This window comes from Methylocaldum sp. GT1BB (assembly GCF_051027545.1).
GTDB lineage: Bacteria > Pseudomonadota > Gammaproteobacteria > Methylococcales > Methylococcaceae > Methylocaldum.
In genome coordinates this window covers 1,267,130-1,321,785 of record NZ_CP194902.1, presented here as the reverse complement: position 1 = coordinate 1,321,785, position 54,656 = coordinate 1,267,130, and the positions used below count along the sequence as shown (strand labels likewise).

61 protein-coding genes and 1 other RNA gene (2 of these 62 running past the window's edge) are annotated in these 54,656 nt (G+C 57.2%); 22 read left to right on the top strand and 40 right to left on the bottom strand.

What is annotated here, in order from left to right; genetic code table 11:
* A protein-coding gene (gene ilvA, locus ACR2TX_RS07200; RefSeq protein ID WP_086133767.1) for a threonine ammonia-lyase, biosynthetic crosses the window boundary here: on the top strand, positions 1-1,071 show its 3' portion. It extends 459 nt beyond the left edge of the window; only the last 1,071 of its 1,530 coding nucleotides appear in the window; its start codon lies off the left edge, out of view; the stop codon is at positions 1,069-1,071.
* A gap of 524 nt (positions 1,072-1,595) precedes the next feature.
* On the opposite strand, the gene ACR2TX_RS07195 is transcribed toward ilvA, so the two are convergent.
* The gene (locus ACR2TX_RS07195) at positions 1,596-2,054 is read right to left on the bottom strand and encodes an EVE domain-containing protein (protein ID WP_077732608.1); all 459 of its coding nucleotides are present in this window, start codon (positions 2,052-2,054) and stop codon (positions 1,596-1,598) included.
* 135 nt (positions 2,055-2,189) lie between these two features.
* Between ACR2TX_RS07195 and ACR2TX_RS07190 the strand changes: the two genes are divergently transcribed.
* Both ACR2TX_RS07190 and ACR2TX_RS07185 read left to right on the top strand, forming a co-directional pair.
* Entirely contained in the window at positions 2,190-2,321 is a 132-nt protein-coding gene (locus ACR2TX_RS07190; protein ID WP_276205425.1) for a hypothetical protein, read from the top strand.
* A gap of 21 nt (positions 2,322-2,342) precedes the next feature.
* Entirely contained in the window at positions 2,343-2,912 is a 570-nt protein-coding gene (locus ACR2TX_RS07185) for a Uma2 family endonuclease (RefSeq protein ID WP_077732610.1), read from the top strand.
* A 56-nt stretch (positions 2,913-2,968) separates the two neighbouring features.
* On the opposite strand, the gene ACR2TX_RS07180 is transcribed toward ACR2TX_RS07185, so the two are convergent.
* From ACR2TX_RS07180 to ACR2TX_RS07165, 4 genes are all read right to left on the bottom strand, one after another.
* On the bottom strand, positions 2,969-3,571 hold the full coding sequence (locus tag ACR2TX_RS07180) for a 5-formyltetrahydrofolate cyclo-ligase (RefSeq protein WP_077732611.1): 603 nt from the start codon (positions 3,569-3,571) through the stop codon (positions 2,969-2,971).
* 80 nt (positions 3,572-3,651) lie between these two features.
* Positions 3,652-3,837, bottom strand: a non-coding RNA gene (ssrS, locus tag ACR2TX_RS07175) — 6S RNA.
* Positions 3,838-3,898: 61 nt separating this feature from the next.
* Entirely contained in the window at positions 3,899-4,198 is a 300-nt protein-coding gene (locus ACR2TX_RS07170; RefSeq protein WP_077732612.1) for a cell division protein ZapA, read from the bottom strand.
* Positions 4,198-4,410, bottom strand: a complete 213-nt coding sequence (locus ACR2TX_RS07165; protein ID WP_205780892.1) for a TIGR02449 family protein — start codon at positions 4,408-4,410, stop codon at positions 4,198-4,200. Before ACR2TX_RS07165 ends, ACR2TX_RS07170 begins: the two co-directional genes overlap by 1 nt.
* 115 nt (positions 4,411-4,525) lie before the next feature.
* Here ACR2TX_RS07165 and ACR2TX_RS07160 point away from each other — a divergent pair, with 115 nt between their 5' ends.
* The 3 genes from ACR2TX_RS07160 to ubiH are packed head-to-tail and all read left to right on the top strand — an operon-like array spanning position 4,526 to position 7,578.
* Positions 4,526-5,062, top strand: coding sequence for a UPF0149 family protein (locus ACR2TX_RS07160; protein WP_077732614.1), 537 nt, complete (start codon positions 4,526-4,528; stop codon positions 5,060-5,062).
* A 12-nt stretch (positions 5,063-5,074) separates the two neighbouring features.
* Positions 5,075-6,391, top strand: coding sequence for a Xaa-Pro aminopeptidase (pepP, locus tag ACR2TX_RS07155; RefSeq protein WP_434131672.1), 1,317 nt, complete (start codon positions 5,075-5,077; stop codon positions 6,389-6,391).
* A complete protein-coding gene (gene ubiH / locus ACR2TX_RS07150) occupies positions 6,388-7,578 on the top strand; it encodes a 2-octaprenyl-6-methoxyphenyl hydroxylase (RefSeq protein WP_077732616.1) in 1,191 nt (396 codons plus the stop codon). Before pepP ends, ubiH begins: the two co-directional genes overlap by 4 nt.
* 14 nt (positions 7,579-7,592) lie before the next feature.
* Here ubiH and ACR2TX_RS07145 read toward each other — a convergent pair whose 3' ends face one another.
* Positions 7,593-7,991: a hypothetical protein gene (locus tag ACR2TX_RS07145; protein ID WP_139841035.1), complete on the bottom strand. Its 399-nt coding sequence runs from the start codon at positions 7,989-7,991 to the stop codon at positions 7,593-7,595.
* Between the two features lie 138 nt (positions 7,992-8,129).
* On the opposite strand from ACR2TX_RS07145, the gene ACR2TX_RS07140 reads away from it, so the two are divergent.
* Positions 8,130-8,576, top strand: coding sequence for a hypothetical protein (locus ACR2TX_RS07140; protein ID WP_077732618.1), 447 nt, complete (start codon positions 8,130-8,132; stop codon positions 8,574-8,576).
* A 49-nt stretch (positions 8,577-8,625) separates the two neighbouring features.
* On the opposite strand, the gene rsmI is transcribed toward ACR2TX_RS07140, so the two are convergent.
* Positions 8,626-9,495, bottom strand: a complete 870-nt coding sequence (gene rsmI / locus ACR2TX_RS07135; RefSeq protein WP_240506860.1) for a 16S rRNA (cytidine(1402)-2'-O)-methyltransferase — start codon at positions 9,493-9,495, stop codon at positions 8,626-8,628.
* 37 nt (positions 9,496-9,532) lie between these two features.
* Between rsmI and ACR2TX_RS07130 the strand changes: the two genes are divergently transcribed.
* The 4 genes from ACR2TX_RS07130 to ACR2TX_RS07115 are packed head-to-tail and all read left to right on the top strand — an operon-like array spanning position 9,533 to position 13,823.
* Positions 9,533-11,428 (top strand): penicillin-binding protein activator, encoded by a 1,896-nt coding sequence (locus ACR2TX_RS07130; RefSeq protein ID WP_434131671.1) that lies wholly within the window; start codon positions 9,533-9,535, stop codon positions 11,426-11,428.
* A 10-nt stretch (positions 11,429-11,438) separates the two neighbouring features.
* On the top strand, positions 11,439-11,801 hold the full coding sequence (locus ACR2TX_RS07125; RefSeq protein WP_077732014.1) for a YraN family protein: 363 nt from the start codon (positions 11,439-11,441) through the stop codon (positions 11,799-11,801).
* A 41-nt stretch (positions 11,802-11,842) separates the two neighbouring features.
* Positions 11,843-12,430, top strand: coding sequence for a phosphoheptose isomerase (locus tag ACR2TX_RS07120; protein ID WP_077732015.1), 588 nt, complete (start codon positions 11,843-11,845; stop codon positions 12,428-12,430).
* 4 nt (positions 12,431-12,434) lie between these two features.
* Positions 12,435-13,823, top strand: coding sequence for an FAD-binding oxidoreductase (locus tag ACR2TX_RS07115; protein WP_434131670.1), 1,389 nt, complete (start codon positions 12,435-12,437; stop codon positions 13,821-13,823).
* Between the two features lie 10 nt (positions 13,824-13,833).
* Here the strand turns inward: ACR2TX_RS07115 and nadC are convergent, their stop codons facing one another.
* The 17 genes from nadC to ACR2TX_RS07030 form a co-directional block, all read right to left on the bottom strand.
* Positions 13,834-14,664, bottom strand: coding sequence for a carboxylating nicotinate-nucleotide diphosphorylase (gene nadC, locus ACR2TX_RS07110; protein ID WP_156881162.1), 831 nt, complete (start codon positions 14,662-14,664; stop codon positions 13,834-13,836).
* Positions 14,665-14,686: 22 nt separating this feature from the next.
* Positions 14,687-15,064 carry a DUF1499 domain-containing protein gene (locus ACR2TX_RS07105; RefSeq protein WP_168183767.1) on the bottom strand — a complete coding sequence of 126 codons (378 nt, stop codon included), beginning with the start codon at positions 15,062-15,064 and terminating at the stop codon, positions 14,687-14,689.
* Positions 15,065-15,113: 49 nt separating this feature from the next.
* Positions 15,114-16,220: a substrate-binding domain-containing protein gene (locus ACR2TX_RS07100; protein ID WP_240502622.1), complete on the bottom strand. Its 1,107-nt coding sequence runs from the start codon at positions 16,218-16,220 to the stop codon at positions 15,114-15,116.
* Positions 16,221-16,383: 163 nt separating this feature from the next.
* On the bottom strand, positions 16,384-17,415 hold the full coding sequence (locus ACR2TX_RS07095) for an OmpA family protein (protein ID WP_077732019.1): 1,032 nt from the start codon (positions 17,413-17,415) through the stop codon (positions 16,384-16,386).
* 128 nt (positions 17,416-17,543) lie between these two features.
* Positions 17,544-18,509, bottom strand: coding sequence for a PstS family phosphate ABC transporter substrate-binding protein (locus tag ACR2TX_RS07090; protein ID WP_156881161.1), 966 nt, complete (start codon positions 18,507-18,509; stop codon positions 17,544-17,546).
* A gap of 77 nt (positions 18,510-18,586) precedes the next feature.
* On the bottom strand, positions 18,587-19,912 hold the full coding sequence (gene phoR, locus ACR2TX_RS07085; RefSeq protein WP_086133679.1) for a phosphate regulon sensor histidine kinase PhoR: 1,326 nt from the start codon (positions 19,910-19,912) through the stop codon (positions 18,587-18,589).
* Between the two features lie 200 nt (positions 19,913-20,112).
* Positions 20,113-20,805, bottom strand: a complete 693-nt coding sequence (phoB, locus tag ACR2TX_RS07080; RefSeq protein WP_077732022.1) for a phosphate regulon transcriptional regulator PhoB — start codon at positions 20,803-20,805, stop codon at positions 20,113-20,115.
* Positions 20,806-20,946: 141 nt separating this feature from the next.
* A complete protein-coding gene (locus ACR2TX_RS07075) occupies positions 20,947-21,489 on the bottom strand; it encodes a disulfide bond formation protein B (protein ID WP_077732023.1) in 543 nt (180 codons plus the stop codon).
* 75 nt (positions 21,490-21,564) lie between these two features.
* Positions 21,565-21,774 carry a dodecin gene (locus ACR2TX_RS07070; RefSeq protein ID WP_086133680.1) on the bottom strand — a complete coding sequence of 70 codons (210 nt, stop codon included), beginning with the start codon at positions 21,772-21,774 and terminating at the stop codon, positions 21,565-21,567.
* A 36-nt stretch (positions 21,775-21,810) separates the two neighbouring features.
* Positions 21,811-22,857 (bottom strand): formate dehydrogenase subunit gamma, encoded by a 1,047-nt coding sequence (locus ACR2TX_RS07065; protein ID WP_086133681.1) that lies wholly within the window; start codon positions 22,855-22,857, stop codon positions 21,811-21,813.
* Between the two features lies 1 nt (position 22,858).
* Complete coding sequence (locus tag ACR2TX_RS07060; RefSeq protein WP_086133682.1) at positions 22,859-23,041, bottom strand: hypothetical protein; 183 nt, start codon at positions 23,039-23,041, stop codon at positions 22,859-22,861.
* Positions 23,042-23,046: 5 nt separating this feature from the next.
* Entirely contained in the window at positions 23,047-23,664 is a 618-nt protein-coding gene (gene fdh3B / locus ACR2TX_RS07055) for a formate dehydrogenase FDH3 subunit beta (protein ID WP_077732027.1), read from the bottom strand.
* 290 nt (positions 23,665-23,954) lie between these two features.
* Complete coding sequence (locus ACR2TX_RS07050) at positions 23,955-24,524, bottom strand: Uma2 family endonuclease (protein ID WP_077732028.1); 570 nt, start codon at positions 24,522-24,524, stop codon at positions 23,955-23,957.
* 1 nt (position 24,525) lies between these two features.
* Positions 24,526-24,756, bottom strand: a complete 231-nt coding sequence (locus ACR2TX_RS07045) for a hypothetical protein (protein WP_077732029.1) — start codon at positions 24,754-24,756, stop codon at positions 24,526-24,528.
* On the bottom strand, positions 24,725-25,015 hold the full coding sequence (locus tag ACR2TX_RS07040; protein WP_347257469.1) for a BrnT family toxin: 291 nt from the start codon (positions 25,013-25,015) through the stop codon (positions 24,725-24,727). Before ACR2TX_RS07040 ends, ACR2TX_RS07045 begins: the two co-directional genes overlap by 32 nt.
* Positions 25,012-27,912 carry a formate dehydrogenase subunit alpha gene (locus ACR2TX_RS07035; RefSeq protein ID WP_434131667.1) on the bottom strand — a complete coding sequence of 967 codons (2,901 nt, stop codon included), beginning with the start codon at positions 27,910-27,912 and terminating at the stop codon, positions 25,012-25,014. The genes ACR2TX_RS07040 and ACR2TX_RS07035 overlap by 4 nt, the downstream gene beginning before the upstream one ends.
* 45 nt (positions 27,913-27,957) lie before the next feature.
* Positions 27,958-28,119, bottom strand: a complete 162-nt coding sequence (locus ACR2TX_RS07030) for a hypothetical protein (RefSeq protein ID WP_434131666.1) — start codon at positions 28,117-28,119, stop codon at positions 27,958-27,960.
* 534 nt (positions 28,120-28,653) lie between these two features.
* On the opposite strand from ACR2TX_RS07030, the gene dndC reads away from it, so the two are divergent.
* The 5 genes from dndC to ACR2TX_RS07005 all read left to right on the top strand — a co-directional run bounded on the left by dndC (position 28,654) and on the right by ACR2TX_RS07005 (position 35,660).
* Entirely contained in the window at positions 28,654-30,006 is a 1,353-nt protein-coding gene (dndC, locus tag ACR2TX_RS07025) for a DNA phosphorothioation system sulfurtransferase DndC (RefSeq protein ID WP_434131664.1), read from the top strand.
* Positions 29,996-32,047 (top strand): DNA sulfur modification protein DndD, encoded by a 2,052-nt coding sequence (gene dndD, locus ACR2TX_RS07020; protein ID WP_434131662.1) that lies wholly within the window; start codon positions 29,996-29,998, stop codon positions 32,045-32,047. Before dndC ends, dndD begins: the two co-directional genes overlap by 11 nt.
* Position 32,048: 1 nt before the next feature.
* Positions 32,049-33,548, top strand: a complete 1,500-nt coding sequence (locus ACR2TX_RS07015; RefSeq protein WP_434131659.1) for an FtsK/SpoIIIE domain-containing protein — start codon at positions 32,049-32,051, stop codon at positions 33,546-33,548.
* The gene (locus ACR2TX_RS07010; protein WP_434131657.1) at positions 33,545-34,795 is read left to right on the top strand and encodes an AAA family ATPase; all 1,251 of its coding nucleotides are present in this window, start codon (positions 33,545-33,547) and stop codon (positions 34,793-34,795) included. The genes ACR2TX_RS07015 and ACR2TX_RS07010 overlap by 4 nt, the downstream gene beginning before the upstream one ends.
* Positions 34,796-34,874: 79 nt before the next feature.
* Positions 34,875-35,660 (top strand): hypothetical protein, encoded by a 786-nt coding sequence (locus tag ACR2TX_RS07005; protein WP_434131656.1) that lies wholly within the window; start codon positions 34,875-34,877, stop codon positions 35,658-35,660.
* Between the two features lie 65 nt (positions 35,661-35,725).
* Here ACR2TX_RS07005 and ACR2TX_RS07000 read toward each other — a convergent pair whose 3' ends face one another.
* The 4 genes from ACR2TX_RS07000 to ACR2TX_RS06985 all read right to left on the bottom strand — a co-directional run bounded on the left by ACR2TX_RS07000 (position 35,726) and on the right by ACR2TX_RS06985 (position 38,990).
* A complete protein-coding gene (locus tag ACR2TX_RS07000; protein ID WP_434131655.1) occupies positions 35,726-35,890 on the bottom strand; it encodes a hypothetical protein in 165 nt (54 codons plus the stop codon).
* An 84-nt stretch (positions 35,891-35,974) separates the two neighbouring features.
* Positions 35,975-36,103: a hypothetical protein gene (locus ACR2TX_RS06995; protein ID WP_434131654.1), complete on the bottom strand. Its 129-nt coding sequence runs from the start codon at positions 36,101-36,103 to the stop codon at positions 35,975-35,977.
* Positions 36,100-36,345, bottom strand: coding sequence for a type II toxin-antitoxin system Phd/YefM family antitoxin (locus ACR2TX_RS06990; RefSeq protein WP_434131652.1), 246 nt, complete (start codon positions 36,343-36,345; stop codon positions 36,100-36,102). Before ACR2TX_RS06990 ends, ACR2TX_RS06995 begins: the two co-directional genes overlap by 4 nt.
* Positions 36,346-36,440: 95 nt before the next feature.
* Positions 36,441-38,990 (bottom strand): DNA phosphorothioation-associated putative methyltransferase, encoded by a 2,550-nt coding sequence (locus tag ACR2TX_RS06985; protein ID WP_434131651.1) that lies wholly within the window; start codon positions 38,988-38,990, stop codon positions 36,441-36,443.
* 175 nt (positions 38,991-39,165) lie between these two features.
* Here ACR2TX_RS06985 and ACR2TX_RS06980 point away from each other — a divergent pair, with 175 nt between their 5' ends.
* The 4 genes from ACR2TX_RS06980 to ACR2TX_RS06965 all read left to right on the top strand — a co-directional run bounded on the left by ACR2TX_RS06980 (position 39,166) and on the right by ACR2TX_RS06965 (position 42,333).
* A complete protein-coding gene (locus ACR2TX_RS06980; protein ID WP_434131650.1) occupies positions 39,166-39,540 on the top strand; it encodes a DUF3306 domain-containing protein in 375 nt (124 codons plus the stop codon).
* Positions 39,541-39,725: 185 nt separating this feature from the next.
* Positions 39,726-41,204: a 4Fe-4S binding protein gene (locus tag ACR2TX_RS06975; protein WP_434131648.1), complete on the top strand. Its 1,479-nt coding sequence runs from the start codon at positions 39,726-39,728 to the stop codon at positions 41,202-41,204.
* Complete coding sequence (locus ACR2TX_RS06970; protein WP_434131647.1) at positions 41,201-41,812, top strand: TorD/DmsD family molecular chaperone; 612 nt, start codon at positions 41,201-41,203, stop codon at positions 41,810-41,812. The genes ACR2TX_RS06975 and ACR2TX_RS06970 overlap by 4 nt, the downstream gene beginning before the upstream one ends.
* Complete coding sequence (locus ACR2TX_RS06965; protein WP_434110912.1) at positions 41,809-42,333, top strand: CAP domain-containing protein; 525 nt, start codon at positions 41,809-41,811, stop codon at positions 42,331-42,333. The genes ACR2TX_RS06970 and ACR2TX_RS06965 overlap by 4 nt, the downstream gene beginning before the upstream one ends.
* A 213-nt stretch (positions 42,334-42,546) precedes the next feature.
* Here ACR2TX_RS06965 and ACR2TX_RS06960 read toward each other — a convergent pair whose 3' ends face one another.
* The 6 genes from ACR2TX_RS06960 to ACR2TX_RS06935 form a co-directional block, all read right to left on the bottom strand.
* Positions 42,547-42,987 carry a molybdenum cofactor biosynthesis protein MoaE gene (locus ACR2TX_RS06960; RefSeq protein WP_077732043.1) on the bottom strand — a complete coding sequence of 147 codons (441 nt, stop codon included), beginning with the start codon at positions 42,985-42,987 and terminating at the stop codon, positions 42,547-42,549.
* 1 nt (position 42,988) lies between these two features.
* Positions 42,989-43,222 (bottom strand): molybdopterin converting factor subunit 1, encoded by a 234-nt coding sequence (gene moaD, locus ACR2TX_RS06955; RefSeq protein WP_077732044.1) that lies wholly within the window; start codon positions 43,220-43,222, stop codon positions 42,989-42,991.
* 180 nt (positions 43,223-43,402) lie between these two features.
* Positions 43,403-44,023, bottom strand: a complete 621-nt coding sequence (locus tag ACR2TX_RS06950; protein WP_434110910.1) for an amino acid kinase — start codon at positions 44,021-44,023, stop codon at positions 43,403-43,405.
* Positions 44,001-45,407, bottom strand: a complete 1,407-nt coding sequence (gene pabB / locus ACR2TX_RS06945) for an aminodeoxychorismate synthase component I (RefSeq protein WP_434110908.1) — start codon at positions 45,405-45,407, stop codon at positions 44,001-44,003. Before pabB ends, ACR2TX_RS06950 begins: the two co-directional genes overlap by 23 nt.
* On the bottom strand, positions 45,404-46,462 hold the full coding sequence (locus tag ACR2TX_RS06940; RefSeq protein ID WP_156881141.1) for a hydantoinase/oxoprolinase family protein: 1,059 nt from the start codon (positions 46,460-46,462) through the stop codon (positions 45,404-45,406). Before ACR2TX_RS06940 ends, pabB begins: the two co-directional genes overlap by 4 nt.
* A 1-nt stretch (position 46,463) precedes the next feature.
* A complete protein-coding gene (locus ACR2TX_RS06935) occupies positions 46,464-47,462 on the bottom strand; it encodes an ATP-grasp domain-containing protein (protein ID WP_086133690.1) in 999 nt (332 codons plus the stop codon).
* An 11-nt stretch (positions 47,463-47,473) separates the two neighbouring features.
* Between ACR2TX_RS06935 and ACR2TX_RS06930 the strand changes: the two genes are divergently transcribed.
* Positions 47,474-48,193, top strand: a complete 720-nt coding sequence (locus tag ACR2TX_RS06930) for a HisA/HisF-related TIM barrel protein (protein ID WP_086133691.1) — start codon at positions 47,474-47,476, stop codon at positions 48,191-48,193.
* A gap of 83 nt (positions 48,194-48,276) precedes the next feature.
* Here the strand turns inward: ACR2TX_RS06930 and fae are convergent, their stop codons facing one another.
* The 6 genes from fae to ACR2TX_RS06900 form a co-directional block, all read right to left on the bottom strand.
* Entirely contained in the window at positions 48,277-48,789 is a 513-nt protein-coding gene (gene fae / locus ACR2TX_RS06925; RefSeq protein WP_077732049.1) for a formaldehyde-activating enzyme, read from the bottom strand.
* 107 nt (positions 48,790-48,896) lie between these two features.
* Positions 48,897-49,784, bottom strand: coding sequence for a triphosphoribosyl-dephospho-CoA synthase (locus ACR2TX_RS06920; protein ID WP_434131646.1), 888 nt, complete (start codon positions 49,782-49,784; stop codon positions 48,897-48,899).
* A gap of 11 nt (positions 49,785-49,795) precedes the next feature.
* Positions 49,796-50,710, bottom strand: coding sequence for an ATP-grasp domain-containing protein (locus ACR2TX_RS06915; RefSeq protein WP_434131644.1), 915 nt, complete (start codon positions 50,708-50,710; stop codon positions 49,796-49,798).
* Position 50,711: 1 nt separating this feature from the next.
* Positions 50,712-51,707, bottom strand: coding sequence for a methenyltetrahydromethanopterin cyclohydrolase (mch, locus tag ACR2TX_RS06910; RefSeq protein WP_434131643.1), 996 nt, complete (start codon positions 51,705-51,707; stop codon positions 50,712-50,714).
* A 42-nt stretch (positions 51,708-51,749) separates the two neighbouring features.
* The gene (locus ACR2TX_RS06905) at positions 51,750-52,865 is read right to left on the bottom strand and encodes an ATP-grasp domain-containing protein (protein WP_434131641.1); all 1,116 of its coding nucleotides are present in this window, start codon (positions 52,863-52,865) and stop codon (positions 51,750-51,752) included.
* A 45-nt stretch (positions 52,866-52,910) separates the two neighbouring features.
* Entirely contained in the window at positions 52,911-53,924 is a 1,014-nt protein-coding gene (locus tag ACR2TX_RS06900; RefSeq protein ID WP_434131640.1) for a beta-ribofuranosylaminobenzene 5'-phosphate synthase family protein, read from the bottom strand.
* A gap of 408 nt (positions 53,925-54,332) precedes the next feature.
* On the opposite strand from ACR2TX_RS06900, the gene ACR2TX_RS06895 reads away from it, so the two are divergent.
* Positions 54,333-54,656, top strand: the 5' portion of a protein-coding gene (locus ACR2TX_RS06895; RefSeq protein WP_077732054.1) for a hypothetical protein. Its footprint extends 141 nt past the window's final position; the window shows 324 of its 465 coding nt (coding positions 1-324); its start codon is at positions 54,333-54,335; the stop codon falls past the right edge of the window.

Here is a 54,656-nt window from a genome sequence, read left to right as displayed (position 1 = left end):
GGCCAAGGCACCATCGGCATGGAAATTCTGAGGCAGCACACGGGCGACATTCACGCCATCTTCATCCCGGTGGGGGGCGGCGGATTGATCGCGGGCGTGGCGACTTACGTGAAATTCGTTCGCCCGGATATCAAGATCATCGGCGTCGAACCGGACGATGCGGATTGCTTGAATCGGGCGTTGAAGGCAAAACGCCGGGTCATCCTGAGACAAGTCGGACTGTTCGCCGATGGCGTCGCCGTGCGGCAAATCGGCAAGGAACCGTTCCACGTCGCACATCAATACGTGGATGACGTCGTTACGGTCGATACGGATGAGATCTGCGCGGCCATCAAAGATATCTTCGACGATACCCGATCGGTCGCCGAACCCGCGGGCGCTTTGGGTGTTGCGGGTTTGAAAAAATACGCATCGATGACCGGGGTGCGGGATCAGTGCCTGATCGCCATCGAAAGCGGGGCCAATATCAATTTCGACCGGCTGCGCCATGTGGCGGAGCGTGCCCAGGTTGGTGAACACCAGGAAATGCTCTTGGCGGTAACGATTCCGGAAAAGCCCGGCAGCTTTCTCGAATTTTGCCGCGTTCTAGGTCGGCGCAGCATTACCGAATTCAACTACCGCTATTTCGACGACAATGCCGCCCATATCTTCGCGGGCGTCGCGATCGCCAACGGCAGCCGGGACAGCGAGGAACTGATCGCACAACTGCGCGAACACGGCTTCACGGTTACCAATATGACCGGCAACGAATTGGCGGTGGAGCACATCCGCTACATGGTGGGAGGCCATGCACCGCGCCTGTTGGACGAAACCGTATACAGCTTCGAGTTTCCCGAACGCCCCGGCGCGCTTTTGAAATTTTTATCTTTTATGGGCGGACGTTGGAACATCAGCCTGTTCCATTACCGGAACCACGGTGCTGCATTCGGGCGGGTGCTGATGGGAATTCAGGTACCGAAGACGGAACGGCGAGCCTTCAAGGAATTTCTCGACGCCATCGGCTTCGCCTATCGGGAGGAGACGGACAACCCGGCGTATCGACTGTTCGCAGGCGGAAACGCGACCTCTTGATTTCCTTTGCTTCACCGCAACATGGTGGCAAGATCGAAGAGATAGCCCGAACGCCTCATCATTTTTCGGCTTTCGCGTCTTCACGGCAAAAGAAAGTTACATTAAACAGCTCTGCTCGCTGGGATTGGACAACCGTGTATTCGTACCCGAGCTTGAGAGCGTTGCGCGAACTGGTGCCGTTTCCCCGGGGTGCCTTTTCGCTTGGGTCGACGGGAATCTCAATTCGGTCGATTTCTATGCCGAATGGGAACTACCGGGCCGGGAGGTACCGGAAAAAATCTATTACTCCGAATTTCTTCACACCGACCGCATCGTCGAGGTATTCCACGATCTGGCATATGTTCGGCGCTGCAGCCGGTCATTCGGCAGAAACGGACGATCAGGCTTTCCAGAGCGATTACCTCAAGCACGATTTCTATCATCTGATTTCTCGTCCCGCCCAGACACACCATTGTTTTCGGGTACGGCTGGAGAAGACGGCAAGCCATATCATATCCCGGCACAAAGGCATCCAGTGGGAGTGTTTATTCCAGCGACAAAATATACGTCCACTGCGCCTCGGTAACCGGCATGACGGACAGCCGGTTGCCGCGGCGAACGAGCGCCAGACCGTCGAGTTCCGGCCGGTCTTTTAGTTCGCTTAAAGTGATAGTGCGTTTGAGCTTGCGGACGAACTGCACATCCACCATAAACCACCGCGGATCATCCGGCTTGCTGCCGGGATCGTAATGCTTGTTATCGGCGTCAAACGCGGTGAAATCCGGATAGGCTTCACGCGAAATTTTCGCGATGCCGACGATGCCCGGCGTATCGCAATTAGAATGGTAAAAAAACACCAGGTCCCCCACTTTCATTTCATCGCGCATCATATTTCGCGCCTGATAATTGCGCACGCCGTCCCAGTGCTCGATCTGATGAGGCCGTTTCTCCAGGTCGTCGATGCTGAACTCCGAAGGTTCGGATTTCATCAACCAGTAACGCATCTGTCTTCCCCCCGCGAAAAGTAATTTCTCAATAACGTTATTAACTACAGCATGTTAGCGGAAGTGGCCGTCTTAAAACATCCTGACGCGGCAGCAAAAACCCCATTGTTCACGCGAAAAAGAGATCTGTGGAAAATGGCTGCTGTAGTCCGCCAGCATGGTCCGACGCTGCTCGAATTTCCGTCCCAGCGGCCCGTCGAACATTGGGAGGCCGATACAGCGGGGACTCAACTGTTGGTCGAGCCGGTGGATAATGACTATGTTTGACGTAAAGAACGGAGGTAACTGATGTCCGCCGTAATTCAGGAATCGAGCCCGTATGAGCGCTTGCTGGCGCTGCCGGAAAATCTGGTCGGAGAAATCATCGGCCGAGAACTGTACACCCAGCCCGGCCGAGCCGGGCCTCATGCTTCAGTCGCCCCTGTGCTCGGGATCGATATCGGTTCAGCCTATCATCGCGGCCGGGGCGGTCCGGGCGGTTGGTGGATCATCGATGAGCCGGAATTCCATTTCGTCCGCGATACCGAAGTGCTGGTCCCCGATATCGCCGGTTGGCGCCGCGAGCGCATGTCGAGCTTGCCGGAAGACCATCGCTTCGAGGTGGTTCCGGACTGGGTGTGCGAAATCCTTTCGCCGACGCCCCAGAAAAAGGATAGGGTCACAAAAACGAGAGCTTACGCGCGCTACGGCGTAGCGTTTTTGTGGCTTGTTGATCCCCTGGCGCGGATTTCGGAAACCTATGCCTTGGCCGACGGGCAGTGGACCGTAACCGGCTTATACCAGGACCACGACGAAGTTTCCGCTGCACCCTTCGAGGCCGTCACGATCGCCCTCAGCGACCTGTGGGCCGGTTCCTGACCACCTCTTTTCGTCCCGCCTCCAGCGCGTCAGCCGCTGCCACATTGCACTTTATCTTAACGACAGAGGTCGTCGAACAGGTAATAAGCCTCTTCGGTAATCACGCCATTCAGCGGCACATCCCAAGGCTGCGCCGGTATTTGGTCCCATTTCTGGCATTCGAACGCCAGGCCGATGAGAATCGGCGTGCGCGGTTGATTTGCATTCTTAAGATAAGCGAACGTACGGTCGTAATAGCCGCCGCCCATACCGATGCGGTTACCGAAAAGATCGAAAGCCACCAGGGGAACGAACGCCATATCCAGCATCCACGGCTCAGTAATCGTATCTTCCCCGATAGACGGCTCGGGAATCCGAAATTTATTCGGAGTCAACGCCGTGCCCGGCCCGTAATGCCCGAACCATAGCGAACGCTGGGGCGACGAACGGAGAATCGGTAGGTAACACGCTTTGCCACATGCCCACAAGCTCTCGATAATAGCCTGGGTTTCGACCTCGCCGTCGTTACTGAGATAAGCCGCGACATGCTGGCCGCGTTCGGCAATCGGCGATGTAATGAAGCGTTCCGCGATGCGGAGACTCTTCTTACTAGCCAATACGAGCGGCATGCTTTGTCGAAGAGCTCGACTCTGGCGCCGGATATCCGCCGGAAGATTCATTCAGATAGATCGGATGAAACTGGCGAGTGCATATTCGCACATCCAGCAAAGGGAGTTCCTCTAGAACGAGGAGAAGTGAAGTATTCCCCGCCTGCGCCGTAAACCGCTTTCGCCCTTGAACCGGAAGGTTCAGGTGGGAGCGTAGGAACGGCGAATTAGGCTTTCCGCTCGGAGCGGACTTGCGCACATCGCTCGTTCGATGGTTCCCGGGGTTTTAGATTAGGCTCAAGAAGTAACCCAGCTGCTTTCGCACGCCGCAGGGAATACGTGAATCAAATTCTACTAGGTCGACAAATTGATGCAATACGTATCAGCGCCGAAACAGCTTTAATCCGTATCCAGGGCTGCGTCTAGCCTTTCGTGCAGCGACGAAAAGCGATCCCGCAAATCCTGCGATAACAATTTGTTCTGCTGTTGCGCTTGTAATAGCTCATGCGCGATATTCAGCGCTGCCATCACGGCAATGCGTTCGGTGCCGATCACGCGGCCGGTACCGCGTATTTGACGCATTTTTTCATCCAAATAACGTGCTGCAATCAAAAGATCGTGCTGTTGGTCTTCAGGGCAGGAAATAGGATATTCCTTGCCGAGGATCTGAACTTTAATCGGCGGATTCATTTCGCTCATCATTCGTGTCCTATGGATTTCAGGCGGGAAATCATCGCTTCAACGCGACTCTTCGCCATCTCGGTTTTATCGGATAGTTGCACCCGCTCTCGCATCCATTCGTCTAACGTGGACTTCAGCACCTGATTTTCATCACGTAGCCTTTCGCACATGGCGGCCAGTGAATCGATCTTATTTTCCAATCGTACTAGCTCGGCATCCAAATCAAACATATCGGCTATCATGATTTTGGAGCCTTAAAGATGGGGTTAAACTTCGGTGCTAGCTTTCGATCCGGCTATTCGAAGTGTTAGCATAAAGAATTAGAGCAGGGTCGACAAGGCTGGAATGAGCAACGATTTATCCTATCAGAATGTCCAGGACGTCGTCCTGAACAACGACTCGGCGGCTAGCGCAGCCGAAGTGCATGGGGTGCTATCGGGATTGCTGTGTCTGAACAGCCAGACCGATTGCGATCAGTGGCTGGAAGCCGTTTTCGGCGAAAGCAGGACCAACCTTAACCCGGCGGAACATGCCTTGCTTTCGGCGCTGTGCGAGACGACTCGGCACCAATTGGACGATTTCGACTTTTCGTTCGAGTTGCTGCTGCCGGATGACACGCTCCCCCTGAGTGACCGCGCCAATGCTTTGGGAGAATGGTGCCAAGGTTTTTTATACGGCCTCGGTTATCGATCGGATGGTGCCGACTGGCCGGGAGAAAGCACCGAAGTCCTCCACGACCTTCTGGAAATCTCCCGCCTGAGTCCGGATTCCGCCGGAGAGTCGGACGAAGTGGCTTATGCCGAGATCACGGAATATGTCCGCATCGGCGTACAGTTGATCCGTACCGAATTGCAACAGCAACCGCCCTCGCGACTTCACTGATATTGCAAACTCATGCTTCAACCGAGCGAATTCAAACAGCGCCGTAAACAGCTAGCGCGCCGTATCAAGAAGAAAAGCGTAGCTCTGATCGCGAGTGCGTCTGCGAGCGTACGCAACCGGGATGTGGAATATCCGTATCGTCAAGACAGCGATTTTCATTATCTGACCGGATTCGACGAACCCGAAGCGGTGGCCGTCTTCGCCCCCGGCCGAAAACAAGGGGAGTACATTCTTTTTTGTCGCGAATTCGATCGTGAAAAAGCGATCTGGACCGGAAGGCATGCCGGGCTCGAGGGCGCTCGCAACGCATTCGGAGCGGACGAAGCATTCCCCATTGATGAACTGGACAAGGTTTTGCCCGGCCTTCTGGAAAATCGCGAGCGGGTTTATTTCCCCATCGGGCACGATCCGAAGATCGATCGTCAGGTGTTTTCCGCGGTAAACAACGTGCGGGCGAAAGTCCGTACCGGCGTGCGTGCGCCGTTCGAGTTTGTGTCGCTGGAGCATCTGCTTCATGAGCAGCGCCTGATCAAAACGTCGCATGAAATCCAATTGATGCAGAAGGCCGCCGAGGTTTCGGTACGCGCTCATAAACGCGCGATGTCAGTCTGTAAACCGGGAAAGTACGAATATGAAATCGAAGCCGAGTTGCTCTACGAATTCACCCGGCATGGCATGCGAGCGCCTGCCTATCCTTGCATCGTCGCAGGAGGACACAACGCTTGCGTACTCCATTACACCGAAAACAAGGACGTACTGAAGGACGGCGACCTTCTTCTGATCGACGCCGGGGCAGAGTATGAAAACTATGCTGCTGACATCACCCGTACTTTTCCCATCAATGGAAGATTCAGCGAAAGTCAGCGACTCCTTTACGACTTGGTTCTGGAGGCCCAACTCGACGCAATCGAGCAAGTGCGTCCGGGCAACCGCTGGAATGCGCCTCACGATGCTGCCGTACACACCTTGACCAAAGGGCTGGTCAAGCTGGGTTTGTTGGAAGGGCGGGTTTCGAAGCTGATCAAGGACGAAGCCTACAAGAAGTTCTATATGCATCGAACCGGCCACTGGCTGGGCATGGACGTGCATGATGTCGGGGAATACCGGAGCGATGGCGAATGGCGTTCGCTGGAGCCCGGAATGGTATTGACGGTGGAACCCGGCCTTTATGTCGCGCCGGACTGCCATGACGTAGATCCCAAATGGCGCGGCATCGGCATCCGAATCGAAGACGATGTTTTGGTCACCAAAGACGGTTGTGAAATCCTCACGGCCGGACTGCCCAAAACGGTAGCGGAAATCGAAGCATTCATGGCGAATCCCGAATGAACCACGATTTCGATCTATTGATCGTGGGCGGCGGACTGGTCGGAGGTAGTCTCGCTCTGGCCCTGCGGGACGCGCCGCTTCGCGTGGGAATCGTCGAAGCGCTGACGGAAACCCAACGACAGGCCCTGACGGCCGGCGATCGCGCCTTGGCCCTAGCGCGAGGCACGGTCCAAATTCTCGACCGGCTCGGCGTATGGCAAGACGTGGCGCCCAAAGCCATGCCCATCCGTCATATCCATGTCTCCGATCGCGGCCGTTTCGGAAAAACGCGGCTGCATGCTCTTGAAAAAGGAGTCGACGCGCTGGGCCATGTCATCGTCGCCCGAACGCTGGAGGATCGCATTGCTCGGGAACTGCGCGGACTCGATGCGGAGCTGATATGCCCGGCGAGGGTCATCGGTCTCAAAGCAGGCCCGAATGGCGTGTGCGTCACCCTCAAGAAAGGCGAGGAGTGCCTCAATCTCACGGCCGCTCTGGTGGTTGCCGCCGACGGCGGAAATTCCACAGTGAGAAGGCTCCTGGGAATAGAACAAAACGTCCGGGACTATGGACAGACGGCGATCGTGACTGAAGTCAGCACGGAGGCAGATGTGAACTTCACGGCTTACGAGCGTTTCACGACCGCCGGCCCGTTGGCCCTGCTGCCCTTGGAGCGCAAAAAATGCTCGGTGGTCTGGACGATGAAGGATCAGGAGGCCGACGAACTCTTGAGTGAATCCGACGCGAACTTCACCGCAAACTTGCAGTCGGCATTCGGTTATTGGCTAGGGAAAATTCAACTGGCATCGCGACGGCAAGGTTTTCCGCTCAAGCTGATCCGGGCAGAGAAGATGGCGGACGACCGTGTCCTCTTGATCGGCAACGCGATGCATCAGGTTCACCCCGTTGCCGGTCAAGGCTTCAACTTAGGTCTCCGTGATGCGGCATCCCTGGCGGAGCGATTGCTCACCAAACTGGCGTTCAACGAAGATATCGGCGAAAAAGCGTTCCTCGATCGTTACGCCCGAGCCCGGCAGAGAGATCTGGCCAATACGATCCATTTTACCGACGGCCTGATACGGGCGTTCTGCACCGATTTTCCACCCTTCGCCTTGGCGCGTAATGCCGCCATGATCGCCCTGGATTGCTTCCCGCCGGCGAAGCGCTTGCTGGCTCGTCACGCGATGGGATATGGCTTTAGATTTTGAACGCTTGAATCACGCTATTCGAATTTTGGAAAAGAGCTATCCAATAGCCACTGCTTTTTTTCGACGTCAAAATGCCATTTTTGCTCGTCGGTCAGACTTTTTTCCACGAGCCGCTCATTATCGATATAGCGAATCTCGACGGTTTGCAGCACGATTGTCCCCTCGTTCTGCACCTTCCGGAATACTGAATCGTAGCCGGTAACTTTTATATTTTTGAGCGCCTTGAAATCAGGCGCCCGTTTCTGTTTGTCGGTCTGAAAATCCCAGGCTTTTTGGAAAGCTCCCCATCGAATAGCTGAACCATAGCTGTTCAGTGCCTCCTCCATTTTCATCACCCTCATGTCGTGGGCGCATGCTACAAGCGCAAAACTTAAACCGATCCATATTGTCCTGAAAACGCGATCTCGAGCCATAGAAGTACCCCAAATTAATAAATGATAAAAAGGCGCGAGGCAGGACTTTGACTTCGGCGTGACGCTGCGAGAGCTTTTGACATCAATGTTGCAGCGAGATTATATAATGTTCGCCCCCAATACTTTCGGAGATAAACAATGAAAATACTAGCCGGTCTTTTTCTGGCATTGCTTGCCGTCATTTACTTTCTGCCCGCGTTTATGTCGCGGTCCGACGAAATCAACGGGACCTCGCGGGAAGCGGTTTATAAATCGGCAATCCAAGTCAAACGCTACCTCAATACGGACGAACGCGTTTTGTTCGATACCGCCTTGGGAATTTTAGACAAAATCAAATCGGAAGAAGGACCGGATGCCTTCGTCAACACCGTGGACGGAAAGACACCCGACGAAGTCATCGAAATGGCGAAGCAAGAGGTCAACACCAAGATTGCAGCCGGCCATCCCGATTTCAAGCAATACACCTCGTGGGACGATATGATTCAGAAGCTGACCAATGGTAATGGAAGGAAGCCGTCCGCTCGTCCCAATGCCTCTTCCGATCACTCCTTACGCGACTCCGAGCGTCCGGATCGTCCTCAATAAATCGGCTCAAAGATCGACCTCCACTCACAGTTTCGCTAGACACGGCTAGTCAATCGGTCTTACGCCACTCTTCAGTCAATCGGAGCGCCGTCCGGTAAACCGTTTCCCGACGCGCTCCGGTGATCTTTACGGTCAAGGACACTGCCGTCTTGACCGAACAGTCCTCGAGCAGAATCCGCAATACTCGTTCCTCATCCACGGTAAGCCCTTCCGTCCTGCCGAGATCGGGCGCGCCTTCCAGTACCAGGACGAATTCCCCTTTTTCCATATTCGGATCGCTTTCGAGGAGCGAGAGCGCCTCGCCGACCCGTGTATCCACTATCGTTTCGAATAGCTTGGTCAACTCTCGGGCAATGACCAATCGCCGATCAGACGGAAAAATCGCCGTGATGTCCGCTACACTTTCGAACACGCGATGACTGGATTCGTAAAAAATCAGCGTTCTCGAATCATTCCGCAGGACCTCCAGGCTGGCCTTGCGCGCCGACGATTTTCGCGGCAGAAATCCCTCGAAGGCAAAACGGTCGGCGGGGAGGCCGGACGCCGAAAGGGCTGCGATGAGAGCACATGGCCCCGGAATCGGAACGACGCGAATACCTGCGGCCCGAACCGCCCGCACCAGGGGAAATCCGGGATCGCTGATCAGCGGCGTTCCGGCATCCGAGATAAGGGCAATGGACTCGCCCCGCTGCAAGCGTTCGACCAGCCGCAGCGAAGCGACATCCTCGTTATGCTCGTGGAATGCCGCGGTCGGCGTGGAAATCCCGTAGTGGTCCAGAAGCGGCCGGCTATGCCGGGTGTCTTCGCAAGCGATGAGATCGACTTGCTGCAGAACGTCGATGGCGCGGAACGTAATATCCCTTAGATTGCCGATGGGCGTCGCTACTAGGTATAGTATGCCGGGTTCTGTTTGCCTCACTATCAAACTCCTCGCTTTCTCGAACGGAATCCCGCCTATGTCTCTATTGATCCGCCTCTGTCTCGCTCTCCTCATACTGATGGCAGCCGCTTGCGCCCGCGACACCACCAGACGCGGAGCCATGGATGCGCGCGCCGCGCAGGCCGAAAGCCTGCTCCAGAGCGGCGACTCTGCAGGAGCGATGAGATTATTTCAGCAGCTCGCGGAAACGTCGGGCGATCCCGATTACTACCGGCTTCGAGCCGCCGATTCGGCTCTCCGGGCGGGCGATGGAAGAACGGCGAAACGGCTGGCCGATGCCGTCGCTCCCGACGAACTGGAGACCGTGGACCGGTACGATTACACGCTTCTGCAAAGCAGACTGGATCTCAACGTGGGCCGAGCACGGGAGGCCTTGGGCAAGCTCGATAACCTGCTCTCAGGGCGGCTGGAGCCGTCGCAAAAGGTGCATTATCACACACTGCGCGCTTCGGCTTATAACCAACTGGGCAACATGCTGGAAAGCGCCAGGGAGCGTGTCAGGCTCGGCCAACTTCTCACGCGTCCCGACGCTGTGCAGAAAAATAATGAGGCCATTTATGACGCGCTGAGCCGGATCCCCGAAAAAGTCCTGACCGCCATGCAACCTCCCCCGCCCGATATATTGGGCGGCTGGATGAATTTGACCCAGATCGTCAAGTCCACGCCTCCGGCCGGATTGAACACGGAATTGGCCAAGTGGCGGATTCGCTTTCCCGGACATCCCGCCGACGGGGCATTCCTGCAAGGGCTATTGAGCCAGCGTCAAAGCCCGCCTCCGGGCCTGGCTCAAACGGGAACGACACCGCCTACGGCAGCCGCGCCCGGCTCCGGAGCGTTCATTGGCGTAATGCTGCCTCTGTCAGGTTCCTATGCTCCCGCTGCCCAGGCCCTGCGCACGGGCATGCTTGCAGCCTACTATGCGGATACCAATACCGCAAAGCCGCCTTTGCGGTTCGTCGACACCCAGTCGGGAGACATCTATCAGCTCTACCGGAAATTCGCCGATGGGGGCGCGAAAGTGATCGTCGGCCCCTTGATCAAGGACGACGTGGCCGTCTTGGCCAAAGTGGGGGATTTGCCCGTCCCCGTCCTAGGACTCAACCAAACGCCGGAGGTCAGCAATGACCGGGTCTATCAGTTCGGCCTCACCCCGGAGCACGAGGTCGAGCAAGCAGCCGGGAGCGCCTGGTTCGACGGACGTCAGAGTGCACTGGTGCTGGCGCCGGCGAATCAGTTCGGCCAGCGCATGATCAAGCACTTTGCGGCCTATTGGAACCAGCTCGGGGGGAACATTCGTGCGATCAAGACCTATCCGTATCACGGCGAGGATTTCACCGCCTCGGTAAGAGAACTGATTTCCGCGGCACCTTCTGCCACGCATGCCCAGCTTTCCTTCCCGACCGTTCCGTCGGTCACCAAACAAGGCGCGGATTTCATCTTTCTCATCAGCGACGCCCGCGATGCTCATCTGATTCTGCCTCAGATCGCCTTTCACAATGGCGAGCATCTCCCGGTCTACGCTACCTCTCACGTGTACGGCGGCAGGGCCGACTCGGAAGCCGATCGAGATTTGAACGGACTGATTTTCTGCGACATTCCGTGGTTACTCGATCCGGCCGAAAGTGGTCCACTGTCCCATCAAGCGCTGAGCAAGCAGATTCAACAAACGCCGTCGGATTACCTGAGACTTGTCGCGCTGGGGATCGATGCTTACCGTTTGCTTCCGGAACTCGAACGATTCAAGACAGAACCGCAGTTTCGGTACACCGGCGCGACCGGCACGCTCTCGCTGGGCACCGGCAACCGCATTCAGCGCCAGCTCCATTGCGCCCAATTTGAAGACGGAGTTCCGCAACCACGGGGAATCGCACCGCTTCTGAAACCGGGCGATAGTGCTCCGGGGCTCCGGTAAAGGCGCTGAAATGACCACCCTTGGCCAGGCCAAAGGGCGTATCGCCGAGGAAGAAGCGCTGACTTTTTTGCAGACCCATGGCCTGCGGCTGATAGAGCGCAATTACCGCTGCCGATACGGTGAAATCGATCTGATTATGGAAGACGGGTGCGCCATCGTGTTTGTGGAGGTCCGCTATAGGGGAAGTATCCAGTTCGGCGGTGCACTGGAGAGCGTGGATCGGCGCAAGCAAGCAAAGCTGTTGGCAAGCGCCGCCCACTTTCTTCGGGAAAAGCGGATGGATCGGCCGGCTCGTTTCGATGTGGCGGCGCTGGCCCCCGCAAACGGCGGGCTTGCTGTAAAATGGGTGAAAGATGCTTTTCAGGCGACTTAACCGATTTTAAGGTTTTCGCTACGCAACCTTGATAGCAGGGCATGAATTTACAAGAACGAGTCTTTCGTCAATTCGAGACCAGCGTTGAAGCAAGCCGCGAATCGCTGGCCAGGCTCGGAGAGATCATCGAGATTGCCGGAGTCAGGCTGGCTCAGTGTTTACTCAGCGACGGCAAAATTCTTTGTTGCGGCAACGGCGGATCGGCAGCGCAAGCGCAGCATTTTTCTTCCGAGATGCTGAATCGCTTCGAGCGGGAGCGCCCCGGCCTGCCCGCTATCGCGCTCACTTGCGACACATCGACCTTGACCTCGATTGCCAACGATTATCGGTTCGACGACGTTTTCGCCAAGCAAATCAGAGCCTTGGGCCACAGCAACGATCTTCTCGTCGTCTACACCACCAGCGGCAATTCCTCCAGTATTTTGAGCGCGGTTACTGCCGCCCATGATCGGGACATGTCGGTGCTGGCCCTGAGCGGCCGGGACGGCGGAGCGCTGTCGCCCTTGCTGCTGGAAACCGATATCGAGATCCGCGTACCCTCGGAGACCACGGCCCGAATACAGGAAGTCCACCTGCTGATCACGCACTGCCTGTGCGATTTGATAGACCACCAATTGTTCGGGGACTGATTCCTTGGCTTTACCCAGCGCCTTTTTGAACCAGTTGGCGCAAATTTTCCCACCCGGCTCGCTTTACACGGACCCCGCCGATTGCTGGGCTTACGGCTACGACAACAGCCGCCGTCAAGCCTTGCCGGAAGCGGTCGTTTTCCCGACCAGCCACACCCAGACTGTCGAACTGGCCCGCTTGTGCAACGAACATCGGGTGCCTTTGACCGCGCGCGGCCGCGGCACCGGCACGACCGGCGCGACAGTGCCGTTACGGGGTGGAGTTGTGGCTTCGTTCGAGCGGATGAACCAGATTGTGGAATTCTCGCCGGGCAACCGCTACATCGTCGTCGAACCGGGCCTGACCAATCAGGCGCTACAGGACTTTCTCAAACCGCACGGCTTCTTCTGGCCGCCCGACCCGACCAGCGCCGCCTTTTGCAGTGTAGGCGGGAATCTCGCCTACAATTCCGCCGGCCCACGCGCGGTGAAATACGGCACTCCCCGCGAAAACACCCTCGCCTTGCGAGCTGTGACCGGTTTGGGGACGGAGATCCGTACGGGCGTCTTCACCACCAAGGGCGTCGTCGGGTACGATCTGACCCGGCTGCTATTGGGCTCGGAGGGAACGCTTGCGCTGATTACCGAGGCGACGCTCAAGCTGACGCCGTTGCCCGAAGCCAAACGCACCATGCGGGCGATCTATGCCGATTTGGACCATGCTACGGAAGCCATCACCCGAATCATGGCTCAACCTGCGGTTCCTTGCGCCCTCGAATTCATCGATGGAAACGCAATCGAACTGATTCGCCGTTACTCTCGCGCCGACTTGCCGGAGCGCGCCGGTGCTTTACTAATGGTCGAAGTGGACGGATTTGCCGAGGGAATGGCGGTACAGATCGAGAGCGTGCGGCGCGCTGCTCAAAACGAGGGGCTTCTGGAGTTTCGCGTTGCGGCGACCGCCGATGAAGTCGAAGCCTTATGGCAAACGCGCAAGGCACTGTCGCCGGCGCTGCGGAAGGTCGCGCCGAAGAAAATCAACGAAGACGTGGTAGTGCCCGTCACCGAGTTGCCTTTGCTGATCGCCGGACTAAACGAGCTGTCGCAGCGGTATGACTTGGCGATCGTCAACTTCGGCCATGCGGGAAACGGGAACATTCACGTCAACCTGCTGTTCGATCCCGCCAAACCCGGCGAAACCGAAAAGGCCCACGAATGCCTGGGGGAGATCTTTTCGCTGGTGCTGCGGCTGCGCGGTACCTTGTCCGGCGAGCACGGCGTCGGTCTCGAAAAGAGGGATTACGTTGACCGGGAAATCGACACCGGCGCCCTGGAATTGATGCGCGCCGTCAAACGTCAGTTTGATCCGAACGGCATTTTGAATCCCGACAAAACCTTGCCTTTGGCCGACTGACTCGCAGAGCTCAGGCGGTAATCGAGATCCGCATCGACAAATCGGTTGCTCGAACGTTCTTGGTCAGGGCACCGACCGAAATGTAATCCACCCCGGTCTCGGCGATCTGCCGGATGGTATCCAGGGTCACGTTGCCGGATACCTCGAGCTTGGCACGACTTGCGGTTGTGGTAACCGCTTCCCGCATCATCGCAATCGTGAAATTATCCAGAAGAATCCGCTCGGCGCCGACCGCCAAGGCTTGCTTCAATTCATCGAGATTTTCCACTTCGACTTCGATCGGCACGTTAGCGCCCAGGGCTTTCGCGGCGTGCACGGCTTTTTCGATGGACCCGCAAGCCAGGATATGGTTTTCCTTGATCAAAATGCCGTCGTAGAGTCCCATCCGATGGTTATCACAGCCGCCGCAGCGGACGGCGTATTTCTGTGCCTTCCTGAGGCCGGGAATGGTCTTGCGAGTGTCGAGGACCTTCGCCTTGGTGCCGTCCACGGCTTTGGCATAAGCACGCGCCAAGGTCGCGGTGCCCGACAGAGTCTGTAGAAGATTGAGCGCCGAGCGTTCGCCGGTCAGGAGCGCTCGGGCGGGGCCGCGCATCGCGCACAGCTCGGCGCCCGCCTCGACTTGTTCGCCCTCCGTCACCAGCCAATCGATTTGAACCGAACCGCCGAGCCGGGCGAAAACGGCGGCGAACCAGGCCTGCCCGCACAGCACCATGGACTCGCGGGTGATCACGCGCGCTCTCGCCGTTGCGTGCTTCGGAACAATCGAAGCGGTCAAGTCGCCTGAACCGACATCCTCTTCCAAGAAACGGTCGATTTCGCTTAAATCCAACGGATACATCGTCACTTCCACCGCGTCGCGGTTATCGCCACAAGCCCTCACGCTTCAGCGCTTCGCGCAAGCGCTCGACCCGCCGGCGGTTGACGCCCAAATCCCAATAGCCGACCCGCGACGCGGAGCGAACGTGCATGAGGTGCTCCTCCGGAATAAGCTGGAATTCCACGTCGTCCACGAATCGGAAAAGACGGCTCGTGGCCTCGGCGCGGAGATACCATCGCTCGTTGTCCTCCTCGACAACCCGGGTGCGGGGTTCCGCCCCCAATACGCGCTTCAGGGCCGCCCAAACTTCGTCAGGCGCTATGTCCACGCGAAAGGGACTCGCGTAATGATCCTGATCCCGAGAGAGACTGGACACACAATTGGGACTATCCGGACAATCTGAAATTCTCGACGAAGCCATGGAACCTCCTCGACCCAGTGCTAACGCCGTCAAGGCGAACAGCACGACCTTAGCGAGCCACGCGCTGCGCATCCGGCAAGCTTCGGCTTGCGGCGACCGTGTCGATCGGTGCCGACATCGGCTTTCGCTTCTTCACATCTGCTGCGTAGAGTTTACGTTCTTCCGCGGACATCGGGACCAATCCCAGCTGAGCAAGATAGCCTTTCTCGCCCCACGCTTTGTCATTCGTAAACTCGGCGAGATATTGTTGCAGCCCCTTCACTTTGCCGACATGATCCGCCTTGAAATAGAGGAACAAGGGTCTGGCGATGGGGTAACGGTTTGCCGCAATGCTCTCGACACTCGGGACGGCTCCGTCGATACGAGCGGCATTCAGCCGATCGGTATTGCCCGCATATTGTTTGTACGACACAAACCCCAACAGCCCGGGGTTCTTGGCCAACATGGCCGCTATCGCATTTCCGCTTTCTTCGATATAGGCGCCATCGCTGCGGGCGGTGAAGCAGACTTCCTTATACTTGGCCTTCTGCGTTTCCTTCCAAGCGGCAATGAAGGGAAAACTCTCGCACCCAGCCTTCGAGACGGCCTCTTCGAACAATTCACGTATGCCGGAACCGATCGGCGGAGCGACGACTTCGATCTTCGTATCGGGCAGCGACGGATTGATGTCTTTCCAGGTCTTATAGGGATTCGGGACCAGCGTGTCGCAATTCTTGCATTTAGGATCAGGCACCTTTTTTCCTAAAGCCAAAAACAACTCTTTCCGGGTGATATCCAGCGCCGGCACCTTCTTGGAGTGCGCGAGCACTAGGCCGCTATATCCGATCTTTACCTCGACGATGTTCTTTATGCCGGATGCCTGACAGGCTTCGAATTCCGATTTTTTCATCGGCCTCGAAGCATTGACGATATCGGGAGATTCGCCGGTTTCGGGCTCGCAAAACAACTGAATTCCACCGCCGGTACTGTTCGACTCGACCCATGGCCGTTTGATCTTGCCGGACTTGCTGATTCGGTCGGCCACTGCATCGGCAAACGGCCTAACAACATTCGAGCCGTTAATATGCACAAAGCCGCGCATTTCGGCAGCGGATGCAGCCTGCATCATCAGAGGCGCTGCAAACAATGCAGCGAAAAAATTAACACGCTTATTCACAATTTACCTGCGGACGGGTTGCACGAGGAACGAACCAGCACAATAGCCTAGTTCCACGACATTTTAGTATTAAAACGAGCAGAAAAAACCCGCTCCGGGGAGCGGGTTTTTGATTGACGGCGGTTGCTATTAGGCAACCATGCCGCTTGATATTGCGGTGTATTTATTCACCCATAAAGACCAGCTGAACGCGGCGGTTCTGCTCGCGACCGGCTTCCGTGCTGTTGTCGGCGATCGGATAGTCCTCGCCGTAACCTTTCGCATACAGTCGGTTCTTCAAGCCTGCGGACTTCAGGTAATCTGCCACCGATTGAGCACGGCGCTGCGAAAGCTTCAGATTGTACTGAGAGCTTCCTTCGCTGCTGGCGTGTCCCTGGACTTCGATATCGCGCATTTCGTTTGAAGCAACGAGCTGCTCAACAACACCGTCCAGAATGCTTTTCGCGTTCTCGGTGAGCTCGTCCGAGTTATATTTGAAGTTGACGCCCTTAAGCTCGATTCTGATCGGACAGCCTTGGTCGTCGACTTTCGAGTCAGCCATGGTGCCGGGGCACTTGTCGTCGCAATCGTTCACGCCGTCACGGTCAGAGTCGCGGGCAGCACAATCGTCTGCGGGCGCGGGAGTAGGTTCTGCTTCTGCCACGGCTCTCGGTTTCTCGCCGAAGGGAACAACAAAGCCGAGATTGACGACCATGTCGTGGAAATCGTCTTCGTTCCGGTATACGCCGCCATTTCCTTCGTAGACGTAGCGATAACGGACATCGCCGCGGAGCAGGAAGTTGTCGTGCAACTCATAAGTCGCACCGACGCCAGCCTCGCCGATGAACGATGCGCCGCTTCTGCCGGCTGCGCTGGTATTCATGCCACCGGCGCCGATAACCGCATACGGCGAGAACACATCGCGCATGAAGTAATACTGCAGGTCCACGGTGCCGCCGGTAAGATCGCCGTTATAGCCCTTGCCATTCAGGTGTTGCCAAAAACCTCTGACCTCGGCATTGAAATATTCGTTGATGATCTTACCGATTCCCAAGCCAGCGCCCCAATCGTCTTTCGCATTACGGTCGCCGCCCGGATTGAAGTATGTGCCGAACGGGGCGACATACCACCGATCATCCATAAAATGCTCCTCGGCCTGCACTGCTGTCGCCGCGACGCTTGCTATGCCCAAAGCAATTAGAATTTTTTTCAACATATCCATCTCCCTGTAGTTGGAATACCAACAAGATTTGAAAACTTACAACAGGCACAATCTTAGTCGCGGATCAGCCGCGGCGCAACTGAATTGAAGGAAAATGCTCAATTCAATAGTTCGGCCCAACCTCAGGGTTGCCCTGTGCCAATCAATTTCTGTTCCTTTTTTGCAACATCCGGGGTAACCGGGATGTATCCGTAGCGGCTGGCAATTTGCTGACCTTCCGCCGACAGCACAAATCGGACGAAGTCCGCTTGCACACCCGCTAGCGGTCTATTCGGGCTCTTATTGACATATATATGGAGAAACCGCGTCAGCGGGTAAGCACCGCTAACGGCATTGCGCTCGCTCGGCGCAACAAAAGGCATATTCGCGTCTACCGCCAGCGGTACTGGCTTCACGGATACAGTTGTCGAGTCGCCTCGGCCGTAACCGATGGCATTCAAGGATTCACTCACGGCACCGGCGACCGATCCGGAATCGGGCCGCACCTGAACGAATTCACCCAGTGCGCCTCCGCACAGGACTTGCTCGCTAAAATAATCGTACACATCGTCGGCGGATCCGATCGCAAATACCTGTAACGGCCGGGTTCGCCATTCCCCGATCAAGCCCAACGCTCCCCAGGTCGCCAGGTACTGAGCACCTCGACACATCGGCGAACGCGAGAAAACTGAGCCGGCCTGGGCCAGCGTCATGCCTCGGATCGGATTATCCCGGTGTACGAAAATCGTTACCGCATCGAGAGCGACTCGAATCGGGGTTGGCTTGTAACCGAGTTTTCGCGAAAAACCATCGATTGCCTCGCGGTTCAGCCGATAGCCGACGTAAATCGCATCGCCGCGCGCCTCGTCGAATGCGCCCGGTGAAGCGAGCGAGCGGGCCGGGCGCAAGCGAAGCGTAGCCCCGGCATGATCTCGCTGAAACGCGCTGGTCCAATCCCGGATCAGCCTGCCGAGGTCACTCGCCCCGAGCTCGTCGCTGCCGGCATCCCCGCTGATGGTCTCCGCCCCTTCGGATGATCCGTAGACGGCACCGGCGCCTCCAGCCAAAAGCACCGCAGCGAGAAAGAGGTGAATTCCCTGCCGTATCAAACCCGAAAACCGACGGCTCGGCTGCCCACGCGAGCCGAGACGGACGGAACCGGCAACTCGTCTATCCGCTCTGGATATCACATTCTTTGCGCGAGCTTGGCATCGGTGCGGGAGTCGACCCGCACGATTCGATCTTCGGGGAAACTACAGCTGAAGCAACTGCCCCGCCCGAGCGTGCTCGCAATTTTGAGCTCTCCGCCGTGCCGGGACAGCGCATGCTTGACGATAGCCAATCCAAGCCCGGACCCGCCTTTATTCTTACATCCGTCAACGGCAACCCGGTAAAACCGTTCGGTAAGCCGCGGCAGATGGTGTTGCGCGATGCCCGGCCCGGTGTCCTCGACGTCCAGCCTAGCTCCCTTGCCCTCGCAGCGCCAACGCACGGTAACCCGGCCCGTGGCTGGCGTATATTTCACCGCATTGACGATCAGGTTTGAAAACGCGCTGCGCAATTCCTGCTCGGCGCCCAGCAAATGGGCGTCGGTTTCGAGGACCAGCTCGATGGCGGGGTGTTCGTCGGCCAAGAGCTTGACCTCGTCGCAAATGTCTTGCAGCATCGCCGGAACGTTTATCCGCTTTTGCACCGTCTGATGCGCCGCCGACTCCAATCGCGTCAGTGCAAGAAGGCCGTCGACCAAGCTTTCCATCCGGGCCGTCTGTTCCTCCATGCGCTGAAACACTTTCAGATGCGATTCCGGCAGAGATCCATCCACCTGGCCCAAGGTTTCAAGATAACCTTTCAAGACCGTCAGCGGCGTGCGCAGTTCGTGGGACACGTTCGCCACGAAATCGCTGCGCACGCGCTCCATAAATCGCAGTTGAGTCACATCCTGCGCGACCAGAAGGCGCAAATCTTCTCCATAAGGCACGATGCGAATTTCAAGCTGCATGTTTTCGGTGAGGGGCGATGGAATGCTGACCGTAGCACGATAATCGGCAGTCTGGAGGTATTGGCTGAGCTTCGGATGGCGCAGCAGATTGCCGATCTGCTGGCCGATATCGCCACGGCGCAGCCCCAGCAGGCGCTCGGCCGCTTCGTTGAACCAATCGATTTCATCCCGAGGCCCCAGCACCACGGTTGCATCCGGTAATGCCGCCGTCGCCGTGCGGAAACGCTCGAGCATCCGGATGAGCTGCTTTTTGCGACGCTTGTTGCGTCGCCTCAAGCGATAGATGAGGTAATAGATTTCTTCCCAGACGCCGTTGCCCTGAGGCGGCTGGCCGGATCTGCCGCTGCGCAGCCAAACCAGCAGCCGATTTGCATAAAAAAGCTGTCTCGCCAGATAGGCCAGCAGACAAAACCAGAGCACGACGGCGAAACTGTTCAGGACCTTACCGAGGAAAGTGCCAACTAACAGTGTTAAAAAGAGAAAGGAAAATTCCGATCGCCAGGGGCTCGACATGAATCAGGTTTGGTCAGGGGTTGTAAAAAAACCGTCGCGAGCGGTTCGAGTCCGCGCCGACAAATCGGCAGGAATGCCGATTTGCACGGCAGTTGCCGCCCACAGGGTGCCGGACACGGAGGTCCGGCATGAAAAGCGCAGGCGTACAAAGGGGTACGTTGAGCATCGCAGGTGCGGACTCGAACCGCGCAGTAGGTTTTTCACAAGTTCTCAGAAAAACGGTATCCGAAACCGCGCACCGTCTGGATAACCTCCTCGCGGTCATGTTCGGCCAGGATCTTGCGCAGGCGCCGGATGTGGACATCGACGGTGCGTTCCTCGATGAATGAACTTCGTCCCCAAACCTGGTCGAGCAACTGGCTACGGCTGTAGACCTTGTCGGGATGGGTGAGGAAGAATTCCAATAATCGGTACTCAGTCGGACTCAGAATAACGTGGCTGTCGGCAATGCTAACCCTATGTTCGTCGACATCCAACGCGATCCCGCCAATCTCGATTCTTCCGCCCTTGCCGTACTTGTTGCTACGCCGAAGAACCGCCTTGATCCGCGCTATCAATTCGCGCGGCGAGAACGGTTTGGTGACATAATCGTCGGCCCCGACATCCAACCCCCGGATTTTATCTTCTTCCTCGCCGCGAGCGGTGATCATGATGATGGGAATTTCGCTATATTGTTTGTCTTTCTTGAGACGGCGAGCCCATTCGACGCCGCTCAAGCCGGGCAACATCCAGTCCAATAAAATCAGATCGGGAACCGACTCATTCAAGGCCGATTGCGCCTGGTGGGTATCCGCAACGGCCCTGACGGCGAACTCGGCCTGTTCCAGGACCAAACCAAGCATTTCACGAATCGCATCTTCATCTTCGACAACGAGCACGTTTATCACGGACATTCTCGATACTCACTCCTTCGGATAATCGTTCAATGTACGTTGCAAATGTGACCTTTCCGTGACATGTGTATCGGCAAAGCCACAACTGTCGAATCTCGCCATCATTATCTAATGATGCCTTAATGCTTCGCGTTAACGCCTTCAGCGAAACGGCAGTTCGCTCTTAGTCGAAAAATATCGTTGATCTCCACGCACAGCCGAACTGTTCCAGAATTGGGTAAGGCTGAGCAGCGCCAAGATGAAGAAGCTGATCAACACCCAGGCGGGCATACTGAGCCCGAGCAGCGTCCAATCGACTTTGGCGCAGTCTCCGGTCCCGTTCAGCATCGCCTTGAGGGTCTCGGTCAAGGGAAAATACTGGAACATGTATTCCAATCCCGGACCGCAGGCCGGCACTTCCTCCGGCGGCAAATGCTGCAGCCAGACATGCCGGGCCGAAACCGTTCCGCCCAGCACGGCCATGACGAACCCAAGAATCGCGTAGACCTTGACCCCAGTCCTCTTCGGATTATGCAGAACCGCAACCAGCATCACCAATGCGACGGCGAAAACCATGATGCGCTGGGACACACATAGCGGACAGGGCTCCAGCCCGCCGGAAAATTGGAAATAAAGAGCGGCCGCGAGCAGCCCCATGCAAAACAGAAAACCAACGAGAAAATAGAATCTGGGCTTGAAAACCATGTGAATTCCCGAAAATTAGAAAGCCTTCGACCACGAAGGGCGATTTTGGACGTCCATACGAATGTAGCGGTTGACTCAGTCTTCGATCCGAAATCCGACCTTCAAGACCACTTGATAATGGGCGATTTTGCCGTTGGCAATCTGCCCCCGCGTTTCGACAACTTGGAACCAGTCCAGGTTCTTGACCGTTTTCGATGCTTTTTCTATGGCATTTCGGGTGGCCTCGTCCGTTCCGTGCGGCGAAGTCCCGACGATTTCGATCAGTTTATAGACACGGTCCGTCATAGCCATCACTCCTTCAGGTAAGAAAATAAAGAGACATCACGAGGCGATGTGGCTCGTCTCCGGAAGGGGCGGCCTGTCGGGAACCGAAGAGCCGGATTCGTCCGCGGCGAGTTGCTCGCACCACAAATCATGATGCTGAATCGCCCAGCTCTTGTCGACTCTTCCGCGCACCATGCCTTCGAGTGCTCCTTCCGTCCCGATCGTGCCTATATAGATGTGTCCCAAGGCTCCCGCCATCAGAACCAAAGCGAAAACGACATGAATCAGATGCGACAGTTGCAATAGCCAACGTTCCTGGCCGAAATTGGGAAAATCCAGCAGCAGACCGCTCGCACTCACCGCCAGCCCGCCGCCCGCCAAAATCCAGAACCACATTTTTTCGCCGGCATTCATGCGTCCGGCGGACGGATGGCGATCGCCGACCATGCCTCCGAAGGCCCTGAGCCAGTCGATATCGATCCGGCTCGGAAGATTGTCCCTGACCCACGCGACAAACATGAGCAACAAACCGACGATGAACAAGGGGCCGATGAAGTTGTGCAGCAGCTTGGCAATCTCGGCGTAGACGGAAAAGGCCTTATGCCCCACGAGCGGAATCAGCAGCGCTCGACCATAGAGCAAACTCAAACCGGTAATCGCCAGAAAAATGAACAGCAGCGCCGCGTACCAATGCAGAACCCGCTCGGCGAGCGTCCAGCGCACCAGGGTTTCGCCGGATCGGGGCTGGCTGAGCTTTACCTGTCCGCGCCAGAGATAAAACGCTCCGAGCGCGAAAACCACAACTCCCAAGAGAACGCCGCCGTAGCTCGCTATGGGGCCGTTCCGGAGCCGCCGCCAATTCTGGCCGCCGCCCTGGATCAGAACGTTCGTCTCCTGTCCCTTGACCGCGGTGTAGCCCTGAACGCCTTCCCGCACCTGCCGCCAATAGTCGGATCTGGGATTCACCACCGATTCAGCCTTGTGCAGTTCGTGTCTCTCGCCTTCATGGGCTCGCAGCGTTCCAGAGATCGCCAGCAGAACCAGCATGAGCGCGAAAGCCGACAAAATCCGCCAAAACGACGCTTTTTGAACTTGAGTCATCATGCTAACGGTCGCTCTGTACGGTCTTGAAGCGCAATCTCAACTGTTCCCGCCGGTAGCCCGCATCGCCCATGTGGCGGTCTTCCTTGCCTTTATATTCATGAGCCCGGTGCAGAGTCACGTCCGGATCTTCGTAACAGCCTTGCAGGATTGGAATGATCAGCAAGAACAGGCCAAGCCGTCTCATGCTGCCTACCCTTCCTTGTAAGCGGTCTCCCAGCCCCAGGGCTTGCCCTGCGGCTGGCGCTGCAAATCCGGATTGTCGTTGCCGGCGCGGCGAACCACCCGTTCGCGGAAGATGTCTGCCACCATGTCGGCGTCGCCCGCGAGCAGCGCCTTGGTGGAACACATTTCGGCGCAGAGGGGAAGCTTGCCCTCGGCTAGACGATTCCGGCCGTATTTCTTGAACTCTTCCTCGGAATGATCCTGTTCCGGACCGCCGGCGCAAAACGTGCACTTGTCCATCTTGCCGCGCGCGCCGAAAGCGCCGTCCTGCGGGTATTGCGGAGCACCGAACGGACAGGCGTAGAAGCAGTAGCCGCAACCGATGCACAGGTCCTTGTCGTGCAGCACTACGCCGTCCTCGGTGGTGTAAAAACAGTCCACCGGACAGACCGCCTGGCAAGGCGCATCGGAACAATGCATGCACGCGACGGAAATGGTTTTCTCTCCAGGCAATCCGTCGTCCAGCGTGATCACCCGCCGACGATTGACGCCCCAAGGGACTTCGTGCTCATTTTTACACGCGGTGACGCAGGCGTTGCATTCGATGCAGCGCTCTTCGTCGCAAAGAAACTTCATTCGGGCCATGGTTCAAATACGTTTGGATACAATAAATTCGAGAGTAGGGTGGGTTAGGCGCGCACTGCCGCGAACCATTTCGCGGCCACCGGTCCTCTGCGCGCCGTAACCCACCGGTTCCGCGGCCTTGCGTGGTGGGTTACGGCGCGCGAAAGCACCACAGGAACTTTACTGGTTCCGTGCGATGCGCGCCTAACCCACCCTACAACACGAATCGGAACGTTGTTTTCAGCCATACCCGCAACTTAAAGGCATTGACCTTTTACTTTACCCCTTCAAAACCCGTCCCCTCGGAGTCCTTACGTCCATAGCTCCGCCAACGAAAAAGTGATGGCGTCAAACGGCCGCATCGATACAGGGTCTTCGTCTTTCAGCGTAGCCAGCAGCACCCAAAAGCCCTCGCGCAACTCGAACGCTTCCAGGGTCCGCTCGAGCGGGTCGACCAGCCAGGCATGAGCCACGCCGTAGCGGGCGTACAAAGGCAGCTTGATGGCGCGATCTTTTTTCTCGGTGCCGGGCGAGAGGATTTCGCACACCCAATCGGGCACCACTTCGAAGCGATGGTCTCTCGGAATCTCCGGCATCCGCTCGCGCCGCCAGCCGGCCAGATCGGGCACGGCGACCTCGGTATCTCGGACGAAGTGGACCTCGGGTTCCGGAAGAATCTGCCAACGACCGGAGCCGCTTCGAGTTTTGCAAAAAGGAGGTACGAGTGAGCAGAGCAATCCACCTTTCACCAGATGCTGTGGGCCTGTGGGGCGGGTTTCGGTATACAACCGAGCGCCGAGCACTTCCCCGACCAGATTTTCCGGCAAGGCGAGCAGACATTCATACGACGTCGGCACAGCAGCGCTGTGACCCTGAGTCATGTCAATCTACTTCTGGTTTGGTCGGACGCTCCGAACGCTTGGCAATCTCGATTAAGAGGCGCAACGCTTCGTTTACGGCATCGGCATTTGGGAACGCCTCCGCTACATCAGGTTCCAAGCGAACCACGTCACCAAACGCTTTTCGTTTCGGCCCGAACCGTCTTACTCGTAAACTCTTCAGGTCGTACTCCGACCGAAGTTCATCGTTCAGTTCCGTATCCACCTTGCTCATACGCTTTTCGCTCCGCTTTGGTTGCCTCTCTCGCACTAATCAAGCGAATACTATCCTCTCGTTCCGTATAGGACACCAATAACAAACGCCCGTTTTGAGTTTCCCCCACGAGGATATAACGATGTTCGTCTTCGGAATGGTCTGGATCGTAAAAGTCGATAAATAAAGGATCGCTGAAAGCCGTGCAGGCTTCTTCAAATGAGACACCGTGCTTCGCTTTATTGGTGGCAGCTTTCTCTTTATCCCATTCAAACTTCATTTCTCAGTCACTAAATCCGGCTCTATCCGGCACAGCGAAACCTTGGTCTCCTGCATCGCCGTTACCGAATCGTAGCCGTAGGTGAACACGATGTTGCAGGATTCGCCCAGCACGTACGGCGCGCTGCCTTCCGGGTATTTCGGCCGCAAGTCCTGCCCCTCGTAGTGCCCGCCGAAATGGAAAGGCATGAAGACGACGCCCGGTCGGACCCGCTCGGTGACGAAAGCCATGACGCTAATCCTTCCGCCTTCGGGGCCGGCGACCCACACCTGTTCGCCGTGCCGCACCCCGGCGTTGTTGGCGTCGCGCGGGTTGATCTCGACGAACATGTCCTGCTGCAGCTCGGCCAGCCAGGGATTGGAGCGGGTTTCGTCGCCGCCGCCTTCGTATTCGACCAGGCGTCCCGAAGTCATGATCAACGGAAAATCCTTGCTGAAGTCCTGCTGCTGGATCGAGGCGTAACGGGTCGGCAAGCGCCAGTAACGCTTGCGGTCCTGGTAAGTCGGGTATTTCTCCACCAGATCGCGGCGCGGCGTGTACAAAGGCTCGCGGTGGATCGGCACCGGATCGGGGAAGTTCCACACGATGCAGCGGGCCTTGGCATTGCCGTAAGGCGCACAGCCGTGCTTGATCGCGACCCGGATGATGCCGCCTGAAGGATCGGTCTTCCAGTTCTTGCCCTCGGCCAGTTTCTTTTCCTGCTCGGTCAAATCCTTCCACCAACCCAGTTTCTTCAGCAGCTCGGCGCTGAATTCGGGATAGCCGTCCCGGATATCCGCTCCCTTGTTCGAGGAGCCTTCCGCCAAAAGGTTCTTGCCCTGGTATTCCGTGCCGAAACGGGCACGGAAAGGTGAGCCGCCTTCCGCCACCGTCTTGCTGGTGTCGTACAGGATATGCGAACCAGGATGCTTCATCTCCGGCGTACCCCAGCACGGCCAAGGCAACCCGTAATACTCGCCGTCGCAGGGACCGCCCTGCCCCTTCAAGGTCGTGGTGTGGAAAGTGTGCCAGGTCTCCTGATGGGCCTTGAGCCGCTCCGGGCTTTGGCCGGTATAACCCGCCGCCCAGGCGCCGCGGTTGATCTCCCGCAGGATGTCCTCGATCAGCGGCGTGTCGTTCTCCACCTTGATGTTTTTGGTCAGTTCCTTTTCGAACTCGAACTTGCGGGCGAACTGGTACATGATCGTGTGGTCCGGCCGCGACTCGAACAGGGGCTCGATGATTTGGCTGCGCCACTGAATCGACCGGTTGGACGAGGTGAGCGAACCGTAAGTCTCGAACTGGGTGCAGGCCGGCAGCAGGTAGACGTTGTCCTTGCGGTCGTGCATCACGGCGGTGACTGTCGGATACGGGTCGATCACGGCCAAGACGTCCAGCTTCTCCATTGCGGCTTTCATCTCGGGGCCGCGCACCTGGCTGTTGGGAGCATGGCCCCAGAACACCATCGCCCTGATGGGATTTCGCTGCGAAATGTTCTCGCCAGATTCCAAAACGCCGTCCACCCATCGGGAGACCGGAATGCCGTTGTTGAACATCGTTTTGATTTTCTTCCCGGCCCCGTCGTCGTATTCCCCCTGATCGAAACGACCGGCCAGCCAGTCGAAATCGATGTCCCACACTTTTGCCCAATGCCGCCAGGCGTCCTCGCTCAAACCATAGTAAGCCGGCAGGCTCTCGGCGTTCGGGCCTACGTCGGTGGCGCCTTGCACGTTGTCGTGGCCGCGGAACACGTTGGTGCCGCCGCCTTCTAGCCCCATGTTGCCGAGCACAAGCTGAAAGATGCAGTACGCGCGGGTATTGTTGTTGCCGATCGTGTGCTGCGTCCCGCCCATGCACCAGATGAAGGTGCCGGGCCGGTTTTGCGCCATGATCCGCGCGGCCTTATGAGCGAGTTCTTCCGGCACTCCGGTAACCCGCTCGACTTCTGCCGGCGTCCATTTCGCCACTTCCTTGCGGATTTCGTCCATCCCGAACACCCGCTGCTCGATAAACGTCTTGTCTTCCCAGCCGTTCTGAAAGATGTGCCACAACAGGCCCCAGATAAACGGCACGTCGGTGCCGGGCCGGATGCAGATGTGCAAATCGGCATGGGCCGCGGTGCGGGTAAAGCGCGGATCGACCACGATCAGCGGCGCGCCGCGCTCCTTGGCGCGGAAGATATGCTGCATCGAAACCGGATGCGCCTCGGCCGGATTGCCGCCGATGATGAAAATCGATTTGGCGTTGTGAATGTCGTTGTAGGAATTGGTCATCGCCCCGTAGCCCCAGGTGTTGGCGACGCCGGCGACCGTGGTCGAATGGCAGATGCGGGCCTGGTGGTCGATGTTATTGGAGCCCCACAAAGCGGCGAATTTCCGAAAGAGATAAGCCTGCTCGTTGTTGTGCTTGGACGATCCGAGCCAATAGACGGAATCGGGACCGTATTGCTCGCGGATGGCAAGAAGTTTGTCGCCCAGCTCGTCTATCGCCTGATCCCAGCCGATGCGCTGCCACTTGCCGTCGACCAGCTTCATCGGGTATTTGAGCCGTCGCTCCCCATGGCCGTGCTCGCGCACCGACGCCCCTTTCGCACAATGCGCCCCCAGGTTGAACGGATGATCGAAAGCCGGCTCCTGGCCGATCCAAACCCCGTTCTGCACCTCGGCGATAACCCCGCAGCCCACCGAGCAATGGGTGCAGACGCTTTTGACCTTCCTGATTTCCCCTGCCGGCTGCGCGGGAGCGCCCGTCGCGTCGACCTTTTTCATCATCGACAAAGGCACCGCTCCCACCAAAGCCGCGCCGCCCACGGAAAGTCCCGAGCGGCGCAGAAACTCGCGCCGGTCCATGCCGTGCCCCGAGGTCTGCGACTTGGAAGATGAATCGGCTTCGGAAACAGGCCGTTTGAACAATTTCATAATCGATTCTTATTGCTGCGTGTAGTGGACCGAAACAGCCGGCGCTCAAAACCGCGCCGCATCGTAATAGGCGCGGACGTGCTCGGTCTCCCGATAGCCCTTTTTGGCGGAGTCGACCGACGGTTTCTCAGGAGTCTTAATCTCCCCGCCGCAAGCGCCGCGCTGCAAGGCAAACGCACCAAACAGCCCCCCGACCAAAGCCGTCATTCTCCGAATGAAACTTCGCCGCGGTTTCGATACGGGAATAGGGTTCGAATCGCTCATGAACAAGCCTCGAGGAAAGCTGTAAACGTGTGCCAATTAAACAATCTGCGGCACGTTGGGGTCAAATTCCGAGCATACCTGTCAAGTATTTTCAGCCCTTTACGGGAAAAATCTTGATCCGTGCGGTTTCTCAACCGATATATTCCCTACTGCGTCTCCCGGATGTTCCACATTAGCGCAGAGACTGCTTTGCGTTTTTACTTGCTCTGGTATCGCTGCTCCTGATAATGGGATTTGCCTAAAGAACGCGAGCTGGCGGTTTTTGTCCGGTGACAAGTTTTGGACTTTTCTCGTCGGGCTTCCTGCGAGGCGCGTGACATAGCGTGTTTTTACACTAGACCAATTTGAAAGGGGCCCACCCCTTAGGGATAATTTTCGACTTTTTTCGAGTATGAAGATCTCGTTCAACTCAATAGATCGGTTGTGGTTACCATCCATTTGTCCGCTATTGGCTTGACCCCGACGTGTTACCCAAAAATGGACATGAATGCGACAAATCCATCAACTCCCCACGAATCATTATCCGAGCGAGTGTTTGCCGCTCTTGAGTCGTTGTACTACAGCGACTCCCGTCCATGGGTAGTCGCGTACTCCGGCGGGAAGGATTCGACCCTGGTGCTGCAACTCGTTTATGAGTTTCTGCTAAAGATTACGAATGTGAGCAAAGCCGATAAGCCGATTTTCGTTATTTCATCGGATACCCGTGTCGAAGCCCCCAATGTCTCGCGCTACGTCACGGAAACTTTGGATCGAATACGAAAAGCCGCCGAAGAGCATCAAATCAGGCTTAACACCCGCCTGGTGAGCCCATCGCCGGAGCAAAGCTTCTGGGGAAAGTTAATCGGTTTGGGATATCCACCACCCACACGCTGGTTTCGTTGGTGTACGACGAACATGAAAATCAAGCCTTCGCGGCAGGCTATTGGAGAAATCGTCCGTGATTTCGGCAGCGTGATTTTATTGCTGGGCACGCGTAGTGATGAAAGTGCCGCAAGGCGCAATGCGATTGCCGGTCGCGATACCAACGCCCGCGGACTCAACCCTCACCACGAAATTCCCAATGCCTTGGTAGCTACCCCGATTGTCGATTGGAGCAATGACGATGTGTGGGAATACCTCTACACTAATGATCCCCCCTGGGGCGGCGACCACAGTTTCATGTTGTCCCTTTACCGGCAGGCAAACGGCGGTGAATGTCCGGTGGTCTTGGATCTCAATACTCCCTCGTGCGGTGGCAGCCGCTTCGGATGCTGGACGTGTACGGTGGTTAAGGAAGATAAGTCCATGCAGGGCTTCATTCAGACCGGGGAGACCTGGATGCAGCCATTGGCCGAGTTTCGCGATTGGCTAAAGGATATCCGCGAAGACCCGAGACGCCGCAATCCCTTGCGCCGAGGCGAAAAAATCGCGGGTCCTGGTCCCTTCAATGCCTTAACGCGCAAAGAGATATTAGAACGCTTATTGGCAATGGAAAAACAGATCGGTTTCGAACTCATTTCGGACGGCGATCTAAAATTTATCCAGCATGAATGGAGCAAAGAGTTCGACTACGAGCAAACCGTCTATAAACTCGCCAGGAAATACAGCAGGGACATCCCGATGGAAGAAGAACAACAAATCGCATCCCCCGAAGATGAATTATTGGAACACTGCGCCTTAAACGAAGGATTTCCGCCGGAACTAGCAAGGCAGCTTTTCGAGACCGTGCGCTCCCGTCATGCCGATCTCGACCGATGGGGAGCCAAAACCGAATTGCAGCGGGAATTGAAAACTCTGATCGAAAAGGACGTCAACCAGGCACTGTTCGCAGATCCCGCTCATGATCTTTGAAGAAATCCGCATCCATAACCTGTTTTCCTATTATGGCGAGCAGGTGTTCAGCTTGCCCGATCCGACCCCGGAACAACCCATCGTTTTGATTTCTGGCCGGAACGGCTACGGCAAAACCAGCTTTATCAACAGCATCAAGCTGCTGTTCCTCGGCACCTCGGAGGAAATGCTAACTTCTGTGCAAGTAGGCCGCAAACTCCGTCCGAACGATTATTTATTGGGACGGGATGATGAATGGCAAGGGATTTTTAACCGCCATGCCCGAGAGGAGGGGGCTGATAGTTTCGGGATAAGCATCCGTTGGCGGGAAAAACAAGGCCGCGTTACCGTTTCGCGGTCCTGGAAACTCAACGGAAACGAGCCGCTTCAGTTGTTGCGGGTCAAGACCGATTTCGTTACCGATTTAGGTCAGGAAATCACCGAGCAGGAGATTTGCGAGGAATTTTTGGAAAGACGCCTGCCGAAGAGCATCATCCATTTTTTCTTTTATGACGGCGAGCAGGTGCAGCAATTGGCCGAAGCCAACCGTGAAGGGCAACTTCGACAGATCGAGCGCCTGCTCGACATCGCCGCCCTCGACACTTTACACGCCTATCTCGACAAGGCGGTTTCAGACTGGCGAAAGGAAGGGCTCGCTGCGGCGGAGGAAGCGGAATACGAACGGCTTCGAGCTGAGCTTCGGCAAAAGGAAGCGGAGCAGCATGGCCTTTTCGCCCAGAAGTTGGAGATCGAAGAGGACATCGAAAACACCATGCGGCAACTCGACCGCAATCGCAAACGAATAGAAAGCATACGCGCCTTAGAGTTGCAGCGGGACGAACCGCTGTTGAGGGAAAAAATCCGGCAAATCAAATCTCAACTGGAGGAGGTCTGCAAACGCATTGCGGACTCGATTCCCGTCGCGGCACCGCTATGGGCAAATCCGCTTTTGGTCGAAAAGGCTTTGGCCCAAATAGCAGAGATAACCGGCAATCCAACCCGGCTGCTGGCTGAGGAAATGCGGGAAATCCTGGATATGTTGCCGCGCAGGCTATTCGATGAAGCACCGCATTCCACCCCGGCTTTAACAGAAGCTCAGAAAACGCACTACCGTAAGAAACTGACGGGGATTTTCCATCAATATCTGGAGCCGGCATCCAGTGCAGGAGGTTTATTTACCCTGGATAGTGGGGAAGCTGCTTCGCTCAAACGTCGGCTCGATTATTTTCAGCAGGCGAGCACAGAACGTCAGCGGATAATTTCCGATATGCGCGAGGCTAGCCGTCTACGCCATGCGCTGGCACAAGCGGAAACCGAGTTGAATTCCACTGGGCATATTTCGATTAAGGAGCAAGAAGCTTTCAAAGAGTTACAGGCCAATAATGAAGCCCTGGAAAGACAACGGGATGAAAAAAACAAAGATTTGGGAAGTATCGAGGTAAGTCTCGATAGATTGGCCGGGGAAATCGTGCGCAAAGCTGACCAAATTAAAGCCCAGGAAACCCGATTAGAAAAAAGTAAGATTGCTTCCAACCGTATCGAACGTGCACGGCAAGCCCAACGGGTTTTCGAGGCTTACAAACGGAAGCTAAAACGAACTCGGCAGGCGCAAGTGGAAACTGCAATAAATCATTCTTTCAAAGAGTTGATGACGGCTCATCATCTAATCGACCGCATAATTGTCAATGAGGATTTTGCTCTCACTTACTTGAATTCGAACGGTGAGCCTATCGGCATGGCGAATATTTCCGCCGGAATGAAACAACTTGCGGCTCAAGCGTTACTTTGGGCATTAGCCGAGGCGGCGGCCAAACCAATCCCTATTGTGATCGATACCCCATTGGCTCGCATCGACCGAGAACACCAGGAAAACCTGTTGCAACGCTATTATCCACGTGCCGCCAAGCAAGTAATCCTGCTGCCTACCAATTCTGAGATCGACCGGGACAAATACCAAATCATTCGACCTTTCGTGAGCAAGGAGTTTCGTCTCCATAATCCACGGGGAGACTGCACTGAAATCCAGTGCTCCCCCATGTACCCGGACTTGGCGGAGCATTGACATGGCCAAGGTTTATACCGACCGGCAGGACGAACTGACTATCGACGCGGTCTTGAGGCGCGGTTTACGAGTTTCGGGGACGCCGAAATGGGCCATTTTGCGTTTAGCTTTGGCCCGCTCTCTCCGGATTTCGACGCCCCCCGACGAAGCTCTGGACCGGCGGGAATCTGCGCAAGGCGGCGGCGAATATGCACTAGAGCAATTGACTGGCGAAGGAAAAGGCGAAGAGGAGGACTTTACACCATTGTTTTGCGCTTTGCTGTCCGTTTACCACGATCTTGATCTCTTCGCCGACGACGAAAACTTTACCCGTTTGCTGCAGCGCCATATTCGGCGGGGACTCCGGGAGTTTCGCACCTCTTGGCTGGAATCCCACGATTTTCACGAATATCTGTTGCAGGAACTGTTCTCAGACGTTCATATCGCTAAAAAAGCGGATGATGGAATGAGCCAAGGAAGCATTCGGCTTGCCCTATCAGAAATCGGGGTTTCAGGTGAAATTGTAGAGCAGCTCGACGGCCCCCGTCTGATCCGTTTCCACGTGCGTCTACGGGATGCTAAAGACTTGGACGTATTGGAGCGGGGCTTGGAAAAGCTAGCCTTTACCTTGGGCCTGGGCGAAGCCGGGGTATTTCTGGTCCGGACGCAGGAACCGAAAGTCGCCGCATTGGATGTTCCTCGCCCCCCATCGTCGTGGAAGCAAGCCACCGGGCATGATCTTCGCCAATGGTTGGCACTGTCGCCATCGGAGTGGCGATTGCCGGTTTATCTGGGCCAGGATGTCATCGGTAAGCCGTTCGGGTTCGATCTTGCCGCCACGCCGCATCTTCTGGTCGGCGGCACCACCGGCAGCGGTAAGAGCGTCTGTCTCCACGCGATTATTCTTTCCCTTTTGTCCAGACTCACGCCGGATCGTCTTAATTTGTGCCTCATCGATCCAAAGCGGGTGGAATTTGCACCCTATCGAGATTTACCCCATCTGTATGGCGGGGAAATCTTCACCGATGTGCGCGATTCAAATGAAGTACTCAAGAAATTGGTTACGCTCATGGAACAGCGGGAATTGGCTCTCGCCGAGGCAGATGCTCGCGATATCGATGCTCCGGCTGCCAAATCCTTTGGCTGGCCTCGGATAGTCGTGGTGGTCGAAGAATTAGCTGATTTGCTTATGCAATCCGGAGCCATAGAAGAACCGCTCGTGCGTTTGGCGCAAAAGGCGCGGGCTACCGGAATTCACTTGGTATTAGCGACTCAGCGCCCCGATGCCCAAACATTCTCCGGTTTGCTCCGCAGTAACGTACCGAGCCGCATTTCCCTTACAGTTCAGAAATCTGCCGAATCGCGAATTATTCTCGATGAAACGGGAGCGGAAAAATTGCTAGGTCGGGGGGATATGCTGGTTAAACTTATCGGCAGTCCGGCCCGGCGGATACACGGAGTTTTCGCTGGGCTGGACGATATCGCGTTCGCCATCGCCGCTGCACAAAGGAGGTTTCAATGATCGGTAATTTCATTATCCACGAGTTTGCTCCCCTTTGGCTTAGTGTCGATCGAATCGGTCCTTTTCAGGACGGGTTAAAAGATTTCGACTTCACGGACGCAGAAAATGAGCCATGCAATTTATTTCTCCTGGCTTCCCAGAACGGTAGAGGCAAAACCACCGCATTGGAATTGATGACGGCGTTAATGGCAATGCTCGGCCATCAGGATGTGAATAGTTATTTTCGCACCAAGGCCGAAAACTCAGGATCTCGGAATGGTCCATTCGACTTGGAGGCACTTGATAAAAAAAACGGGCGGGCTCAATGGGATATTCGAGTTCGTTATTCCGAAAACGGCAACGAATGCACGGTCGTGCTTTCCTTAATTGCCGGGCGCTTGACTAAAGATACCTCGTTACGTTTTTGGGATGACGAAGCGTTGCGCACGGTGAGGGCAGTCGCTTGGCACCGCTTCGGATTTTGCCGAAGCGATGCTGGAAGCTGGGACACAATCGGGAGTAATGATGGCTGGGTAATAGATTTAAATGCACGCATTGCAACGGCTATCAATTCCAGCATTGGAGGATTTGAGGACAGCACTCTGATTTGGCCGACTGTAATCTACTTTTCCGCATACCGGAACATTGAACGGATTACTGATCAGCAGAGGGCGATTGCCATGCCTAGGAGTTGGAATTACCGTCCCGCTCATGTTTTTCGAACGGAAGGACAAGCATGGATGGAGTCTCTAGATAACTTCCTGGTTTGGCTGAAATGGCTGGATGACGGGCGATATGATCGGGCACTAAAAATTGTCAACGAACGGATTTTCAAGCAAGGTATCAAGTTTATTAAAGGTGTTCGTAAAGAACCGCCTGAAGCTATAGTTCGTCACGGCGTGAATGAACATCGCCTGGACGAATTGAGCAGTGGCGAAAAGAGCTTGGTGCAATTATTCCTCCGGTTAGGTGCCCACATGACGCGCAACACCATATTGCTCATCGACGAACCTGAGGCACATTTGCACGATTCATGGAAGTATCGGCTACATACTCAACTCAAGAGATTGGTCAAGGAATTTTATCCAGGCTTAACCGTTATTCTTGCCACTCACTCTCCTGAAATCATGAAAGCCATTGGATTTGAGTTTCAGGAAGAAAATGTGCGCAAGGGCGGCGAAATCATCGAAACTCCGGACGAGGAAAAAGAAGCTGAGCGCATTATTGAGGACGCAATGGAGCATTATGGCGAGAATCAAGAATATTAAGGCAACTACGTCGGAAACCTTTGCTGATCGCTACCGGCACAAGATCTCCGTTTATCTAGAGGGAGACGGAGACATCAACATGTACGGCAATTATTGGTTTAATGATTACTTGGATAGAATTGAGTTCAAAGTCCCCGAGAAAGCCGGTGGTTGCAGTATGGTTATCGCCAAGGTTTGGGAGGAGCGGAAAATAGGTGTTCAAGCTTTTGGAATAGTGGACCGTGATTCCGTGCAGTCGAAGCGCTTATGGGATTTAGTTTGGGAAACGAACGACGACGCCTTCTCCAAAGCCTATCCGTTTGGTGATTATGTCCGAGTTACGCTCTATTGGGAATTGGAAAATTATTTGATTGAGCCTGACGCCATCGAGACTCACCTCGCTCTTCATCAACAAGGAAGAATTTGTAGACGGCGTGACGAGGTAATACGTGACTTATTAGATCATATAAATGCCTTGATTCCTCATGCCGCCGTTAATGCCGCGTTGCATTATCAGGGGTCGGGAGATTGCGGGGATGGTTACACGGAAGCCAAACCCCGCGAGGATGTTGAAACCAAAATTGAATATGATCACCGCACCCGATTACGCGAGGATGGATGGGAACGCTACCGAGATTATATAAATAAAGTTGAAACCTTCGATTATCCTGACAGCTCGCTGGAAAAAAGGTTAACAGGCTTATTAAGACGCATTCACGGCAAGGCATTGCTAGCTCGCATAAAAAAGGCCGCTAATATCAGAGACGACATTACCTATCATTTGGGGGCCGCAATAAAACGGAGCGGAGCAATCCCTAGCGAGTTAACCGGCTATATTGACGAGTTTTTGTCGATTAGCTATGTAGGTCAAGAATCGGGTCCTTAACCAACGGTTATAGGAAATGCAAGACTTGTGGAATGGCGACGTCCAAAGCGATCGAGCCGGCCGGCTTATATGAGAACGACCAGCTCAGAGTAGCCTGCCAAAGTCCGATCGGCGGTCATAAATCGCAAGGGTTCGGTAATGGCTTGGGCGATGAGTATCCTGTCGAAGGGGTCGCGATGGAGATTGGGAAGTGTCCGCACGGCGTTGGCATGCTCCCAGGTGACGGGCAATGGGAGAAAGCCCGCCTCAATCAGACGATCCGGCAGACAACGCTGATCGATCTTGAGCTTTCTCAGAGCTGATTTGATGCTGATTTACCATATCGAAGCCGCACTTGCATAAACCGCTTCCACCCGATCGATCTCGGCACGCGCCGTATTGGATAAGGCAGCATCATCGGCCAATACCCACAGGAGCACATGAGTGTCGAGGATCAATCTCACTGACCGTCACCTTCAAAATCAGCGACGATCTCATCAGGCAAAGGGGCGTGAAAATCTGCGGCAATTGCGGTTTCGCCTTTCATCAGGCCGAAACGGATGGTTTTTCGAGTCTCGGTTCGATAAGGGACAAGTTTAGCGACGGGCTTACCGGCCTTCGCGATAACGATTTCCTCGCCGGCCATAGCCGCATCCACCAGTTTGGAGAAATGGGTTTTCGCTTCGTGAATGTTGACGTGCTGCATTATGTATTTCCGGCAGGTGGACTAACCCTTAATCTAGTTGGAGGCATAGTACCATCGAAAGGTACTCAGAACAGCGCTACGAGTCCGCCACTTCGTCACTCAAAAACTCTCGGCACCCTTCTCCCTCCAACCACTCTCATCTCGTGCGCCTCCCCCGCTGGGCGCTCCGAATAGCTGACGTGCACCGGCTTGTTCGGGCCGTAGTAGTACAGCCGGTCAAAGGGGAGATTCGCCATGATCCAGCGGGCGACTTCTTCCATGTTTTCGTCCCGCACCAAGAAATCAGCCGCCGCGCCGAGCCGGGGGCAGATCGGCCTGCCTTTACGGTTCAATTCATGGGCTGCATGCTGGTCCAGTTCCGGGGCGATTCGGCCAGCGATTCGCTTGGCGAGTTCCGACGAGCAGAAGCCGTAGGTGAGTTCGATCATCCCGAAGTAGTCGATCACCGGGTCCAGAATGTTGACGGCGAGATCGTACAGTGCGGAATAGCTATCGGGTTCCTTGGGGAGGTTAGGTAAGCCGGTCCGGGCGTGGGTCTCGCCGCATTCGATCAGTCGGCGGTAGGTAAAATAGCGCCCGCAAGGGGCGTCCAAATCGGGAATGGCGCGGCTGCGGACGAGGCGGAAGCCGTCGACGGTCCAGCGGGCGGCTTCGAGACGAGTATGGAATTCCATGGGCTTGGGGCCGTAGCCGCTGAAGTCGACTACTCCCAGGTTTTCCAGCTTTTCGTCGAAAGCCGGCTGCTCAGCGTAGTTCGGAAACTCTTCGTTGATGAAGCGGGATTTCCGGTAGAGATAAGGCGGTTCGTACGGCTCGCCGTAATCGAAAATGTCGAGCTCCTGGGTGCGGAGGTTGATCTTTATCCGTTGCAGCATTCGCGGCAGCGGTTTGCCGGAAAAATCGTCGAAACTCATCAGGGTGAGCTTGCCGGAACGGATATGGATCTTGATGAGATCGGCGCTGCTCACGTCCCCGTAAAGCAGAAGACCGCAGCCGACATAGGCGCGCAGGATGGCGGGCAGTTGCACCACCAGTCGCGTGGGAAGTTGCAGCGATTCGCCCTCCTCCAGCCAGCCGATGCCTTGCTCGGCGGCTTCCCGGCAAGCTTGTTCGATAGCCTCGGGACTGGCGGCGGCAAACAGGAGTTCCCGGCCGGATTCGAGGGCGGTCCGGTAGTCGCCGAAAAAGGCTTTGATATCCTTTTGCAAGCGGGCTTCGAGATGGCGGTAGGGTTTGCGCTTCTCGAATTGCCACAACGCGAAGTAGACGCGAAGGTCGTCGATGCGGGATTGCCGGGCCTGTTCCAGGATGTCTGCAGCGTTTTCCTTGCGGGATTTGACGAAGCGTAACGCCGCTGGCAACGAGCCGAAATGGGAGGCAACGTCCGGGTGTGGAAATTCGCTGCGATCGGGGTCGCGGCCGAGGTTCAGGCAGCTTTCCCACAACGAATCCAGAAGCTTCCGGTGCTGCTCGTATTTGGCTTCCGCCTTGTCGATCCGCGGCCTGGCCGGGCGGGACAGGTGAGAAAGCCGCAAGATGTTCCGCCGGTTCTCCAGCCGTCCGACCATGAAGCGCTGCTCGGCATCCTTGTCCTTGAAGACGTAAAAGATGCCGGGGCCAACCGGCAGGGGCTCTTCGTCCAATACCTCGGCGATGAAGGCGCGGAGTTCGCCTTGGCTGTAGTACTTCTGAAAAGTATTGCGCGAAGTCAGAATGCCGTCGCCGTATGGCGTGCCGCGCACGGCGTCCGGGTTAGCCAGCATGGCCGAGACCACCAGCAGTTCCTCCGCCAGCCGATAGGCGCCTTGCAGGGCTTCGACGCGCTTGTCCATGTCCTCGATGACGTTGATCACGAACCCCAGATTGACGATATGGGCGTTCCGCCGGGTTTCCTCGGGCGCGTAATAGGGGTCCCAGCCGGCGGCTTCGATGCCGTTTTCCCTGAGTCCGCGCACATCGCCCCCCCGTCCGCAGCCGTAGTCGAACACTGTTTTCGAACCGTCCAGAAAGCCGAACCGGGTGAGGGTTTGGATCGGCGCGGAGAATCCGTAGCGGGTGAGCGCGGTGAGATGGCGGGCGATGCCGCCAATCCCCCCTAGCCCCCCTTTTTCAAAGGGGGGAATAGAGGTAAGGAGACCAGGGGAATCCGATTCGTCATTACCGATAGGCACCAGATCATGCCCGGCCAATCTGAACCCGCGCTGTGCCAGCAGGATTTCCCAGGCTTGCTTGAACCCGATGCGACAAGGGTCGTCGAACAGGCCGATTTGCTCGGCGGCTGAGGTCAAAGCCTCGAACATTTCCCGTTGCGGATGATTTTCGGGCAGCAGCAGTTCCTTGCGGTGAAGAATCGGCGGGTTGAGGGAGTTCTCGTAAGTGCGGAAGCGGACGGTGTGCTTTTCGAGGTCGATCGTCCAATAGCAGCGGAGAACCGGAAAGCCTTCCTCGAAAAAACCTGGATAATCGAGCAGCGAAACGCCGTTCTGCTCCCGGTTCAGCTTGACGACGTTGTAGTCCTCGCCGGGATGGATTTGAGCAACGTTGCCGGCGGCGTGAACCGCGTCGCGCGATTCCGGCTCCAATGTGTCCAGCAGGCTTACGTGGAAATAAACGTTCCGGGCGACGGACTTGCCGAACGGCGGCATGAAGCGAACTCCCAAGAAATAACGTGGCCCAATACGATTGGGCTGGAAAACGACCTATTCAGAAACGCGGCTACGGTGGTAATGTTCACGGTTCCAGCTTCTTGCGTTCGTCGCAAGGAACAGAAACGTGTCTCCATGGCCAATCGCGAAAACCGAATTAACCCCAGTTGCCGAAATGCAGGAACATGATTCTTTCTTCAAGCGTTGGGCCAGAAACAAGCTGAGCGCTAAAGAGCATAACGAACCGGCCGGGCCATCGAAAGCCGTTCACGAAGAGCAAGCTGATGCGTCGGAGAACGCGTCGTTCGACTCTGTCACCCTGCGCGAGCTGTTTCGGCGGCCGGAATTTGCCGTGCGCGACGGGCTGGACGACTACGACGGCGACTATACCGTTTTTGAGCCCCGCGGCGAACTCGTGACCTCGGACATGCGATGGGCCTTGGAACGCGCTCGGGAGTCCTTGTCCGATACAGCCTGTTCGCCGGAATCGCCAGCCGCCCCGGTCATGGCGCATAGTGCTCCGGACAGCGACACCGAATCCTCGAGCTGATTTCACCCTCCCGAATGCTCCAATCACCCGATAGTTGCCGGCCTAGTCCCCGGCAAGCATTCAAACAAGCAGCATCCGCTTACGAGACTGAACCGACTACATGGGTATCGTACCGGTCGAACGGATATCTGCTGATCGTCGGAGACAGCGATGCCGTTGTCTCGGTCACGGAACGCCTTCCGGCCATGCTCCGCCGCTTCCTCTTGTTCACCGACGCCCCGTCTCGTACGCTGGCCGACTCATTGAAAAGCCGGGAGATTCCCTATCTCGGGCAATGCTCGGACATAAACATCGAAGGCCATTTCGGAGCTTTTCGGGTGAACGCGCGCTGCGGCGGGATACGCATCGATGCCGGAGCTGTCCTTCTGCCGCCGGAAACCTGTTTCGATCTGATCCTGGATCTGCAAAACCCACCGGCGATCGATCTGCCCATCCCGCCGATCGGCTATTTCGCCCCAGGCAGAGACCCGAAAAAGTGGGAACAGGCTCTGAATGCGTTGGCCGAGCTGGTCGGCGAGTTCGACAAGCCCAAGTTTTTCGAATATAGGCCCGAACTCTGTGCTCACGGCGCGAGCCGCATCGAGGGCTGCAGATCATGTCTTGATGCCTGCGGAACCGGGGCTATCGAATCCCGCGGCGATCGCGTCTCGGTCGATCCCTATCGCTGCCAAGGCTGCGGCGAGTGCGCCACGGTTTGTCCTTCGGGAGCGATGAATTACGTATATCCGCGCCGGAAGGACAGCTTGAAGCGCTTGCGGCTGATGCTGGACGCTTTTTTCGAGGCAGGCGGCGAGCGACCCGAGCTCTTGTTGCACGACAGCAACGCGGGCGCGACCTGGATAGCCGAGCACGAATCCGAACTGCCGGAAAACATCCTGCCCTATGAAATCGAGGCCCTGGGCGCCAGCGGCATGGACTTTTGGCTTGCGGCCTTGGCTTACGGCTTCGAGCGAGTGATCTTGTTAGCAGCCGGAACGCCCGCCGAGCCGACCCGGCGAGCTCTTGCCGAACAAATCGGTTACGCCGGCGAAATCCTGTCCGCCATGGGTTATCCGTCCGATTCGGTATACCTGGTTTGCGCCGAGGATTGGCTGAACGTTCTTGAACCGCTCCCTGCTTCGCCATGCCGGACTCACGCCCGTTTCGCGGCGGACGATGACAAGCGCACCGTCATCCGCCTGGCGGTCGAGCATCTCTACCGGCAAGCGCCGTCGCAGCCGGAATCGGCGGCTCTGTCCCCCGGCGCGCCGTTTGGCGAGATTCGGGTGGATAAGGAAAAATGCACGCTGTGCCTCGCCTGCGTCTCGGTCTGTCCGGAACGCGCCTTGGCCGACGGGCAAGACGCCCCGCAGCTCAAGCTTATCGAAGCCAACTGTGTCCAATGCAGATTGTGCGTGAAGGCTTGCCCGGAGCACGCCATCTCGCTGGCACCGCGTTATCTCTTCGATCAGCGGCAAGCCCGACGTGCGCGCCTGCTGCATGAAGAGGCGGTATTCCGTTGCGTCGAGTGCGGAAAGCCCTTCGCAACCGCCGCCATGATCAAGACCATCACCCAGCGCTTGCAGCACCACCCGATGTTTCAGGGGCCGAATCTCCGCCGGCTTCTGATGTGCGAAGACTGCCGGGTCAAGGCCCATTTCGGACACCTTTCGCAAAAACCATGAACGACACCATGCCCTCGCCTCTTCCCGAAGAAGATCGATGGCGGGCGGAAACCTACGCTCTGCTGGCCCGGCTTCTGGCCGCCGCACCGGATAGGGAACTGCTGGAACGGATCGCCGCCATTCCATGCGAGGAGAGTCCCAACGACCCGCCGCTGGCGCGAGCCTGGAAACGGCTGGCGGCTGCCGCTCGCGATGCTGGCGAAATCGAGCTCGCCGAGGAATATCAAACACTTTTCATAGGCCCGACCCGCGGCGAGTTGCTGCCCTATGCTTCCTGGTATCTCACCGGCTTTCTCATGGAAAAGCCTCTGGCCGCCTTGCGCGACGAGCTTCGGAGCTTAGGTTTAGAACGGCAGGCATCGGCGAAAGAACCCGAGGATCATGTCGCCGCGCTGTGCGAAGCGATGAGCCTTCTGATTATCGAGGCAGACGGACGCGAGGCGGGTTTTTTCGCTAAACACTTGGCGCCTTGGATCATGCGCTTCTTCAGCGATCTGAAAGAAGCCCGGTCCGCTCGTTTCTATCGAGCCGTAGGCGAACTGGGAACGGCTTTTCTGAACATCGAACAACAGTATTTGGAGATGGCGCAGCCCAAAAAACCGATATGACACGACTCGTCCTTAGCCTGATTTTGACCGCTGGTTTGGTACTGCCCGTCTTCGCCCGCGAAGCTCCAACAGCCCGATGCCCTTCCGCCGACACCATCAGGCGCGAAATCCTCGAGGAACTAAAAGCCGTTCGTGCCAAGCCGAGATACTGCGGCCGGAAGCGATTTCGACCCGCCAAGCCGCTGCGGTGGAATCAAAAGCTGTTCGAAGCGGCGAAAAAACACGCCGAGGAGATGAGCCGCAACGACCGACTCTCGCACAGAGGCCGGGATGGACGAAAGGCGGGGGACCGCATTACCCGAGCCGGCTATGACTGGGAGGTTTATGGCGAAAACATCGCCCAGGGGCAGCGCACGGTGGGGGAAGTCATGCGGAGTTGGCTCGACAGCACCGGGCATTGTTCCGCCATCATGGAGGCTGATTTCGACGAAGTCGGTGTCGCCTGTGCGAGCAGCGGCGGCGGAGGCTCGCCTTATTGGGCGATGGTCTTGGCCGCTCCGCTGTCGAATTCCGGCCGGTAGAGCGTTTTCCGATTCAGTGTAAGGGATCCGGATATGTAGGTCGGCAATCCCTTGCCGACGTTTCGGCTCGGCAAAAGGAATGCCGACCTACGACTCACTGGTTTCATACGGAGTAGGTCGGGAATCCTTTCCCGACATGACGCGGCTGGAAAAACATGACTGGGCGTCGACAAAGGATTGCCGACCTACGATCCGCGCATCCGGCGGAACTCGTCAATAGCCGCTGGTATTCTTTTCCACCCAGCGCTCGCCTTCCTTCAGGGTTTCCTTTTTCCAAAACGGCGCGCGGCTTTTCAGCTCTTCCATGATGTAGCGGCAGGCGTCGAAGGCCGCGCCGCGATGGGAGGACCACACCGCGACCAGCACGATGGGCTGATCGGGAAGTATCTCGCCTACACGGTGAATGACGAGCGCATCCAAAAAACACCAGCGGGTCTGGGCTTCTTCGACGATTTTCTCGAGCTGCCGCTCGGTCATGCCGGGATAATGGTCGAGAAACATGTGCCGGACTGTCTCATTTTCGTTGAAGTCGCGCATGGTGCCGACAAATGAGCAGGTCGCACCGTATTTTCCGGTGTGGCCCAGTGTTTCCGTTTGATAGCGCTGTAGTTCCGAGTAAGGGTCGATTCCGGTCGGGCGCAGCTCGATCAGCACTTCAGCCCCCGGTCACCGGCGGAAAAAAAGCCACTTCGTCGCCGTCCTTGACCGGCGCGTCCGGATCGGCATAGTCCATATTCACCGCACAGAGGATACGATCCGGCAGATATTGGCCTTCGCTCACCGCTTTCCACACGTCGCTTACCGTATCGATGTCTTCCGCGGCAAGACTGTCGTCCACTCGCCCCATTTTTTCCCGGAGGCTTCCGAAATAACGCACTCTAATCGACATGCGATTTAATCTCTGTCTTCACCAAAAACCATCCAAGAGCCGCCATCGTGTTACTGAGCGCAAAGAAAGTAGATCCCTAACGGAACACGCCGGTCTTCGTTCGCTCGGCACATTCCGGCTGTTCCGCGTGCACACTTTCCACGGGCATTCATTTTTACTTCGATCAAACCCGGAACTTTTTTATCCGGCGGAGCGATTAACGCGCGTAAAGACATGGGATGGCTCTCGCAGACCTGCCCGCACGCGCGGGTGATCTTGCCGGTGACCGAGCCAGACTGCGAACGCGGCCTTGGCGGAAAAGCGCTCGAAAGCGGCATCGACCAGGCCTTGTGCGACAAGTCCGCCGTACGAAGTATCGTCTGAAAAGATCGCCACCGATTTGACCAGGAGCAAATTCGCGGCATTCAAACGTCCGGCCAGCCAAGCCGCGAGGCTGTCCGAAGTGACCTCCCAAGATGCGGGAATGCCCGGATCGTTCATCAGGGACAAACCGGGCAGCCAAATCGTGGAGCGGCCGGATTCCACCAAAGCTCGAAGCGCAGGGACATCGCTCGCGATTCCGAGCTTCGGGCACAATCCGCTCAACATCAAACCGTATTGCCCCATGGCCAAGAGCGCCATGGCGTGAGCCGCCTCGTCGCCGAACGACCAGCGTTGCTGCGCCGACCGGACCTGGTCGGCGAAAGGCCCGCCTCCCGGCACGATGACGAGGTTCGCATCGGCCAAAGCATCCAGCCAGAACGGGAGAGTATCCGAGTCGGCCAGGCTGCCGCCCAGCTTAACGACCCATGTGATCGGCACCGGTCCTCTGGACTTGGAATTGCTCGAGCAGATGCAAGAGGGCCGTAGCTTTGTCGTAGCACTCCTGGTACTCCTGGTCCAGGACCGAATCGGCCACGATACCGCCGCCGGCCCAGAAGCGGATCGTACCGTCCGAGTGCACCAAGGTACGGATGGCGATGTTGCTGTCCATGTTGCCGTCGAAGCCGACATAGCCGATCGAGCCGCAATAGACGCCCCGCTGATGCGGTTCGAGCTCCTCGATAATTTCCATGGAACGAATCTTCGGCGCTCCCGTAATGGAACCGCCGGGGAAACAGCCGCGCAAGAGATCCACGGCGCTATGTCCTTCGGACAATCGACCGCGGACTGTGCTCACCAAATGATGCACGGTAGCGTAGCTTTCGATCTCGAACAGACTAGGCACATGGACCGAGCCCGGCTCGCAGTTCTTGCCGATGTCGTTGCGCAGCAGATCCACGATCATCAGGTTTTCCGCGCGGTCCTTGACGCTGTCCCGAAGTTCCTGCGCCTTGGCGGCGTCCGCGTGCGGGTCCTGCGACCGAGGGCGGGTGCCCTTGATCGGCTTGGTTTCAACGATGCCGTTGGTCACTTTGAGAAAGCGCTCCGGCGAGGAACTCAGCACCTGAACCTGCGGGAAGTTGAGATAGGCGCTGAACGGCGCGGGATTGTAAGGCCGCAAAAGTTGGTAGGCCGCCCAGGGATGTCCTATGCAATAGGCCGAAAAGCGCTGCGCCAGATTGACCTGATAGCAGTCGCCCTCGCGAATGTAATGCTGAATGCGTCCGAAAGCCTTTGCATAATAGGCTCGGCTCATATTCGAGACGACGTCGCTGAGCAGATAGAAGTCGGCCTGCTGCCATCCGATGGTCTGGATTTGGCTGAAGGCCTGAACCAAGTGGGGCCAGCGTACCGCGAGGGCGGGATCGCGCCCTTGTGCGACCAGCCAGGTACGGCGCGCCCAGTGATCCACGACGACCGCCCAATCGTAGATGCCGACGACCATTTCCGGGATGTTCTCCGCATCCAGGGCCTTGTCGGGCAGTTTCTCCAGCCTCCTCGCCAGATCGTAGCCGAAGTATCCGATAGCGCCGCCGCAGAAAGGCAGGCCCGGAAGCTGCGGAGCCTTTTCGCCGAGATATTGCTTGACCAGGGTAAACGGGTCATCCGGCGACAGTGTGATAGAGCCCTGCGATCGAATCTCGGTGAGCGGCCCGCGCGTGACCAGCGTCGCGACGGGATCCGCCGCGATGATGTCGTAACGTCCCTGTCGGCTATGCGGAAACCCGCTATCCAGAAAAACCGCCCAGCGCCGCTCCGCCCAAGGCAGAAACAAAGCGGCGCTGTCCTCGAAATAAGGCAGCTCTTCGATTCTCGGCGTCATGTCCGCCCCACCTCCCGCAATGCCAGACAAGCTACGGCTGCGGCTGGGGCGCAATCCGAAGCGTGAAAATCGTTTTGCGACGTCAACATTGAAAACAGTTCGCTGAAGTCCTTATAAGGAAAACCCGATCGTGCCGCCAATTCTCGCACCAGAAATCGTCCCACGCCAGCACCGATCAAAGGCGCATCGTCGCCGATCAAGCCGCGCGAAAGCTGGCGATCCAGAGCCGAACGAAGCTTCGCGAGTTGCCGCTCGCGGAAGAACCGGGCCGCCTGCCGCCATTGCTTCAACGATGCCGACTCCGCATCCCGCCCGAACAAGCGAGCTAGACGCCGGGCGCTTCCCTGGACGGTTTTTTCGCCGCTATCGGCCGCCGGCATCTGATCGGCGTGCTCGGGCAATTCTCCGCACAGCCGGTAGACGTCGGCAGTGGTCGCGAAATGTTCGGCCATGATACCGATCCACTCGCCCTCGAAGGGCGCCCGATCGGCAAGCGCCATCGCCGGGGTACGGACTATCCCGGTATAAATCAGCTCATCGTAACGCATTCGTTCATAATCGGTATAGCCTCGAGTTTCGACCCGGTGGCCGCGAATCAACGCAATATCGGTGGTCGTGCTCCCGATATCCACGAACATGGCATCGCGCAGATTTTCCGCCACCCAGAGCGCGCTCGCCAGCCAGTTGGCCGAAGCGATTTTTGGAACGCTTTCCGGGGTGATGGCATTGGCATCGAGAAACCCGTCGTGTCCGGCAAACACCTGCACCGAATTCTGCCGACAGCGCTGAATCATCGCTTCGACCAAGGCAATCACGCCTTGCTCCCGGTTTTCGAAAAAATCCACCAACTCGCCGGTCATGGTCATTGCATGGCGGCAGCCCGGTCTCGGCGAAATGGCTTCCAGGATTCGGCTCATGGCGCCATGCAGTCGATCCAAGCCCAGCCACAAGGGACAGGGCTCCTGAATGACCGCGACGATTTCGCCGGCGCCATTCAACGCCGCCGCTTTGAGGTGGGCTCCGCCGATGTCCCAGCCGATCATTTCAATGCTCATTTCACGTCTCCAAACCAATCTCGACGGGCTTTCCCGATTCCGCGTCGAATTCGGGCAAGATTCCGCTCCGCCACAATTCCAAAACCAGCGCGGCCGGATTAATGCCTAAGGATTGCCGCAGCCCGGCGTAGGACGTGGTCAGTCGCGGATTGATCTCGAGCACCCTCGGCCCCTGTTCGCACTGCATCAAATCGACCCCGGCATAGCCCCATAATTCCGGCACGGCCTCCGCGATCCAATCAGCCAAGGCTCGATACGCGGCAAGACCCGACCGGATGGCGCCGACCTCGCAGCCGCGCAAGGCAAAACCGCCCCGCGACCTGACGATCCGTTGCCGGTTACAGCTCAGCAGCCGCGCTTTCCCGTGAGCAAACAGTGCGGACAGGCTAAGCGATTCGCCTTCGATCAAAGGCTGAACGACATACCGGGCAAGGTCGTCGGTTTCGGCCGCCCAAGTCTTCCAGACCCACTCGGTTTCGATGATGCGGGCGCCTTCGCAACCAACGCCGTCGTCCGGCTTCACGACACGTGGGAATTCCAGAGGAATCGATTCGCTCAGAGCGTAAGTCGAAACGGCAGAAACGCCTTTATTTTGCAGGCGCTTCACGGTCGCCAGCTTGCTTGCGGCAAGGCTGACGGCGTCGGACGGGCTGGTCAACAGCGCCTTGCCGGCCGCCTCGACTCGACGACAAAGACGCTCCAGAATGCCGCCGGTTTCAGGGGCAATCGGCCACACCGCGTCGCAACGCTCGATCTGATCCACAAGGTGGCACTCAAGATCGTCTTTCCGATCGACAAAGACCCATGAGGCCCCGGAAAACTTCCGGCCCGAAAGGGGGAGCCGCGCATCCCTGAACACGACCGTCCGAACATCCGGCAAGTCGGACAAATCCCTGAGGAGCGCCGTAAGCATCAACTCCCCTTCCTGCGCCAAAGAGCGTGGAATTGCTTCGCCGAGCATCCCGCCGCCGGTAATATATTCGAAAACCAGTATCTTCATTCCTGCATCAAATGGACATCATCCCCGTCGTCGACATCATGGGCGGTGTCGCCGTGCACGCCAGGGAGGGCCGGCGCGAGCAATACCGTCCGCTGCAAAGCGTGTTGTGTTCGACTCCCGAACCGGAGGCCGTCATACGCGGTTTGCTCGGCTTGTATCCGTTCAAAAGGGTCTATATCGCCGATCTCGATGCGCTCATGGGCAAAGACCCCCAAACTGATTTGGCGGTTGAACTGGAGCGCAGCTTTCCGCAGGTCGAATTCTGGATGGATCGAGGACTGCCACGCCTCAGCGAATTGGAGTCTTTTCCAGTTAAAAAGCACGCCCGATCGGTCGTCGGCAGCGAATCGCTTTCCGAGGAATCTTTGCCGCTTCTGGCCCGTTCATATCCGGACTTCATCTTGTCGCTGGACTTTCTCGGCGACCGCTTGTTAGGGGCTGAGCAACTGCTGTACAGCCCGGAACTTTGGCCGGAAACCGTGATCTTGATGAGTCTCTCCCATGTGGGCAGTACGGCGGGTCCCGACTTCGACCGTTTGGCGTCGTTCAGACGCAAACATCCCCACCGACGCTTCATCGTAGCCGGCGGCGTGCGGGACGAACAAGATCTGATACGGCTTAAATCCATGGAAACGGCCGGCGTGTTGCTAGCCAGCGCCCTGCATTCCGGCACTATTGACTCGCGGCTGATCGGGCGTGTGATCGAGGATTCGGAGGAGGCGGTGACTTGAGGAAAGTCTGAGAATTCGTGACTTACGGACGAAAAAAAAAACGTTGCCCCGGTGCCGGGGCAACGTTTTTTCGACAAGCGCGATTATTTGTGCGCTGCGAAGGGGTGCTCGATCTGACCCTTCTGAGCCACAACTTCGGCTGCCTTCGGCTCGCCGGCAACGGCGCGCTTGATCGCCAGCTTGGTGGCTTCGTAGTTGTAGTCCTGGATTTTCGCGTCGTCTTCAGCCAGCCAGTGGATGAATACGCCTACGCAGACGAAAATGTCATCGGCTTCGTCGGCAGGAATGGTGCCGTCTTCGACGCAATCGGCCACAGCCATGGCAACGCCGCGCTGTGCAGGCCCGAACATCTGGGTAGCCTGCTTGCCGTTCTTGATGGTGACTTTGTTGAACATGACGGTATTCGGCTTGGCCATCAGGTTCGGCGCGACTACGGCCAACAAGCTGCTGAATCCGTCTTTGTTATTGGTGATGCAGTTGGCGAAAGCCGTCTCTGCGGCGCTGCCGCGCGGACCCATGATCAGGTCGATGTGGGCGATTTCGTTGCCGCCGCCGCACAGAGCCTCACCCACCAACATCTTATTGATTTTCCCCATTGCTAACTCCTCTTTGGTAAAAGAAAAAACTTTCGAAGTAACGACACTGCCATATCCTCCTCCCCAAGCGAAGCATAAAAAATCCCTGTTGTTGTGCCGACGTGCCTCTACGCTTCCAGAAAACAGCCCGTCTTTCGCTTGCGCTGGCCCAGCAACGCTTCCAGGCGCACGGCCAGCAAACACGCTACTGTGAGATCGGCCGTCGTACCCGGATTGATTCCGCCGGACTTGAACTCCGCATCCACTTCTCGGAGGAGCGGCATGACTTGTTCCGGTCTATCGGAAACGGATAACGCCTTATCGATCTGCGCCATTCGGCTGGCAACTATCCCTGTATATCGAGCGCCGAACTTACGCTCGATGTGGCTGTCGGGAATATGCTTGAGTAAGCCTACGAACACCGCCACTGCCGACCATTCTTTATCGCCCCACTGGGACAATTTCCTATGATAACGTGGAATCGCGAAATCAAAAACATCTGCAAAAGAATTAGTGTATTGATAAGCGATGCGATCACGATGTTCCGCAAAACGCATGGCTTCGAGCAAAGTTACCTCCGGCGCGTCGCGAACATCCTGATCCGGAGACTCGCCGAGGCCGCCCGGCTGCGCCAGCCGTATGGCCTTGTAAGTCCAGTCCGCATCGGTTTGCGTCGTCGCACCGAGTACCCGCCGGAGCGTATCCCTGAGCGTTTCGCCTTCGCGAATCTCCTGAAACGCCTGAAACAGGGGCGCGGCCAGCAGGATGATGCCGAGATTGGTATTGCAGGGGACGACCTCGCGAGTCGCCCGAGTCGCGTGATAAATCTTCTCGCCCAGGGAAAGACCGGAGTCGCACAAGAAAGGCCCGCTGGCCGCGGCACTGCGCCGGAAGTCCTCCACGGTCATATCGTGCGCCTCGGAATAAATGCTGACGTTCCCCGGCTTGAAGGCGCGAAGCTCCGTCTCGCAGGCATCGAGGTAAGCGGACAATAAAGCGTCCCGTTGAATAGGCATCGGAACCGACGTCACCGAACCCGGATTTCCCCGTGAGGCTCGGGGTGACAAAGCGACAGGAAGTCGTCGACCAACAAATCGGCGATCGATACTTTACTGACGCTCTGCAAGCCCTTCCACGCCGGAATGCTGTTGACCTCGAGCACGCTGTACCGACCGTGGTGATCGCGGATGATGTCCACCCCCGCGTAGCCCATGTCCAAAACCTTTACCGCATCCTCCGCCAATCGGCACAGCAGCAGATCGTCGAGACGCACCGGTTCGCAGCGAGCGCCCTGAGCGACGTTGTTCAGCCAGCTCACACCGCATCGCCGCATGGCGGCCACCGCCTTGCCCCTGATGACGAATACGCGGAAGTCGTGGGGCTGTTCACCGCAACTCACGAAACGTTGTAGGTAGAAAACGCCGCTGCTATCGCTCAGCCCCGCCAGGTCCTCCGGCTTTTCATATCGCTGCAAGCCCTGTCCCTGGGAGCCGAACAAAGGTTTGGACACGAGCTGATGGCCCGCGCGCAACTCCCGCTCGGCCAGATCGAGTGCCTCTTCGCGGCTGCCCAGCACCCAGGTGGGCGGCGTCGGTATGCCGGCGCTCTGCAACATGAAACTGGTCATGGCCTTGTCCACGGTGCGCTCGACCGCCCGACCGTCGTTGTATACCGGAATCCCGAGCAGCTTCAATGCGTGCAGCACGTCGAGGTAGAAAACGACCTGATCCAGCGACCCGCCCGGCACGCCACGCACGAAAACGCCGTCGGGAAGGCCGTCCTCGAAGCTCGGCAGGAGCACCGGCAAACCGCCGGACTCGAGATTCAGCCGGCAGGCAGTCAAGGACACATAGGAATAGCCATACCCTTTCGCTGCCAATGCCTCGCGAAGTCGTGCGCCGTGCCAGCCCGGATCGTCGGTGATGATCGCGATGCGGCCCAAATTATTCTCCGAAGGACCGTTCCAGGAGCGCTTCGTCGAGCTTGCCGGCATGGAAGCTGCGGCCGGACTCGACTGCCGTGACAATGACGCTGGCTGGGCTGAACAGCATCGGATCGACCTTGAAAAAATCGTACTTGTAATCCTTGAACACCTCGGCAAACGGCCTGCCGTAATCGCGGGAAACCGAACTCGGCAGTTCGTTGGCCAGCATTTCGGCCGCTTCGTCGCTGCCCTTCACGAACAGATGCACGGTACCGCCGAACAGAATGGCGTCGTTGGTGCGCCCCATGGCTTTGACGAAATTGGGATGAGGCGGCGGAACCGGAGCGGTTCCGGTGCCGTCGATGATGTTTCCCAGCGGAAAATGAAGCGAATGGGCCTTATGCAGGGCGACCTCCAGTACGCGGCCGACGACCTGCATGCTGCCGGCAAGGCTGGAGGTGGGCGTCAGAATGACGTTGACCCCGCTGGCGTCCACTTTGCAGGCCTTGGCGATTTTCTCGATCACCTCGACCGGAGGAACCTTGTCGACCTCCATCACGATGGCCGTCTCGTTGCCGTGGTCGCGATAGCCCAATTCCTTATAAAGCTCTTCGACGGGCTCTTCGTTGCCGTCCTTGACCTTGGTCGCCATCGCACGCGCCGGGCCCGAACCGAGCGCGTAAAAGGCGCTTTTGCCCTCTCCGTGGGACAGGCTCCAGCCGGCATACTGACTGCCCAGACAGGAAATTACCGGATTCGTGGAATGGACGTTCACGGTCAGAGGCCAGCGACTGAAGGTTGAAGAGTGAGTAAGCGTGACGGTCCCAAGTCCACCCATGCAGATTTCCGCGATCAAGCGCCCCGCCTCCAGACCGCCCACCGCCTCGATACCGGCGTCGATGATGGTGCAGCCGTTTCCCAGCTTGTCGATCTTGAGCCGCAGCTTGTCGGCATTGGCGATCATATACTTGACGATGGGAAGCGCGTGCGCGTTAACGCTGACAGTGTGTTGCATGGTTACCCTCTTGCCCGGTTCATTGAAGAAAAGGTGATTGTACTAGCCGTACAGTCGTTCGTGCAGCTCGGTTGTCCGCAGCTCGATCAAACGTTCGACGTCGGGACAGTCGGCCCCCTCCGCGCGAACGGTGCACACCGGTTGACCAACGTCGATCAGCGTGCGCGGCACCGGCGTATCCGTACACCAGTCCGGCCAACACATGGTTTCGGACACGTCGAGCTCCCGCGATGCGAAAAAAACCTTGAAGGCCCGGGCGACGCCGCCGGTGTCCGCAGCACCCGGAATTCCCCCTCGGCACGCCCGAATATGTTCGGCCAATAACCCGCGTGAAAAATCCTCATCGTACAAGGCCATGGTGGCACTCGGCCTAGGGTTGATTTCCAGAACCCGGCACACCTCGCCATCGAGCATGAAATCCAGGCTGTTCAGCCCCTTGAGCGGAACCGCTCGGATCAGGCGAGCGACGTACGCCTGCACCTGCTGCCGCTGCTCTAACGCAAGTTCCGCTCGATTGATGGCGCCGGCAAACAAAAACGGCTGATCGACATGACAATCAGCCGTCCACAGCGTGTTGAAACCGATGATCCGCGCATTTTCGCCGTTCGCCAGAAACAGGGCGGACATGGCCTTGCCGGGAAGCCTGCGCTGGTAATAGCCGCTCGAATCCGGTTCCGCTCGGGCACAAAAACGCACACCCTTGCCGCCTTCGCTACGAGCGGACTTCAACAGCCAGTTCTCCGGATCGGGCGGCCACGTTCGGCTGGATTCCGGGTAAGGAATATCGAGCTGCCGGAGCAGATCGAAGAAGGCATCGGGCGTTTTCAATAAACGGAGAATTTCCGGCGAATTGCCGTAGAGCGTCCGCCCTTGCGCAAGTCCTTCCAAAATGCCGGGATCGGCATCCAAACCGCTACTGTAAACCAGAGCGTATCCGAGCTCCGCCGGAGCAAGCCGCTCGGCGGCTCGCAAGACGCTTTCCCGCTCGAAACCTATGTCGGCGCCGTTGACGGCTTCGCAGCGCTCGGAACAGGCGCGTGTTTCCCGATCGGCGAAAAGATCGATCGAGACCGGCCGAATTCCGGCACGCGCCGCCGATTGCGCCAGCATTCTCGCCGAGCAGCCGATCAGCAGCAGGCGTTCCGATAGGTCGCGCAAACTTTCCAATGATCGCTCAATGGCTTCGCCGCCGACGCGCCGCGGCTATAAACGCAACGTCTTTTCCCGCGACGCATCCGTTCGCTCCAACATAACATCCGCGCCTTTGTTGCGGGGGGTGGCCAGCAGAAACCGGAGACCGGTCGTACCGCCGAACCGCCGCCGCGCCGCGGTGACCAGCATTTCCCCGCGCGTCGCGTTCTCAGCCAGGCAAAAACCGGTCGGCCCCCAGGAGCTCTGACCGATGCCGACGGCGCCCTGAGCTTCGAGAAAAGCCAAGGCCTTGGCGACGCCGGCGCTGGTGAAGCGTCCGCCCTGAGCAGGTGCGAAATAATCGCCCACCGAACGTTGCAACTCCGCGATCACCTCGCCGAAACCTCGGATGTCGCGCTCGACTAATGCGGGCAAGCCTTTCATGAGCAGCAAATGACAGAGATGCGCGGCTTCCTTGGCGGGAAAAACCGGCAAGGCGCGGAAAGCCTCGATCTCGTCCTTGCCGTGCAAGCCCAGATCCCGCTCGTCCAACACCAGAATGAGACGCCAGTCCGCGGGAAATTCCAGGCGAGCGACGACCGGCGGGATGACCGTGTTTTCGCCGCGCCCGCCGTCGACCACCAGGCCGCCCTGCTCGAATACGGCGATACCGATGCCGGAGCGTGCACCCCGCTCGACAATGGGAGCGAGATCGCGCACCGACAGGTCGAGACCGTAAAGCCTGGACAGAGCCATACCTACGGCCAGTTCGAGCTGCGTGCCGGAGCCGAGTCCGATGTGCCCCGGTATGGCATCCTCGATCCGAATCTCGACCGCGAAATCCTGCTCCAGCGCGGAGACGAACTTGTTGACGGCAGCGATGGCCCGATCCGCGCCGGGTCCGTGCGCGGTCAGCCGATCCGAAGGCATCATCGATAGTCTCGTCGCGATTTCGCTGACACCGACGCCGATACTGCCGAAACGCCGCCCCAAGGACCCGCCCAGATCGAGAAAGCCCATGTGCAAACGCGCCGGAGCGATAACTCGCGCACGAAGCTTGTGGTGGGATGAGGAATTGACTGACATTGGCTAGAACGACTTCCGGAGAGCCGCGGATATTTCCGCTCGAGAAGTAACTGCAAAGGGACATGCTATTGCATGGTCTCCGGTTTGTCGACCTTGGAGCTTATGGAACCAGATCGATCACGCATGAACAGTGCGGGATTAACGCCGACATACGACAGCAATGCCTTTGATAACGGAATGGCATGGATTCTCACATAGAGTTCATAGAGGCGGCTGATTCAGCTCGGACGGAAGGGCGCTGCCGCCGGACAAGATAGGCCGAAAATTGCAGCTATACTTCCGGCTACTGAAAAAAGCAACTCTTCAGGAATAAGAACAACTTGCGGTGAGGACTTCGCTTGTACCGCGCCGCAGCTAGCGCACCTTTCATGAAGGTTAGCCATCGACCATCACTTCGGGGGAAAAGGAATGAGCCTATTTTTGAAAGGTCTGGGACTTGTCTCGGGTTTATTGGCTTGCGCCGCCTGCATCGCGGCTGATCCGCGGCCGGATGGCAATGAGACGACGAGCGGCAGGGCCGTCGAATCCGCGGCATCGTCGCACCAGGGTCTCGATTCCGGCCTGATTCTGAGAAGCTACGGAAAGTTGCCCATGGCCTTCGAGAAGAACCATGGCCAAGCCGACGATGCGGTCGACTTCGTCGCGCGGGGAGCCGGCTACCGAGTGTTATTGATGCATTCGGAAGCGGTCGTCGATTTGGCAGGTAGCCCACTCGAACCTGCACTCGACACA

Bases quoted from the DNA above. Each gene is read 5' to 3' on its own strand.
- ACR2TX_RS07195 (WP_077732608.1), bottom strand. From the start codon at position 2,054: ATGCGTTACTGGTTGATGAAATCCGAACCTTCGGAGTTCAGCATCGAC.
- ACR2TX_RS07190 (WP_276205425.1), top strand. From the start codon at position 2,190: ATGGCTGCTGTAGTCCGCCAGCATGGTCCGACGCTGCTCGAATTTCCG.
- ACR2TX_RS07185 (WP_077732610.1), top strand. From the start codon at position 2,343: ATGTCCGCCGTAATTCAGGAATCGAGCCCGTATGAGCGCTTGCTGGCG.
- ACR2TX_RS07180 (WP_077732611.1), bottom strand. From the start codon at position 3,571: ATGAATCTTCCGGCGGATATCCGGCGCCAGAGTCGAGCTCTTCGACAA.
- ACR2TX_RS07170 (WP_077732612.1), bottom strand. From the start codon at position 4,198: ATGAGCGAAATGAATCCGCCGATTAAAGTTCAGATCCTCGGCAAGGAA.
- ACR2TX_RS07165 (WP_205780892.1), bottom strand. From the start codon at position 4,410: ATGTTTGATTTGGATGCCGAGCTAGTACGATTGGAAAATAAGATCGAT.
- ACR2TX_RS07160 (WP_077732614.1), top strand. From the start codon at position 4,526: ATGAGCAACGATTTATCCTATCAGAATGTCCAGGACGTCGTCCTGAAC.
- pepP (WP_434131672.1), top strand. From the start codon at position 5,075: ATGCTTCAACCGAGCGAATTCAAACAGCGCCGTAAACAGCTAGCGCGC.
- ubiH (WP_077732616.1), top strand. From the start codon at position 6,388: ATGAACCACGATTTCGATCTATTGATCGTGGGCGGCGGACTGGTCGGA.
- ACR2TX_RS07145 (WP_139841035.1), bottom strand. From the start codon at position 7,991: ATGGCTCGAGATCGCGTTTTCAGGACAATATGGATCGGTTTAAGTTTT.
- ACR2TX_RS07140 (WP_077732618.1), top strand. From the start codon at position 8,130: ATGAAAATACTAGCCGGTCTTTTTCTGGCATTGCTTGCCGTCATTTAC.
- ACR2TX_RS07130 (WP_434131671.1), top strand. From the start codon at position 9,533: ATGTCTCTATTGATCCGCCTCTGTCTCGCTCTCCTCATACTGATGGCA.
- ACR2TX_RS07125 (WP_077732014.1), top strand. From the start codon at position 11,439: ATGACCACCCTTGGCCAGGCCAAAGGGCGTATCGCCGAGGAAGAAGCG.
- ACR2TX_RS07120 (WP_077732015.1), top strand. From the start codon at position 11,843: ATGAATTTACAAGAACGAGTCTTTCGTCAATTCGAGACCAGCGTTGAA.
- nadC (WP_156881162.1), bottom strand. From the start codon at position 14,664: ATGTATCCGTTGGATTTAAGCGAAATCGACCGTTTCTTGGAAGAGGAT.
- ACR2TX_RS07105 (WP_168183767.1), bottom strand. From the start codon at position 15,064: ATGGCTTCGTCGAGAATTTCAGATTGTCCGGATAGTCCCAATTGTGTG.
- ACR2TX_RS07095 (WP_077732019.1), bottom strand. From the start codon at position 17,415: ATGTTGAAAAAAATTCTAATTGCTTTGGGCATAGCAAGCGTCGCGGCG.
- phoR (WP_086133679.1), bottom strand. From the start codon at position 19,912: ATGTCGAGCCCCTGGCGATCGGAATTTTCCTTTCTCTTTTTAACACTG.
- phoB (WP_077732022.1), bottom strand. From the start codon at position 20,805: ATGTCCGTGATAAACGTGCTCGTTGTCGAAGATGAAGATGCGATTCGT.
- ACR2TX_RS07075 (WP_077732023.1), bottom strand. From the start codon at position 21,489: ATGGTTTTCAAGCCCAGATTCTATTTTCTCGTTGGTTTTCTGTTTTGC.
- ACR2TX_RS07070 (WP_086133680.1), bottom strand. From the start codon at position 21,774: ATGACGGACCGTGTCTATAAACTGATCGAAATCGTCGGGACTTCGCCG.
- ACR2TX_RS07065 (WP_086133681.1), bottom strand. From the start codon at position 22,857: ATGATGACTCAAGTTCAAAAAGCGTCGTTTTGGCGGATTTTGTCGGCT.
- ACR2TX_RS07060 (WP_086133682.1), bottom strand. From the start codon at position 23,041: ATGAGACGGCTTGGCCTGTTCTTGCTGATCATTCCAATCCTGCAAGGC.
- fdh3B (WP_077732027.1), bottom strand. From the start codon at position 23,664: ATGGCCCGAATGAAGTTTCTTTGCGACGAAGAGCGCTGCATCGAATGC.
- ACR2TX_RS07050 (WP_077732028.1), bottom strand. From the start codon at position 24,524: ATGACTCAGGGTCACAGCGCTGCTGTGCCGACGTCGTATGAATGTCTG.
- ACR2TX_RS07045 (WP_077732029.1), bottom strand. From the start codon at position 24,756: ATGAGCAAGGTGGATACGGAACTGAACGATGAACTTCGGTCGGAGTAC.
- ACR2TX_RS07040 (WP_347257469.1), bottom strand. From the start codon at position 25,015: ATGAAGTTTGAATGGGATAAAGAGAAAGCTGCCACCAATAAAGCGAAG.
- ACR2TX_RS07035 (WP_434131667.1), bottom strand. From the start codon at position 27,912: ATGAAATTGTTCAAACGGCCTGTTTCCGAAGCCGATTCATCTTCCAAG.
- ACR2TX_RS07030 (WP_434131666.1), bottom strand. From the start codon at position 28,119: ATGACGGCTTTGGTCGGGGGGCTGTTTGGTGCGTTTGCCTTGCAGCGC.
- dndC (WP_434131664.1), top strand. From the start codon at position 28,654: ATGGACATGAATGCGACAAATCCATCAACTCCCCACGAATCATTATCC.
- dndD (WP_434131662.1), top strand. From the start codon at position 29,996: ATGATCTTTGAAGAAATCCGCATCCATAACCTGTTTTCCTATTATGGC.
- ACR2TX_RS07015 (WP_434131659.1), top strand. From the start codon at position 32,049: ATGGCCAAGGTTTATACCGACCGGCAGGACGAACTGACTATCGACGCG.
- ACR2TX_RS07010 (WP_434131657.1), top strand. From the start codon at position 33,545: ATGATCGGTAATTTCATTATCCACGAGTTTGCTCCCCTTTGGCTTAGT.
- ACR2TX_RS07005 (WP_434131656.1), top strand. From the start codon at position 34,875: ATGTACGGCAATTATTGGTTTAATGATTACTTGGATAGAATTGAGTTC.
- ACR2TX_RS06990 (WP_434131652.1), bottom strand. From the start codon at position 36,345: ATGCAGCACGTCAACATTCACGAAGCGAAAACCCATTTCTCCAAACTG.
- ACR2TX_RS06985 (WP_434131651.1), bottom strand. From the start codon at position 38,990: ATGCCGCCGTTCGGCAAGTCCGTCGCCCGGAACGTTTATTTCCACGTA.
- ACR2TX_RS06980 (WP_434131650.1), top strand. From the start codon at position 39,166: ATGCAGGAACATGATTCTTTCTTCAAGCGTTGGGCCAGAAACAAGCTG.
- ACR2TX_RS06975 (WP_434131648.1), top strand. From the start codon at position 39,726: ATGCTCCGCCGCTTCCTCTTGTTCACCGACGCCCCGTCTCGTACGCTG.
- ACR2TX_RS06970 (WP_434131647.1), top strand. From the start codon at position 41,201: ATGAACGACACCATGCCCTCGCCTCTTCCCGAAGAAGATCGATGGCGG.
- ACR2TX_RS06965 (WP_434110912.1), top strand. From the start codon at position 41,809: ATGACACGACTCGTCCTTAGCCTGATTTTGACCGCTGGTTTGGTACTG.
- moaD (WP_077732044.1), bottom strand. From the start codon at position 43,222: ATGTCGATTAGAGTGCGTTATTTCGGAAGCCTCCGGGAAAAAATGGGG.
- pabB (WP_434110908.1), bottom strand. From the start codon at position 45,407: ATGACGCCGAGAATCGAAGAGCTGCCTTATTTCGAGGACAGCGCCGCT.
- ACR2TX_RS06940 (WP_156881141.1), bottom strand. From the start codon at position 46,462: ATGAGCATTGAAATGATCGGCTGGGACATCGGCGGAGCCCACCTCAAA.
- ACR2TX_RS06935 (WP_086133690.1), bottom strand. From the start codon at position 47,462: ATGAAGATACTGGTTTTCGAATATATTACCGGCGGCGGGATGCTCGGC.
- ACR2TX_RS06930 (WP_086133691.1), top strand. From the start codon at position 47,474: ATGGACATCATCCCCGTCGTCGACATCATGGGCGGTGTCGCCGTGCAC.
- fae (WP_077732049.1), bottom strand. From the start codon at position 48,789: ATGGGGAAAATCAATAAGATGTTGGTGGGTGAGGCTCTGTGCGGCGGC.
- ACR2TX_RS06920 (WP_434131646.1), bottom strand. From the start codon at position 49,784: ATGCCTATTCAACGGGACGCTTTATTGTCCGCTTACCTCGATGCCTGC.
- mch (WP_434131643.1), bottom strand. From the start codon at position 51,707: ATGCAACACACTGTCAGCGTTAACGCGCACGCGCTTCCCATCGTCAAG.
- ACR2TX_RS06900 (WP_434131640.1), bottom strand. From the start codon at position 53,924: ATGTCAGTCAATTCCTCATCCCACCACAAGCTTCGTGCGCGAGTTATC.